Consider the following 55,726-nt stretch of genomic DNA (forward strand, 5'->3'; position numbering starts at 1 on the left):
TTAAATAAACCCAAATGAGGTCGTTAAAGATGAGAACTAATACCCGCCAAAACCAACGCGGATTTCTTTCCTTGGACGGGATGTTCTGGCTGATGCTGATTGCCGTGGCACTCGGTTTTATCGTGTTCATGGGGTACAGGACGTTCGGTAGCTCGGACGTCACCATTGAACAGAGCAACCTGGGTACCTTGCTGAGCAATACCAAAAGGCTGAAAAGCACAACTGGGTACGCAACAGCCGGTACCAACCTGGCCCCGTCGTTGATCAACCTGGAGGCCACAGGTGGTATGAGCATTAATGGCAACGCCTTATCCAATCGTTGGAACGGAGCCGTTACTGTGACCAGTAATGGTATGACCTTCACCATCACCGAATCCAACCTTCCGAAGAACGCCTGCATCACGCTTGCGTCCAACATGGCGAAGGACAAGCAGACCACGACGGCGATCAACGGTGGTACTGCCATTGCCGGCGAAATCACAGCGGTAGCCGCTGCGACCAGTTGCTCATCGGATGCCAATACCATCGCCTGGACTTCGTACTAAGGAGTCCAGTGTGAGCGTGATCTCCGAAGCAGAATTCGTTGACCTGTATCTGGGAGACGGGTTTGCCGACGCTAAAGGCATGCCGGGTCAGCCGCGTACCGTTGAAGCGCCGACTGAATGGATGGCTGACCTAGAACGGCTGCGTGAGCAATGCCTTGAAAAATACACGTCAACTCAAGATCCGGAGTTCACGCTGATTGAAGATGGAATCGTTCTCCGTGTTACTCAGCTCATAGATTTAAACGGCAAGCCAGTGTTTGTCCTCAGTAAGTCATCGGTGCAAATCCGTCCGTTGGACATGCTAGGTCTGCCCGACTATCTGCAGGATGTTCTAATGAGTGACAGAGTGCGCGGTCTCATTTTCATCTGCGGCGAAATGGGCACAGGAAAAACCTCAAGCGCAGCATCACTGCTGACGGCCCGTTTGAAAGCTTTGGGCGGAATAGCAGTGGCTGTTGAAGATCCTCCTGAACCTTTACTGCATGGAAAGCATGGTGACGGTCGCTGCATCCAGGTTCCTGTTTCCAGGCGCATGGGTGGCTATGAGGAGGCTTTAATTCTTGCACTGCGAACCAGGGCTGACCTTCTTTTTGTGGGAGAGGTACGTGACAGTCCTACCGCTGCTCAAGTCATTCAAGCGTCAATCAACGGGCATCTCATTATTTGCACTGGGCACTCAGGCGGCGTGGCTGACGCCATTGAGCGTTTATCCGCGATGGCTCAGCCAATTTTAAAAAACTCTCGAGAGTTACTTTCCAGAGGACTGGTGGCCATCATTCACCAAACCCTGTCAAAAAACTCTGACGGAAATACTCGGCTGACATTACAAAGCCTGTTGTTCACGGGGGAGGACGGCCCAAGCATCCGCGAGAAAGTCCATGCAGGAAAGATCAATCTGCTCGATCAAGACATCGCCAACCAATCATCAAGGAGCCTCTGGAATGACCAGTAAAACTAAACAACAGGGCTTCTTGAGCCTAGATATGGCAATCGGGTTGCTCGTATTTGGTGTCGTTGTGACCTTGGCGATGGTTTGGCAAATCAAACAAATGGATGCCCAGGATTATCGAATTGCGGCCGATCAACAGCGCACTATTTCAGAGGCCCAGGCCAAGTACCTGAAAGACAATTTCAACGTAGTGCTCGCCAACGCGTCTGCGACCGTGCCAGTACAAATTACGGTGCCGATGCTCATCAACGCTAATTACCTGCCTGCAGGTTACAGCTCCACCAATGTTTTCGGGCAGACCATTCTAGGCCTTGCCCGAAAACCCAATCCCAATCAGCTAGAAGCGATTGTGGTCACAACGGGCGGACAGACGCTTCCAGAAATGGGTGTGCGTGCCATTGCTGAAAACCTGGGAGGACCTGGTGGTTTCATATCTACAACCAACCCTAACGTCGTTCAAGGCATCCGCGGTGGTTGGCAAGTCGCGCTGAGTAATTACTCAATTGCGCCTGGGCCAGGCCACACAGCCAGTGCACTGTTTCTCATGGACGGCGCCTTGGCCAACGATTACTTATATCGAAATGCTGTGCCAAACCATCCTGAGCTCAACACGATGAATACTGACCTTGGTATGGGCAACCACAACATTAATAATGCAGGGAGCATCTCCGCCTCTGGCAACGTTACGACTGGAGCCGACGTGACAGCTCGCAACGTCACAGCCACCGCGAATGTGAACGCGGCGACCGCGAACGTCACGGGCGAAACGTACACGGGTGGATGGTTTAGGACTCGGGGCGATACTGGCTGGTACAGCGAAAAATGGGGAGGCGGTATCTATCAGAACAGCCCCGATTGGGTCCAAGTGTACAACGACAAAAACTTCTCAACCGGCGGCCAGCTCTGGGGGGGGAAGATCACTTCAACAGGCAAAATAACAGCCTACGATCGAATCGCTACCAACGAATTCATCTCCGTCGGTGGCCTCGCTACTGAAGGATCCGCATGCAGTGATCGAACGCTCATAGCAAAGAGCGCGGTGGGAATAATGCTCTCTTGTCAGCAAGGTGTGTGGACAGCGAACAGGGGCGACCCAACAGGTGTCGGGACTGGTTTCATGACAGGGATCGCAGGGCAGTATGTAAACAGAATCACAGGGGGATATAGCTGCCCTACTGGGTTAGTCCCAAACTTGATTGGTGGTATCCAAATTGGTGGGTGCAACCCTTGCTTGAGTTATTCCTGCAGTAAGCCGTGAACCTATCGGCAGCTTGCTAACCCGGTATTTGAATCAGTAATAGGAGCACTGACCATGACGATGTACTGGGCAGTTTTGATGGTACTGATAATTGCAACCGGCATTTCCATAGACAGCCAGCATCAGGCACAGTATGCCTCTGACTACGCAACACTGGATTCACTGAGTCGCAATTTTCTGATTTACCGATCGGCTGCAGCCGGGTTTGCGCAATCCAATCCTGGCTTCTCTGGAAAGCCTGGCGACACTGCACTGAACCTACCGATGTGGTATGTGAAGCCGCTCGGTATTGAGGCCTACATCAATGCCGGAACAACCTACACCTTTTACAACGGCACGGCGCCGGCAGGGATGCCATCGACGCTGGTCGATCTGACTCAGTCGACTACCGTTGGTGTAAATCGCTCGGGAGTGCTTGTCTCCCCGAAAGCTGGAGTGACCGGTATCCCCATTCCATCTGTAATTCCTGACGGTGCCGTCACTGCAGTGAACTGATCAAAGCCCAGGTCAAAACTGGCTATGTTGCATATCGCCCAGCCTAACAACATAATGCACGCAACAACGTTTCCACCCCGTTGGCTACTGGCGGTCATCAGTAGCGCCCGGAGATGCGGTTCGCCTCATCTCCATCCCCAAAGCACGCTGAGCTCCGGGAAGGGCGTGCGGATCTGGTTCAAAGCTCTCCCTGTGTCTCCCTGTTCAAGCCAGACACGCAGCCGTCTAACTCGTGAATTGCGAGTTCAAAGGCACATAGGGCTTTGATGAGGTTCGAAGCACAGTAATCTCAGGGCCACACTGGTGTTGTGGCCCACATTTTTTAAAGCTCACACAAAGGGTAGCCTGATGATCTTGCGAAGGATTATCAGGCTACCCTTTGGTAGCTGCTTTTCCCTGCCGGTGGCCCGCCGGCGAAACGCAGGGCTCCCTTTGTGCGCGGATGCGTGCCTTATGTTTGCTGGCCTCAGCCACGATAATCGGCCAGGTGTAGGAAGTGAGACGTTCAGATCACAGCCCAGGGATCGATGACGCCTTTATCCCGCACAGGTGGTATTTTTTTCTGAAAGACGCTTAGTACTACATCCGAGAGTGACTGTTGACCCAGCTACTCTCGGTAGCTTCTCCTGCAAAATTCGATCTGCTTTGACCTCCCCGAAATATCCCTCCCCGCTTGACACATCACTATCCCCCCTTCGATGATATGGACGTGTTTTGCTGACGTCGTCAGCATCATGCCCAGGCAACCAGGATCTTTAAGGTTGCGACACGTCAATCGTGTTGATTCGCCCAAGACCGCTGAGCTTCTGGTAGCGCGGTCGGTCGACAAACGTCGATAGAAGCACCTTATGCTACTCACCTCGCGGGGAATCACTTCCCCGACAGGGCCAGTGTTTTCTCCGCATCTCAACCTGCAGGAGAATCACCATGTCCAAACTCACTTATAACTTCGGTTTCGCACTCGGCGTTGTTGCCCGAGAGTTTTTGCGTGCCATGAAGAAATCGAACATACGTCCAGCAGATAAGCCGCAGGCGAAGTCTCACGGGCAGCTTCCACCACCCTGCGTTTCTGACAGCATGGTGCGTGAAATGGATCACTTGCCAGCCATGGTCCGTGCCAAAGGTGTTGATCTGAATCTTTGGTACAAGGCTAATACTCGTGAGGTCGAAAAGCCGGTGCGCAAACCGCGTTCCCGGGGCAAGGCTCAACAGCTGACACCTGTTGCTTGCTAAACCTCTCCTCATTCACCCCAGCAGGGAAACCTCCCGCTGGGGAGGTTTCTCTGAAACCCTTCAGCTGGGGCTTGACAATCAGCAACAGGATTTTCATGCTGTGTCCATGTATAGCTGACGTCGTCAGCAACATGCCCATGTAGTCTGGATCCGAAAGACTACGATGCGGTTTACCGCATTGATCCACTCCCAAGATCGCCATAGCTTCCGGTAGCGCGATCAGTCGACTTTGTCGATGGAAGCACCTTTCCCACCCATGACGGGCCTTTCCCGTCAGGGCAGGCCTCTCACTTTTTTGGAGGTCTGATGAAAACCGAACTGGCTCTCTACCAAGCGCTGATTTCGATCAACGTTCCGGAACAGAAAGCAAATGCTGTTATTGAAGCTTTGGAGACCGACATGCAATCGCTACTCGCAACCAAGGCTGATATTGCCGCTCTTCGAACTGAACTGAAATCTGATATCGCTCAGGTCGAACTCAAACTCACTTTGCGCATGGGCGTCATGATGTCATTTACTGCCGGTGTGATTATCACCGCAGTGAAGTTCATGCTGCACTAAGCAAACCCTTTTGCTCTACCCACCCTCGCGGGGAATACTTTCCCCCAAGGGCGAAGTGTTTCTCCGCTTTCTGCTATTTCGAAATTGGAGAATCACCATGAGCACTACTCAAACCAACGAAACCAAGTTTTTCGACCTGCACACCACTGGTATTGGTTATCTCAACCGTATTCGTGAAGTGAAACCACGCGGCAAAGGCAAGCCATTCATGGCTGTCACTGTTGCTGCATTACGCGGTTCGTCTGACGACACCGAGTACTCCTACATCGACTGCAATGTCGTCGGCGCCGAAGCTGAAAAGCTGATTCGTCGTAGCCAAGCTGCTGTTGATGCAGGAAAGAAGGTCCTTGTGAGCTTCCGTATCGGTGACATCTGGACCGACTGCTTTATCTATGAAAAGGGCGATAAGAAGGGTCAACCTGGGGCAAGCCTCAAAGGACGTCTTCTTTTTATCGGCTGGATCAAGGTCGATGGCGATACTGTCTACCAAGCCAAACCGAAAGATTCTGCTGAGGCCCTTCCTGCCCAGGATCGTGCTGCTGTAGATGACTCGGATGACAACGGCCAAGGACAGCCAGATCCTGAACAACGTCAATCAGCATGATTGAAATCATGGCGCCCCCTGGGCGCCTTTCAATATTCATATCGAAGGGAACGCCTCCCTTCGGGATTGGTGATTTCCGAACGCTGGAGATAAACCATGATGATGAATCCTCAACGACTGCCGCTGCTGACCGAAATCGGTCTTTTAGCTGCTCAAGCAAGTGTTTACAGTAAGCTGGATAAGCTACTGCCGAGCAACCCGACACTCGATCCCGATGAAGACCCGCGCTATACCCCTACTACTGATCTTTGGTTAGAAGTACTGGATGGGGTGATCACATTGGCAAAGATGGACCATCGAGATGAATTCAATCCCGAAAACAGCCCAATGTTGTCGGAGTTCGGACTTCTCAAGGAATATCGAAGGGCTCGTTGGGAGTTGGAAGATGAGCTTGTGCACCCCGAATACTACTAACCCGCCAGGAAACACTGGCTGACTCTCAAGCTGATTCCAAATCAGCATAAACACCCATCGGGAAACCATCTCCCGAACGGGCCAGGTGGTTTTCGCACCTGGAGATTTACATGCTTACCACCAATAACCTCGTATCGTCTGACTTGCTCAAACTCCCGGTCGTTTTAACGCCTCGAGCCTGGCAAGAAGCGGTGCATATTGAAAACCCACAGGATGTATCTGTTATCAGTGAGCGACTGGGCAATGTTGTCCTGGAGGCCTACCGAGAGCTGAATTTGCAACCTGACAGCGATCTGATCCATTTCGGCCTTTATCGGCTGCTGCCCGCCGGCAACAGCACAGATCGAGTTTGGTTGGACCTGAAAATTGACAGAATTGAATCGCCACCTGGCGCTTTCTACCTCTACATCTCACTCAAGGAAGAAACCCATACCTCCTGCCCATAAACCATTCTGAACTCACTGCACCACCCCAAGCCCGACACTGTCGGGCTTTTTTAATTGTGCGAGTAATGCACTCGTAGCCTTACACCCATGCAGTGTGGAGCTGCCCATGATCAACATCCCAGGCCAGTTGGCCATCCGCACTATCAGCGGCCGCAATGGCGACTTTAACGTCGGCCGGCTATCCACCTCAATCGGCGAGTTCGTTATCAAAGACGCGCTTCTCGACCAATACGATGAAGGCAAATACAGAGGCGATTTCCTCATCACTGAAATACGCCCCTCGTACTACTCAACCGCTGGACGGTTAGTGGTTGAGATCCGGGCCAAGCTCGAAAGCATGAGTCTCGACGACGTGGACAACTTGACGGCGGAAGATGCTGCCAAGCTTTCACCGAGCGAGCCAGATCCTATAGATGAAGAGTCGTCTTCAACTCAAACAAAGCCTGCGCGACATCGCAAAGCGTTGACCACCACGTCGGTATGCAACGTCGACAAAGCATCATCATCAGAAGACGCCCCCTTTGGAATGCCACTACCCAGCTCGGAAAAGGCCACAGAGCTAGACGCGGTACTGTTTGGCACGATCTGGCCATTGGGGGATGCGGTCAAACTTGACACCACCGTTGACCGTCAGCGCCTACGTCAGCAATGCACTCGCCTCGGCGAGCTTGGCTATGTGCTGGACTTCAAGCAACAAACCTGGAACTGCCAATCTCCCATCTTGCTGGAGCTCCACCACCAAGGAAGCACTTCATGAATCCGACTTTTTCAGACATCGGTGAGCACATTCTGCTGACCGTCGAAGACCAACTGACCAACAACCAAGTGTCCGATGATGATGAAATGCGCGAGCACTTCATCGAAATCGGACTGACAGAAACGCAAGCGAACGCTGCCTTACAACTGCGCCCTCTGTACCGGGTCAACCTCTACATGATAGGTCAATCGCCGTTGTTCCAGGGCGACACGACCACAAGCTTCGATCCACACACCCGCTCATTCAAGCGCGATCGATAACCCACCAACCATTAACCCCGAGGGGCAGTGTCCTGCCCCTTCAGGGCGGGGCCGCCCTCCGATTCGGAGGATGCTCAATGTCCACACCTTCTCTCACACGGCTGTATCAGGTTGACGAATGTCCTGATCTGTACGTCGATGCCTGTGCCTGCGACGCGCAACGCAACTTAGTGTTTCTCTCGGCCTGGGGCCGTGACACGGCACTGCAGGAGTTCTTGGCCAGACTGACCCTCGGCTCCGCTGAAAACGGTCTTGACCAGTTTCATATCGTCGCCGACGGCCGGAGTCTTCCTGTCTTCCCCAACGTCGACCTGCTGGAAAAACGAACCACCCGGCAATTTCGCGGGACGTTATTCGGCAGCCTAGTACACCTCTGGCTGTTCGACCGGCGCTGCGCGCAGCCCGACCGGGCAAACCACTTCTCCTATGCCCTTCTACAGGACGGGCAATCGCCTCTTCAAAAGCTTTGGCCCCTGGTCATGGATACATGCCCATTACCGCTGCTACCGCATTGGCATAACGAAGTTATGGAAGTGCTCACCCAACACGACATGTTGCAGTCCCTACCGGGATCGTTAGGTGCTATCTCGGCCTGGCGTTTGTCGCTGCAGCTCGACGTTCTTGAACCCGCCCTGGGTGATCTGATCCGCCAGGGGCTTCTCTCAACCCACGCTCAGTTTTGAGCCTTCATTCAGGAGCCTCATCATGGCCTTGATGTTCCCACGCTTGGCGCGCAACTTCGCTCGCAATGGCTACTACCCTACCGACGAAACGACTCTGGAACGGACCCTGCAGGCATTGGCCCCCTCTCCCACCGGCAAGATGCGGATCTGCGATCCATGTGCCGGCGAAGGGGTTGCCCTGGCCGAAGCAGCGCATTTTCTTGGGCGAGACCGCACAGACACATTCGCAGTTGAATACGACCAAGAGCGTGCTGAGCACTGCAGGACGCTGCTGGATCGCGTGCTGCACAGCGACCTCATGGACACTATGATCAGCCGCCAGGCCTTTGGCTTGCTCTGGCTCAACCCACCCTACGGCGATCTGGTTGCGGACCACTCTGGCGCTTCGCAGTATCAGGGCACAGGACGCCGGCGCCTGGAGAAGATGTTCTATCAACGGACGCTTCCACTGCTGCAGTACGGCGGCGTATTGGTATTCATCGTTCCTCACTACGTCCTGGACGACGAACTCTGCAGTTGGCTCTGCAATCACTTCACTGAACTGCGGATCTACAATGCCGCTGATCCAACCTTCAAACAGGTAGTGATCTTTGGTATTCGTATCCGCCGCCAGGACCTGGCTCGACCGCAAGATGTCAAATACGTACGCGCACGATTTCAGGCGATCGGCGCCGGGACGTTGAATGCAGAAGTGTTACCTGAGAGTTGGTCTTGGGAGCCCTACAGGGTCCTGTCATCGACCAGCGAACTGGAGCACTTCTATCGCATCAGCCTCGAACCGGAGCAGCTCAGCTCTGAAGTCAAACAGCTTCGCGGTATGTGGCCAGACTTCACCCTGCACTTTGGTCAAACGGGTGTTCAACCACGGCCACCAGTACGAGAACTGTCCCGTTGGCACTTGGCCTTAGCCCTGGCTGCCGGCGCAATATCGGGGGTTGTTACCTCGAAGTCCGGGCGAGTGCTGGTGCTCAAAGGCGATACCTACAAAGACAAGGTTCGCAAGACCGAGTTTACCGAAGACCAGGACGGCAACGTTTCTGAGGTAAGGATCCTGACCGATCGTTTCGTGCCTATCATTCGGGCATGGGATATGACGCCGGGATCTGCCAACCAAGGACGCGTTATCACCATCACCTCTTCGGCGGATCGACAACCTGAACCAGACGAACCGATTGCACCGGTAACCTCGAACATCACCTCACGGGTGACGTTTGAAGCCGGACGCCTGGTATTGACCCAATCAGTACACCACCTGGTGGAACTTGGCCACCTCGACCCAAGCACCTACTTGCGACGGCATTTCTCCGGCGACTGGGGGGAGCTGCCCCAGGAAGACTGGAGCAGCAACCAACGAGCCCTGACCACTGGAGAGCGTCTGTTCTCAAGCTACGACATCGACGCCGGGGACGAAACCCGGCTCTGGATCATCACTGAAGCCGACCGAAGCGTAACCACCTTGTTGCTGCCATCGGACTACTGATTCTCTACCAGCCTATAAGGCATTCCCATATCCAACCCCCAGGGTATTCACCATACCCCCAGGGGTGTCGTGCATGCCCTGTTTATCCTTTCAGGAGAAACAAACATGAACGACCTATCACATACCCCACTTTCACCACTTTCCATCGGTTTGACCGAATTCATCGACGAGTTCGGTGATGAGCTGCTGGACTCACTCAACCGATCAAACCCACCGGTCTACGCAGGTCACATCAACCCAACCCGGCAACGGGTGTTAAATGAACTCAAACGTCAGCCCTTTTCCGCTCAAGCCGAAGTGGTACAAGCCGTTGCAGCGTTATTGTTGGATCGTAACGAGCAGGCTGCAGTTATCAACGCGGAGATGGGGACTGGCAAGACCATGATGGCCATCGCTGTAGCCGCCGTCATGCACAAAGCCGGCTATCGCCGCACCTTGATCGTTTCGCCTCCACACCTGGTCTACAAGTGGCGGCGAGAGATTCTCGAAACCATCCCAGACGCCCGCGTCTGGGTACTCAATGGACCCGACAGCCTGGTTAAGTTGCTGAAGCTGCGCGACCAACTGAAAGAGCCTTACGACGGGCGGCAGGAGTTCTTCATCCTCGGGCGCGTGCGCATGCGGATGGGGTTTCACTGGCGCTCGGTGTGTTGGCCGCGCCGTGCGGGTGGTAACCATCACCTTGCCGGTTGTCCAGACTGCGGGCGGCTGCTGGAAGACCAGGAAGGCAACCGGGTTACCGTCGAAGAGTTTCACCAAGAGGAACGCCGTCGCATCTGCCCTCATTGCCAAGGCCCACTCTGGACGCTGATGCGCCCAGGCAAAGCTGAAAGCGGAACACGCCGAGCAACCATCTTGAAGTCAATGTGCCGGATTCCGACCATTGGCCCGGTGCGCGCTGACAGACTGCTGAACGACTTCGGGGAAGACTTTCTCGCCTCGATGCTGATCGATAACGTCAGCGAGTTCATCAACCTGATGGACGCTCAAGGCAATTTCATCTTCAACGACCGTCAGGCCAAACGCATGGAACGTGCCATGGCCAACATCGAGTTTGGCTTTGGTGAAGGCGGCTACCAACCCACGGAGTTCATCAAGCGCCAGTTGCCTGATGGGTATTTCGACCTGCTAGTGGTGGACGAAGGCCATGAATACAAGAACAGTGGTTCGGCCCAGGGCCAGGCTATGGGCGTACTGGCAGCTAAAGCACGCAAATGTGTTTTGCTGACCGGTACGCTTATGGGCGGCTATGCCGACGACTTGTTTTATCTGTTATTTCGGATCCTTACACGCCGCATGATCGAGGACGGTTATCGACCAAACGCACGCGGCAGCATGGCCCCTGCGGCCATGTCGTTCATGCGGGATCACGGCGTATTGAAGGATATCTACACCGAGCGAGATAACGAGTCACATAAAACCGCCAAGGGTAAAAAACTCTCAGTGCGAACGGTGAAGGCCCCAGGCTTTGGTCCAAAAGGTATTCACCGGTTCGTGCTGCCATTCACTGTCTTTCTGAAACTCAAAGATATTGGTGGGAACGTGTTGCCGGCGTACCAAGAGGAGTTCATCGACATAGCTATGTCTGCTGAACAGGCTTCGGCCTATCAGCAGTTGGCAGGAAAACTGACCCAGGAGCTTCGCCAGGCACTGGCACGCCGAGATACGACCCTTCTGGGGGTTGTACTCAACGTACTGCTGGCCTGGCCAGACTGCTGCTTCCGGCCGGAGATTGTCAAACATCCACGCAGCAAGGACACGCTGGCTTTTGTGCCGTCGATCTTTGCAGATGAACAACGTATGCCCAAGGAACAGGCACTGCTCGACCTCTGCCACACGGAAAAAGCCAAAGGCCGCAAAGTCTTGGTCTACACCGTGTACAGCGGCACTCGTGACACCACTTCACGTCTCAAACGGTTGCTGGAACAGGCCGGTTTGAAGGTAGCGGTGTTAAGGGCGTCAGTCGATACCGCCAGGCGCGAGGATTGGATTCTCGACCAGGTAGATCGTGGGATCGATGTGCTGATCACTAACCCGGAGCTGGTTAAGACCGGTCTGGATCTGCTCGACTTTCCGACCATCGCGTTCCTACAGACGGGGTACAACGTGTACACCCTTCAACAGGCAGCTCGGCGGTCTTGGCGGATTGGGCAGAAGCAAGCCGTGCGGGTGATTTTCTTTGGCTATGCCAACAGCTCTCAGATCACCTGTCTGCAGCTGATGGCCAAAAAGATCGCCGTGGCGCAAAGCACGTCGGGAGATGTTCCTGATTCGGGCCTCGATTCGTTGAACCAGGATGGGGACTCGGTTGAAATGGCACTCGCAAGACAATTGATTGCTGCATGACTGTATGGCCACCTTCGGGTGGCCATTTTTGTTCAGAAGGTAATCTCAGCTTGTCATATGCAAATTGCCTATGCGGACGATCCTCCTCTGATCCAGAGACATCGACGATAAAAGCTACTGACGTCGAACACCAATTTCTTGTTCAAATGCGACTCCATGGCCACTACAATGCCACCCCACAATGTAGGTGACCATGGACGCGAAGATGCAATTCCGGAAAAGTATAAATGCACTACGAGCACTGGCGGTTCTATCCGTAGTGCTTTTCCACTTCCAAATCAGTGGATTTGCTGGGGGATTCGTAGGGGTCGACGTTTTCTTTGTGATTTCCGGCTTTTTGATGACCGGAATTATCTTCAAAGGTTTACAGGCACAGAACTTTTCTATTATGAGTTTTTATGTATCGAGAGCTCGCCGCATTATTCCGGCACTCCTGATACTATGCGCAGCACTATTGATATTTGGGTTCATCTACCTTCCTTTAGATGACTACCGCGAAGCTATTCGGTCAATTAAAAGCAGCCTTTTCTTTAGCTCAAACTTTATGTTCGCCAAAACCGGGAACTACTTTGATGCACCACTGCACGAAAACTGGCTACTGCACACCTGGTCGCTATCTGTCGAATGGCAATTCTACCTTGTTTACCCACTGATTTTAATGGGCCTTCACAAGTTGTTTGGCACTCAAAAAACCAAAATATCTTTGATTTTTCTCGCTATAGCTTCTCTGGCAACTTCGATCTATCTTTCGAATATTGATCCGGTCTTCGCGTTCTATATGCTGCCTACTCGTGCTTGGGAGCTAATCGTCGGCGGATTGGTATTTTTGTACCCGCTTCACTTCAGTAGACGACTCGGATATGCGTGTGAGGGCCTTGGCCTAGCAGCTATTCTCATGAGTATTTTTTGCTTCACTGAGCAAGACACTTGGCCAGGTTATCTAGCCTTGGTTCCTGTTCTCGGAGCAGCCCTTGTAATTTCAGCCAATTCACAATCGATTTTTGGCAATAATCGAGCACTACAATTTACAGGCACAGTTTCATATTCTGTGTACCTATGGCATTGGCCGCTAGTTGTATTCCTGTACACCTGTGGCTTATTAAATAGCTTACCCCATGTGGTAGGCGCGATTATTCTTTCTTTTGTAATGGGGACCCTCTCCTTTTACTTTGTTGAATCGAAAACAAACAAAAAAACATCTCCACGCAAAGCCGTAATACAATATATATGTATAGTTGTGGTCATGGTTGGTATATCTGCCATCACCTCCTCCGTGGTTAAAGATCACCCTGAAGTAAGGTTTGCTTACGTCGATTTAGGTCGACCAGAATACACCAGCAAGCTTTATGATCGAGAATGCTACCCCAACCCTTATGGTGCTGCTGATTGCAAGCTTGGCTCTGGAGAAGTATCTGTCATATTGTTCGGCGACAGTCACGCAGAATCGACTGCAGCAGCAGTGCAAATGGAAAATAAACAAGCGGCTTTGTCTTGGGCTCGTGGTGGCTGCCCGATACTGCAAAACTTTGATATGCATGACAAAGACCTAGCTGATAAATGCCATGGATTTATGCGTGAAAAGTTGGATAAACTGGCTAATTCCTACCAGGGCATTCCCGTTATTCTATTTAGCCGGGCAGCGATGTATTTGGACTCCAACCGTGGAAATAGCTATCACACCTATATAACAGGACAAGAGCATCTTCAAGGTCAGGAATTTATCAACGCCTACACTTCAGAATATGCAAAAACAGTATGTTCTATATCTGAGCATCACCCTGTATATATAGTCAGACCTATCCCCGAAATGCCGTTTAGCGTTTATAAAGGACTAAATCTGCATAAGCGAATCTTTCAAAATGAGTCTGATATTTCGATTTCACTGTTGAGCTATCAGAAGCGAAACCACGATGCCAACAATGCAATAGATGCTGCGGCAAAACAATGCAATGCCACTGTCATTGACCCGACTCCATACTTATGCCCAAACGGGCAATGTATGGGTTCAAAGAACGGAGTGGCTTTATACTATGATGACAACCACTTAGTTGACGCAGGAAATGAACAGCTTAAAGGTTTGTTCAGGAACGTTATGAAATAAGGTTCAGCTCACGCCACTCGCATAAGCTGTCCATAGGCAAACCGGTGAAAACCGGTAAGCCCTAAAAACAAAGCTGCCTGGAAAACATATTTCCTACTGCACCTGATACGCCGGTTTGAGAAGGTGTCTTCGCTTTTGCGCGAGGACGCCCATGAACCTACCACGCCCTACCCGAACCACTGTGATACTCAGCCTCTGCCTCGTCGCCCTGACAGGCATGCTGGCCTATGAACATTATCAACTGTCCTTACTCAGGATCAGCATGTCTACGACTGCTGATAAAGAGTCCCTCGATGCAATGCTGACGCGCCTGAGCAAAGTCGATGAACGGCTGGACACTGTGGATGGCAAGCAGTGGGTCAGCAACGATGACTTCCGCTCCGGACAACAAGCACTGTCAAATCGGATCGATGCCGCACAGGCCTATGCGAAACAAGCAACCGAATCAGTGCAGGATCTCTCTCGTAATGTTGCGTCTTCAGGTGAGCTAGTGGTGCTCAAGGCAAATGTCGAAACCCTCGATAGTCGCGTTCACGAATTAAGCCAAGCCCAGATCAAGCAATCTTCAGCCCCACCGTCTAAGCCCAAAGCTGTTGTACGCAAGCCTCGTCCCGCTCAGAAGCCCAGTACCAGCGTTATCACACCGCAAGCGCCGCCCTTCACCATCGTCGGTATTGAATACCGGGGCGGTGAGCGTTTTTTGTCCGTAGCACCGCCTGGCAGCACGCAGTTAAACCAGATCTACCTCATCAGACCGGGTGATGCCGTGGCCGGTACGGCCTGGCGCCTAAACGCTCTGGACGGCAAATCCGCACGATTCGAGGTGGCAGGAACGCCGCAAACCATAACCGTCGCGCAATAGGACCTCCTTTATGTTTGGCCTTCTCACACTCTCAAAGAAAATGAACGCTAAAAATGCCTCGTTGATTATTGGTCTGGCAGCCATTGTGATGGCTTATGGTTGCTCAGCTGCACCTGGGCCTTCTACGTCCATCACCAGTACGCAAAACAGCGAAACCCAGAACTCTTCTCAAGGGGCCAGCCAGACAGAACTGGCCCGCGAGTGGGGATTAACACCCCAAGAGTGGAGTCGCTATCGCACCGTCATGGAAGGTCCCCGGGGCATCTATTCACCAGGACTGGATCCTCTGACTGCACTGGGTATCGAAGCTAAATCAGCGGAAGAACGCCGGCGTTACGCTGAACTGCAGGTGCAAGCTGAACGGCAACGTATCGACAAGGAACTGGCTTATCAAAAGGCGTATGACCAAGCCTTCGCTCGCCTATACCCCAACGAAAAAGTCATTCAAATTTCATCAGAGTCGCTGTCTCCTAAAACCTCCGGCGCGACAAATGCTCTCAAAGGCTCAGGTCGATTAGCCGTATTTGTTCAAGACCGTTGCACCAGCTGTATTGCCCGGGTGAAAGACCTCCAGGCTCAGAAACAACCCTTCGATCTCTACTTCGTGGGCAGCCAAGGGGACGACGAGACCATCCGCCGCTGGGCAATCCTGGCTGGCATCGAGCCAACCAGCGTACGCAGCCGCCAGATAACACTGAATCACGATGCCGGCCGCTGGCTTGGCCTTGGGCTCGGCGGCGAGCTTCCTGCTGTGGTGCGCGAGGTGAATGGGCAATGGCTGCGACAGTAGTACGCGCCGTATTGGCTGGCTGTTTTATGTTGGGCGCGGCGTTGGCCAACAGTGCGGAGGTTCCTCCACCTGCCTATCAATTGATTGCCTTGCCTGCCGGCGTTCCGTCCGAGGTGCTCTATTCCGTCGCACTGCAAGAGAGCGGGACGCGACTACGCGGCCAAATAGTGCCCTGGCCATGGACATTGAATGTCGCCGGCGCCGGCTACCGGTTTGCAACCCGTAGCGATGCATGCAGGGCATTGATGCTTGCGCTTCAGACCGCTGGGCCCAGTCGAGTCGACGTAGGTTTAGGGCAAACCAACATAGGTGCCAATGGTCACCGTTACAGCTACCCGTGCGAAGGTCTGGATCCCTACAAGAACCTCTCCGTTACCGCCCAGATCCTCGCAGAACAAAAAGCCAAGGGCGGAGACTGGATCACGGCCGCTGGCCGTTACCACCGACCGGCTGGTGGCGAACCTGCCGCACGCTACCGACGTGCCTTTGCCAAACACCTTAGCCGAGTAACCGGCATCAACCTGATGGCGAACAACCCATGAAAAAACTGTTGAGCTTAATACTGTTGCTGTGTTCGGCCTCGCCCATTGTGGCGTATGCAAGCTCATTGATTGTGGTTGAAGACCGTGGCGGCGTTTCCGCCCTGCCCTACTACCAAGACCTGGTCCCGGAACCTACCGGCCAGTCTGCACCGTTAGAAAACATCGGAGTGCGCGGTCAAGGGTCGTTTCCAGTGCGCTCAGACCAACTGACACCTGGAGAACTACAAGGCCGGGTAATCAATGCCCCGGGTCTGCAACCACTGTTCTTGGTTGGCGACGATGAGCTGTCTAGAAACTGGCTTTCACAACGCCGCGATCAACTGCAGCAACTACACGCAGTCGGGATCGTAGTGAATGTGGCCAGCGCCGAACGCTTTGCCGAGGTGCAGCGTTGGGCGGATGGTCTTCAGATGGTCCCAGCCCCCTCGAATGACCTGGCGCAACGTCTTGGAATCAAGCACTACCCGCTGCTCATCACTGCAACAGCCATTCAGCAATAGGAGGCAAGGATGCCACCACCTCAGTCACTCACCGTGGTGATCAGACAACCGGAAGACCCGCGAACATGCCAGCTCATCTTGGAGCAAGTGAGGTATGTGGTCTGGCTGTATGGCGGTCGTGTGACCTCGACAGAACAAGGTGATGCCATCGCAATGCGCTTGAAATTAGCTGATCGATTGGCTTCACACGAGATATCACAAGTAAGCCAGGAGCTGGACGAACAGCTCCCGTTGAAAACCCCTTAGCTATAGAAGGCTCCAACCATGGCCGGTTCTTTCACCATTGAGGCATTGCTCCGTCCTGCCGTCGAGCTTTACACGGTCTGTGTCTGTGCCGCAGCAGCTCTGCTCTGTATTTACGCCCCTTGGGCCTTTGCGCTGACGCCCTTATTTGGAGTGATGTCCGCCTTTGGCTTTTTGATTCTTGGATATGTGCGCCTGAGACAGGCTTTGGTTGTATTGCGGTATCGACGCAATATTCGGCGTCTCCCCCACTACACCATGACCAGCAAGGACATGCCGGTCAGTAATGAACGCCTGTTCATCGGTAAGGGCTTTCGCTGGACTCAGAAACACACCCAGCGGTTGATGGACACCTATCTGCCCAAATACGCCGAGTATGTCGAGCCAACCTCGATCTATTCCCTGGCACGGCGCATCGAGGAGCGGCTGGAGTTCGCCCCCTTTCCACTTAGACTCCTGACCAAAGCCACCTCGTGGAACGTAGCGATTAACCCGGTGCGGCCACTGCCGCCAGTGGGTGGATTACCGCGTTTACACGGTATAGAACCCCATGAAATTGACGTTAGCTTGCCGCTGGGTGAACGGGTTGGTCACTCCCTGGTGCTGGGTACGACGCGGGTGGGTAAGACCCGCCTGGCGGAACTGTTTATCACCCAGGACATCAGACGCACCCGTAGCCGGTCTCGACGCCGCGTTCAGATGGGTCGACGCGTTCAGCCAGTCCATCGAAGCCAGCGCACAGCGGCACAAAACGAAGAGATGAACCTTGATCGCGAGGTGGTGATTGTCTTCGATCCTAAAGGCGATGCCGACCTTCTCAAACGCATGTACATCGAATGCATGCGTGCCGGCCGACTGGACGAATTTTATGTATTCCACCTGGGATGGCCTGACTACTCCGCACGTTACAACGCCGTGGGCCGCTTTGGCCGTATTTCAGAGGTGGCGACCCGAATTGCCGGTCAGCTATCAGGGGAAGGCAACTCAGCAGCATTCCGTGAGTTCGCCTGGCGGTTCGTCAACATCATCGCACGAGCCTTGGTGGCCCTCGGCCGTCGGCCAGACTACGAGCAGATCCTCAAGCACGTGACCAACATCGATGCGCTTTTCATCGAGTATGCACAGAAACACTTTGCTGAACATGATCCTAAAGCCTGGCAAACCATTGTCGAGCTTGAGGGCAAGATCGATCGCAAAAACCTCAGTTTCGCCATGAAGGACCGTCCACTACGTGTAGTGGCCTTGGACATGTACTTGACTCAGAAGCGCATATCGGACCCTGTGATGGAGGGTCTGCGATCAGCAGTGCGCTATGACAAAACCTACTTCGACAAGATCGTTGCCAGCCTGCTGCCGCTGCTGGAGAAGCTGACCACAGGACGAATTGCCGAGCTGCTTTCGCCTGACTACATGGATCTTGAAGATCCGCGACCCATCTTCGACTGGATGCAGGTCATCCGTAAACGAGCGGTGGTCTATGTGGGACTGGATGCATTGTCGGATACCGAAGTGGCTGCGGCCGTTGGGAACTCCATGTTCAGCGACTTGGTGTCAGTCGCAGGTCACATCTACAAGTTCGGTATCGACGACGGCTTGCCCGGTGCCTCCGGCGCCAAGGTGGCGATCAACGTCCATGCCGACGAGTTTAACGAACTCATGGGCGAAGAGTTTATACCGATGATCAACAAAGGCGGCGGCGCCGGCATGCAAGTCACCGCCTATACCCAGACCATGAGCGACATTGAAGCCAAGATCGGTAACCGGGCCAAAGCTGGCCAGGTCATCGGTAACTTCAACAACCTGTTTATGTTGCGTGTGCGCGAGACCGCCACTGCTGAGCTGCTGACCAATCAATTACCCAAGGTTCAGGTGTTTACCAGCACACCGGCCAGCAGCGCCAATGATGCAATCAACGGCAAGACGGCCTTTACCTCCAACACCCACGATCAGATCCAAAGCGTCAGCGTGCCAATGATCGAGCCGGCGCATGTGGTTGCTCTGCCCAAGGGGCAATGTTTTGCCCTGATCGAAGGCGGCAATCTCTGGAAAATCCGTATGCCGCTGCCGGCAAGTGATCCGGACGAGGTGATGCCCAAGGATCTGCAGGCCCTGGTTGAAGGGATGCGTAAAGGATCAGGAACGAACAGCGAATGGTGGCAGGCGCCGGGATATCAGTCCCTAAGCGAATCGCTACCCGAAGACCTGGTCGATGATTTCCGCCTGATGGCCAACGACGACAAAGTCGCTTAGGGTAAAGGAGCAAAGCGATGGCCGATATCGCGGAAAAAGCCCAGCAGCAGCAGGAAGGGCAAAAATCCTTTCTTGGCATGGTGTTCGCGGCGCCCTTCCACTTCCTGGGGGTGATGTTCGGCTCACTGCTGGGCGCCATCCTCGTTGAGTGGCTGTGCATGTACGTGTTCTGGCCGGATGCTGGCTGGAAGCACGCCCAGCAGATGTTTGAGCATGAACTAGGCTGGGTGTCCCAGGACTTGTTACACAGCGTTGTCATCAAAGAACCGGGGCGCACCGCAACCTGGCTGGCAAAAACGACTTATGACTGGCTGATGGTAAAAAGCGGCCTGCAAGACAGCATTAACTCATTGACCCAATACGCTCGCTCCACGTCGCCGCAGCACGCCGGCATGTTCGACCTGCGCTACGAACTCGGTCGGGTCATGATCAAGTTCCAGGATTACGGCTTGGCCATGCTTTATACCGTGCTCACCTTTTGCGTACGAATGGTCATCCTGATACTGACAATCCCACTGTTTGCACTGGCGGCGTTTACGGGCCTGGTGGATGGCCTGGTGCGACGTGATCTACGCAAGTTCGGCTCCGGCCGTGAGTCGAGCTACCTGTATCACAAAGCACGCGGAACCATTATTCCGCTGGCCATCGTGCCATGGACGATTTACCTGGCTATCCCGATCAGCATCAGCCCCCTGCTTATTTTGCTGCCGTGCGCGTTGTTATTGGGCGTATCGGTTTACATCACTGTCTCCAGTTTCAAAAAATACCTCTAGGAGCTGCCCATGCAGTGGACACAAGAACAGCAGCCCATCGTCGATTCAACAGCAGAGAAGCTACTGGTCCAAGCCTTCGCCGGCACAGGCAAAACCACAACACTGGTTGGTTATGCCACCCACCACGCCTCGGTTAAAATGCTTTATCTCTGCTACAACAAACCCGTCGAGCTCGCTGCCAAGGGACGCTTTCCTCGCAATGTGGTCTGCAAGACGGCGCATGGCTTGGCTTATGCGGTCTATGGCAGCCAATACGCCGCCAAACAGACCAATAACTTACGCCTCACCGATATCGCCAGGGCCATCAATACCCAGGACTGGGAGCTGGTACGAGATGTACTGAGTACGCTGAACAACTTCATGGCCAGCGCCGATAACGAGCTCGGCCGCGGACACTTTCCCAGGTTTCAGGGTCAACGAATGCTCACCAGCGCGCAGGAACGATTTCTGGACAGTGCACTGGGTGTCGCCAGAATTATCTGGAACCGGATGATCGACCTGCAGGACACGGGAATGTTGATCACCCACGATGGATATTTAAAGCTCTATCAGTTGAGTAAACCTGACCTGAGCCAGCGATTTAAGGCGATTCTGCTCGATGAAGGTCAAGACGTGAACCCGGTCATTGCCGACTTGGTAAGGATACAGCGCATCTGCAAAGTCACCGTCGGCGACCCTCACCAGCAGATTTACCGTTTCCGTGGTGCCGAAGACGCTCTCAACAGCGATTGGATGGCCGATGCAGAGCGCCACTACCTGACCCAGAGCTTTCGCTTCGGTCCAGCAGTCGCGCATGTGGCCAACATCATCCTTTTTTACAAGGGTGAAACTCGAAAGCTGCAAGGGTTAGGCCCCAAAACCCAGGTTAAACGTGCGCTTCCTGAAGACCTACCGCATCGCACATACATCCATCGCACGGTTACCGGCGTCATAGAGAACGCGCTTAGCTTGGTAGCGAGCAAGCCTAAGATCTATTGGGTAGGTGGCATCGACAGTTATTCATTGCGCGACCTGGAAGACTTGTATCTGTTCAGCCGCAACCAAAACCAATCCGTGCAAAACCGTAAGTTACTGCGCGATTACCGGGACTTCTCGCAATACGTTGAAATTGCCGAGGTGAGCCAAGACTCGGAGATGCTGCGATCGATCAAGATCATCGCTGCCTATCCCGATCTGCCTCAGCGCATCCAGACACTGCGGGCTCGGTCAGTAGACAACGAGCTGGATGCCACGATTACACTGACCACAGGGCATAAAGCCAAGGGGTTAGAATGGGATTTTGTGAGCCTGTATGACGACTTCAGCGCTGACCCGCTGTCGCCCGATATCGATCAGGGTCGCAAAGACGACGAACTGAATCTGCTATATGTGGCCGTGACGCGGGCAATGAAGATACTGGCGTTAAACTCGATGGTGTTATCCATCATGCAGCGCTATGTGGATGCAAGAACATCTCTAGCAGGGCAAGTACGCTAAAAGGAATTCGCACCCAGCAGAGCGTCTTTGATACCTCTGTTAGGCGGCTCATAGACGGCTAGTAGGGAGACTCCAATTTCTGCTCATAATCGAGATCTTCTTGCGAGATGTGGAAGAAATCTTTTTCAACGCCGCATATTTTTATCGCACGCTCTAATGAGACGTAGTCCCAAGCGGGTTTAAGATCGCGATCAAAACTCACCAACGCATATGTATCTTTGTCGGATGAAATGCCCACGCCCTTGGGGTAATGCTCCACCCATGAGCTGCGGGCTAAAATTTCTGAAAAGCTCAACTCGCGCTTGAGACTGTACCAATGTGGACGCTTTATTTTGAATAGGCCAGATTTCTGCAACTCACTCACGGCTTTTACGAAAATTTCTTCAACAACATTAGTCACGGATGTGCCGGTGTAATTTTTGAGCTGGGAACATAGAAATATAGACGTTCCATCTGAATTCACTCGCACCCTTAAAAAACAAGTACCTATGTGATCATATCCAGGAAACTGAAAGCGTCGAAAATCTTTTTGATAGGCCGTCATAAGACGCTCGTAGTAATGAGATTCACTAAGATGCTACACCGACCAGGCTTAAACGTCAGCTTCGCCAAGCAACGAAAATCACCGATTCAGTCGCAGAGTATTTCCGGTTGATTACACATCCTCAATACTGAAAACCTGGCAGCTCCACACATGAAGGATGTCGCCATGAGTCGCCAGGCATTTGAATACCATACCGAGTTCGCCCCTCTGCACTATCTCGTCCGAACCAAAAAACTCTTCATGTTTAAGTCCGAAGAGCCATCTACCGATCCTGACGTTCAAGGCTTCCTGCAGGATCCGGAACATCAGCAGCGCCTTGCTCAGCTAGGCCAAGAGGGCTGGGAACTGATCAGCGTTCAACCCGTAGTCAGGGGCGAAGTCCAGATTGGCAATCAAAATGCCCAGGGCTGGGCATACGGCATTGCCTTGCCCACCGGCTATCTTCTTTTCTTCAAGCGCTCGATCCAACGAGACTGAGGGTGCAGTTACCGTACGAAGAAATCCTAACGGCCCGGAATATGGTTTTCTTGCGGCGACTATAGTGTGATCACGGCAAGCTGACGGCAACAGGAATGACTTGAGCCTAGCCGTGATCCAGACACTGCGCCTACCCGCCCTTACATGCCGATTCGTATTGACAGGACTGATCTCGCTTTTCGGGATCATTCTATCTACCTCCCAAGCGGTAGCTGCTTCTGCCTCCGAACAGGCCAACCTGGACGTCATGATCCGCCAGTTGAATGCCTTGGAGGACACAGCACGTCGTAGCGCTCAAGTAGCAGACGAGCCGGGCAAACGGTACTTCTTCGATTACCAGCGCTTGGCGGGTGACATCGCCCGAATCCGCAATGGCTTGGAGGGCTACCTGACGCCAAGCCGAGCCCAACCTCGGGATCCAGCCGAGCTTTCGGGCCAATACACCACCGAAGGTCGCAAGCCATGAGCATGAACGGCGCTCAGGCGTCCGCCTTTCAAGCGGCGAGTGGTTTCCCGGCTTCGTCGAGCTACCTATTTTTCGTCGGCGTGGCCGTGGCTATCACGTTCGTGTGGGGGGCCTGGGCCGTCTGGAGCTGCTACCGAGGATGGGCCACCGGCAACCTTGACCGGACGATTGCTTCGACCTCTTTGGTTCGCATCCTGCTGCTTTGCATGATCCTCACCACCTTTGTACTCAGTTGATCGTATTGGAGACTCACCATGAATTTGCTTTCACAAACACGCTACATGCTGATCGGCATGCTTGCTCTTCCACAACTGTCCATGGCTGCCCTCCCCCAGTCACAGCCTCCGACTCGAGGTGAGGGATCTAACCTGATGCAAACCATGCAGAACTACGCCTTTGACGGCATGTCGCTGATAGGTCTGATCGTCTGCGCCGTCATTTTCATCGGGGTAGCGTGGCACGCCTTCGGCGTTTACCACGAGATCCAACACGGCAAGAAGAAATGGGCTGATCTTGGAGCAACGGCCGCTGTCGGTGTGGCTATCTTGGGTGTCGCCATCTTTCTGATCACCAGGGCAACTACCATTCTTTAAAGAGCCTTGGCCATGACAGAACTCTCTGACGATGGGACGCTAATTTTCCTACCGGTGCGGCTGAACAATCAGCCGGTCATCATGGGCGGCCTCACTGCCGATGAAATGTGGGCAACCCTAGCGATCAGTGCCGGCTCAGGATTGGTAATTGGGATTCTGGCAGCAATTTTGACCCATATCTGGGCGCTGATTATCGCCACCGCCATGCTCTTCGCGATCCTTGGGCTGACTCTTGCGAGCCGCTTTTTAAGGCGTTGGAAACGCGGCCGACCGGACACCTGGCTCTACCGCCAGATGCAACTGAGCGTTGCTCGATATCTTCCTACCTGGAACAAGGCCCACCTGATCACACGCACAGGTGCGTGGACCTGCCGTAGAACGGGGGCTCAATGACTTATCGAAAAAAAGTGGACGCCCAACTGTCCCATATCAACAGCCTGCGCCTGGTCATTGGCCTGCTGATCGCCCTGGGGCTGTACATGGCCTATGGCTGGCAGAGCGCACCGCGTGATTTGACTATCCATGTACCTCCAGATCTGCGGTCGGGCAGCACACGTCAGTGGTGGGACGTCCCCCCAGAATCGGTGTATGCCTTTGGCCTCTATATTTTCCAGCAAATGAATCGTTGGCCCGTCGACGGTGAAACCGACTACGAAGACAACATCGCCCGTTTGGGTGGCTACCTGACGCCCAGTTGCAAAGCTTATCTGCAAAAAGACTTCGAGCTGCGCCGCAACAGTGGGGAGTTGCGCAAACGCGAGCGCGGTGTATTCGAGATTCCAGGCCGAGGAATTGACGATAAATCAGAACAGCATATTGAGCAGCACAGCATCAACGACTGGACGGTCAACTTGGATATCACCGCGGACGAGCACTACGGCGGAGAACGAGTGAAACGCGCACTAGCGCGTTACCCGCTGCACATCATCCGATCAGACATTGATCCCGAGAAGAATCCTTTTGGACTCGCCTGGGACTGCTACAGCAGTAACCCTCAGCGCATCGAAGTCTCCGCAGAACCTGCCCGGTCGGGAGGCAAATGATGATGCGTCGGCTGCTGATTATCGGATTGCTCATGCTCAACTTCTTCGGCATGGCCAACGCCGTAGAGATCTTACGCTGGGACCGAATTCCACTGGCGCTGCCCTTGATCGTCGGCCAGGAACGCATTGTTTTTGTCGACCAAAATGTTCGAGTGGGTCTGCCCCGGAATTTGGTTGATAAGCTGCGCGTACAGAGCACCGGTGGCGCACTGTACCTTCTGGCCAAAGAACCCATACCTCCGACTCGCCTGCAGCTCCAAAATATGAGCAGTGGCGAAATCATGTTGGTGGACATCATCGCTACAGAAGGTAAACCAAATCAGCCCGCGCCAGAGCCTGCAAAAATTGTTGCAGGTGAAGGTTCCTCGCCTCGTTACGGGCAGGCAAGTTCTAAGCCGACGAGCAGTCGCGCTCCGGTCCCCACGTCGGAGCCCAACGTTCAAGACGAGGATCCGCCGACTCCGCGCCGCGAGACGCCTCTGCCTGTGGTCGTTACACGCTATGCCGCACAGATGCTCTATGCCCCTCTGCGCACCGTGGAGCCTGTAGACGGTATCGCCCAGGTCAATCTTAAGCGGGGCCTGAACCTCACCACTTTGCTGCCGACGTTGCCGGTCGAGGCCTCTGCTTTAGGAGCATGGCGGTTAGACGACTACTGGGTGACGGCAGTGAAACTGCGCAACACCAGCACTCAGCACCTTGCCCTCGATCCGCGGGAGCTGATGGGGGACTTCATCACGGCGACGTTTCAGCACCCTTACCTCGGCACCAAGGGTGATGCAAGTGACACCACAACGGTCTATCTGGTGACACGCGGCCATGGTTTGGCCGAATCGTTACTGCCGGCGGCCGTCAGCCAGATCGATCCGAAAGGAGGTCGCCGTGAAGAGTAATCCCCTGGTCAAATTCCTGGTCATCCCTTTCGCGATCCTGGCGTTGTTTGTAGTGGTCAAACTATTCAGTAAGGGCAGTTCAGATAAACAGGCTCAGGCTCCAGAAACGCTCGTGCTCAGTACGGGGGAAGCTAAAAAGCTTGGCGTTGACGGCGATACCCCCGGCGACACGCTGCGCACCATCGTCGTGGAAAGCAGACAGCTCAAAGACCAAGTCTCCAATGCGCTGAAGAACAACGATGAGTTGAAGCAACAAAACCTTGAGCTACAAAGACGTTTGCAGTCGATCAACGACAACGTTGACAGCAAGCTGCAAAACGCCCAGCAAACAATGAAACAGGAGTCACAACAACAAAGCCAGACCATCCTGGATACGCTGCAGCAGCAATACAACACACTGAGTAACAAAGCTGCGAACGCAGGCTCTTCGAACGCTGATTTGCCGATCGGCTTTGGCATTCAGCCTGGGGATGGGCAAGACTTCAAAGGCGCACCTGGACCGGATGTCGTTTGGATCGAGCCACAGGACGCTACTCCTGTCGATATCAATGGAAAGCCCATTGCGGCAGGCTCTAATCAAACCGCCTCGGGATTTAACTTCCCGACCTCCTTCGGCGAGTCCGTAGATCGAGGGCAAAATGCTCTGCGTACGGGCGCTCAGAACGTTGCGGGTGAGATCTCGCCACAGGAGGCCCGCAAACAGGTACGCAAGGTCTATACGCTGCCACAGAACTCCACATTGATGGGTTCTGTCGCGATGTCCGCATTGATCGGCCGCGTGCCCATCGACGGCACGGTCAACGACCCCTACCCGTTCAAAGTGCTAATTGGTCCGGACAACCTCACCGCTAACGGTATCGATTTGCCCGACGTCGCCGGCGCCGTGGCCAGCGGCACAGCGTCCGGCGACTGGACTTTGTCTTGCGTACGCGGACAGATCAAAAGCCTGACATTTGTTTTCAACGACGGCACCGTGCGCACGCTGCCACAGCCCCAAGAGGAAACGAACGGCAGTCAGAACAGCAATAACCAGAACAATGGTAACCAAACCACCATTCAAGGAGGCCTGGGCTGGATCAGCGATGCCTACGGTATTCCCTGCATCAGTGGCGATCGTAAAAGCAACGCCTCGCAATACATCGGTTCCCAGGTACTGATTACTGCGGCCGGCGCCGGCGCTGCCTCCCTCATCAAATCGGATGGAAACAGCAGTTCATTTATAAATCCGCAGTCCGGGACCATCGGTTCAGTTGGCGGCTCAGGCAGTGACGCCATGGGCAAGATCATCGGCCAAGGCGTCAATGATGTGTCCAGTTGGGTGAACAAGCTCTACGGGCAAGCCTTCGCGGCAGTGTACGTGCAGCCCGGGGCGAAAGTTGCCGTTCACTTGGACCAGCAGCTGACCATCGATTACGAACTCCAAGGCCGCAAGGTCAACTATCGCTCAGGAGCCCGTCATGCTTCGACTGCGCTTGACTAATCATTCTTTAAAAATCGGAACCTACCTGGTGATCGCAATGCTCGGGACTGGCTGCTCCACCAGCAAGGACGAGCTGCTCCCCCATGGCGACAGCACGATGATGGACGTTTGGAATCAAGGTGCCAGTGGTTCAGGAAATAGCACGAGTAGCCGCCAGTTGCTCGATGCGCGCCAAAACCTCCGGCGACCTCTGGAGACGGGTGAAACAGACAACGCCAAATTCACCCGCACAGCCCAAAACGAGATCTACAGCCAGTTTAAGCGTCTGCCCAATCCGGACCTGGTCATGTATGTCTTTCCCCATCTGGCGGGCTCTGATCCAGCCCCTATCCCGGGCTACACCACAGTGTTCCCGTTGTACCAGCGCGTGCAATACGCCATGCCTGGCGAACGCACGGAGGCCTATTAATGAGGTTTTTTGAGCGGTTTAAAACACGACGTGGCTCAGACCGAGTCGAGCCGGAGCTCGCAGTGAATGCTAGCGAGCATGTCGACGTGCAGGCATCAGCCACTGAATCTTTGGAGGCAGCGACCGAACGCTACTTCGCACGCCTGGCTGCCATGGGCATTCCCTCGCCGAGTGATTGGCGCAACCCAAAGAAAAAACCAGCGACTACCGCTGACGTAGACCGCATGTACGACGTGAACCCCTCTTTCGTGGATCTACTGCCGTGGGTGGACTATCTGCCGGCGGAAAAAGCCATGCTGCTGGAAGACGGTGTGTCTCGTGCCGCGTTCTTCGAGCTGACACCGATCGGCACCGAAGGTCGAGATCCCGACTGGTTGCGCAAAGCCCGGGATGCCTTGGAAAACGCCCTGCAAGACTCTTTCGATGAGCTGGAAACCTCCCCGTGGGTCGTGCAGTTGTACGCTCAGGACGAAACCAGTTGGGACAATTATCTGCAGCAGCTGCACGACTACATCCAACCCCGGGCGCAGGGCAGTAATTTCACCGAGCTTTACTTGAAGCTGATCAAGCAGCACCTGGAGGCTATTTCCAAGCCAGGCGGGCTGTTTGAAGACACCAAGGTCAGCCAACTGCCGTGGAGGGGCCAGCAACGCCGCGTCCGCATTGTCGTCTACCGACGCACTCAGGGGGCACAAGCAGACGTACGCGGCCAAGCACCTGCCCCCTACCTAAAAATCATCTGTGATCGCTTGGTAGGCGGGTTGGCAAACGCCGGCATCAAAACCCATCGCATGGATGGCCATGCTATCCGACACTGGCTGATTCACTGGTTCAATCCACGGCCTGACCACCTCGGCCCTGCAGACGCTGATATCCGCCGTTTTTATGAGGTGGTTTGCAAGCAGGTGCCGGCAACGGAGGAAGGCGAGTTGCCGCTGGCCAGCGGGACCGACTTTTCGCAAAACCTGTGTTACCGCGAACCGCTGTCGGACACAGAGAAAGGCTTGTGGTACTTCGACGGCCTGCCCCACCGCGTAGTGATGCTCGATCGTCTGCGGGAAGCGCCTAAGACGGGACACCTGACCGGTGAAACACGCAAGGGCGGTGATGCGCTCAATGCGCTGTTCGACAAAATGCCAGAGGACACCATTCTCTGTATCACGCTCGTGATCACTCCGCAGGACATACTTGAAGGCCACCTGGAGCAGCTTTCACGCAAGGCCGTTGGTGATACCCAAGCATCGATCCTGACCCGCGAAGACGTTGCTGTCGCCCGCCAGTTGCTCGGCCGCAAGCACAAGCTGTACCGGGGCAGCGTAGCTTTTTACCTACGCGGCAAAGACGATTTGGAGTTGCAGGAGCGCAGTTTGCAACTGAGCAGTGCCTTGCTAGGAGCGGGTATGGAACCCGTGGAACCTCGGGATGAGGTTGCCCCCTTAAACTCGTACCTCAGATGGTTGCCCGGCAATTTTGATCCCAATGAGCGCAAAGCACTGGAGTGGTACGCGCAACTCATGTTCGCTCAACACATTGCTAACCTGGCTCCCGTCTGGGGACGGTCGACCGGAACGGGACACCCAGGAATCACCCTGTTCAACCGAGGTGGAGCACCGATTACCTTCGATCCACTGAACAAGCTGGACCGCCAAATGAATGCGCATCTATTCATCTTCGGCCCTACGGGTTCAGGAAAGTCGGCCAGCGCAACGAATATCCTCAGTCAGATCGTTGCCATCTATCGGCCGCGACTTTTCATCGTTGAAGCCGGCAACAGTTTTGGCTTGCTGGGAGACTTTGCCAAGAAGCTCGGTTTGACGGTCAACCGTGTCCGTCTCGCACCAGGATCAGGGGTCAGCTTAGCGCCCTTCGCCGATGCGGAAAAACTCATTGAGCCGACCGCGAACGTCAAAACGCTCAAGGCTGATGACCTCGAGGCCTCGGACGAACACCTGGCAAGCCAAACCGAAGACGAACAGCGCGACATCCTGGGAGAGATGGAAATTACGGCCAGGCTGATGATCACTGGCGGGGAGGATAAAGAAGATGCGCGCCTTACCCGAGCAGATCGGAGCGCCATCCGCCAATGCATTCTCAATGCGGCACAGAAATGTGTAGCGGAACAACGGATCGTGCTCCCTGAAGACATTCGTGAGGCACTGCGAGAGATGGGGCATGAACCGGGTATACCGGCTGCTCGAAGCTCCCGTTTTCTGGAGATGGCGGAAGCCTTGTCCATGTTCTGCATGGGCACCGAAGGTGACATGTTCAACCGTCCAGGTACGCCATGGCCCGAAGCGGACATCACCATTGTGGACCTGGCTACGTATGCCCGAGAAGGCTACAGCGCACAGATGGCCATCGCCTACATTTCGCTGCTCAACACGGTCAACAACATCGCTGAGCGGGATCAATTCAAAGGCCGCCCCCTGATCTTCTTCACCGATGAAGGCCACATCCAGTTGAAGGTTCCACTGCTGTCCCCCTACTCCGTCAAGATCACCAAAATGTGGCGAAAGCTGGGAGCCTGGTTCTGGATGGCCACTCAAAACGTTGACGACGTGCCGCCAGAGGCATCGGCCCTGCTCAACATGATCGAGTGGTGGATCTGCTTGAATATGCCGCCTGATGAGGTGGAGAAGATCGCACGCTTTCGTGAACTGACCCCAGCTCAGAAATCGATGATGCTGTCCGCACGCAAGGAAAGCGGGAAGTTTACCGAGGGCGTAGTGCTATCCAAAAGCATGGAAATGTTGTTCCGGGTGGTACCGCCTAGCTTGTACCTGGCCCTGGCCATGACGGAACCGGAAGAGAAGAAACAACGCTACGACATCATGCAGGCCAAAGGCTGCAACGAGCTCGACGCGGCCATTGAAGTTGCCGCAACGCTAGACCGCTATCGCGGTATCGAACCTCACATCATCACTTTTCCCGAGCAAGTCACGGCCTTGGAGCGCCACGTATGAGAACACTGAATTCCTTGACCCAGAACCTGATTGAAAGTCTGACCCAGTTGCTTGAACAGCCTGGTGAGGATGCTTTGCAGACTTTGGAGGTTTGCGCCCCCGTCCTGATAGAGGAACTGCAACAGGTTTTGATACGTGCCGTGGACCGTCGTGACATCGAGTCCCAGCTTCAAACGGTGTTAACCAACTGGCTTCGACAGCACCCTCAGCCCGAGAGTGCTGAACACGCCCTCCTTGAAGCACTGCGTAATCAAGCACTCTTGTCATCGAAGCCTACGGCCGAGCTCCACACATGATTCGGTATATGGGGGTAGTGGGTTTTCTAGTATTTTTTTTGATTACTGTCGGCTACGCCGTCCTCAAAAGCGAGGTGCAAACACGACAACATCCAGGCCCTTGGACGTTTGGGCAGGTTAATGCTCGCTGGACTGTGACAGAGTTTGCGGATCTGGAATGCCCGTATTGCAAGATCTACACACCGGCTCTCAAAGCCTGGGTCCAGCAGCAGAAGAACGTAAACCTTCAGTGGCATCACCTGCCACTGGATTTCCACGGTTCGGCCGCTATTCACGAAGCCAAAATCGTTGAGTGCGCAGGAGAGTTGGGCGGAGCGCCGGCATTCTGGCAAGCCGTCGACCAGGTCTTTGAACGAACTCGTAGCAACGGCCTAGGCTTTAATGGTCAGTTGGACATCAACGACGTTGGTCACCAGGCACTGATGGCCTGTGCTGCAAACAATAAACAGATCTCTCTACGCATCAGTAGGCAGGCAGAAGAAGCCCTTAAGTCTGGGGTCACAGCGACACCCACCGTGCTGATTAGAGACAACAAAACCGGCAGGTCTCTAAAGCTGGAAGGTCCTGCCAATGATGTGATGTTGCTGTCGGCAATTGACTTGTTGATTCAGAAAGATAACTAGCTCTGCACCATATTTTCACTATGTGCACACGCGGCCAGCAACCGCCACTCATGTGCGAAAGGTGAAATGTTGGTTGTTTCTAGCATAGGCGATTTAAACGACCGACCACGCCGGTGTGTAGAGTAGAGCGAGCCAACCTGCAGCAGCCAGGTACGGACCAAAAGGAACAAGCGCTGTCCGTTCTATTTTGCCCAACGCAAGGAGCGTGCTTCCTACCACAGCAAATACTAGTGACGATAGCACCAACGTCACTGGCAAGATCTGCCAGCCACCCCAGGCGCCGAGCATGGCCAACAGCTTCAGATCGCCCTGGCCGATACCGTAATCGCCGGTGATCAACCTGGAAAGGAAACGAATGGCCCAAAGCACCAGGTAGCCACCCACAGCTCCCCACAGGGCATGGGACAGGGTTGTAAACAGCTCGAAGCTGTTGACGATCAAGCCCAGCCACAGCAGCGGCAACACCAGCACGTCGGGCAGCAGTTGGTGATCGAGGTCAATCAAGCTCAGGGTCAGCAAGCCACCGACCAACACCAAAGCGGCCAGGCCGCTTGTCCCAACACCGTAGTGCAGCGCTGCCCAGCTTGAAAGGCCTCCCATGACCAGTAGCGTCATACTGAATCGAGCGTTTATTTGATCAGGCAGTAATGACACGGACGAACGCGGACGGTGCTCAGTAGGCGATTCTTGCCCCAGCATCTGGGCGGCGTCCAAACTCCATTGTCTTTCCAGGAAAGCAGGAATACTGACAACCAAAGCGTTGACGGGTAATCCGGCCAAAAGACCAACCGTGAAAAGAGCTATCGGTAGTGAGTCCTGCACCTGACTTTCCTATGAGTTTGCTGTTGGAGAGCATAATTAACCTGCGTATTGCCCCCACTTTTTTATTCCTGCTCTTGCTTCGTCCTCACCGATACCGCTTACAAGCGAATCAGCAAAGGTCAAATGAGCATCCATATAGCGGTCAAAATCTTTCTCTGGAACTCCGTTCGCAAGAGCACGGCTCCACCACGAAAAAACAACCACAAGCTTGCCAAGCTCAGGATCATAATCGTCCTTCAAGCGTTCAAGACCACCATCGTTAAAGGCGACAGCCCATCCGAACGCTTTGGAAAAATCGCGGACATTTTGGGGTTGCGAGCCGCGAGCCAATTGTTTATGTCTAGCAGCGTGTGTTTTACGATCCTCTTCCAGTGAAGGCACATAAAGAAGCCCGCAGATGCGGCATGTGGACACACTCATAAGTCATTCCCTCGATTGTTAAGAGCTAAGAGCGGAGCCTGGAACTGCATAAGGAACTTTTAGGCAGGTCGTATGCAGCATATTTCCTCGATCTCCTCGCTTATGGCAACCATTGCTGCCCTCAAGCCTGCGTCAAGGTAACTATGGCCGGCAGGCTTGGCGGCGAGGTCTACAGGACACGCATAAATTACCAGTAGTCTGGTTTATCGATTGGTTTTTTTCGTGTGGGTATGCGAGACGGTAATTGATGCTGGGCCAGTTCAACGTTCTTCACCACATGCCGCATCCAGGTCGCATACTGCTTCAACGATCCTGGAACCGCTCGCTGAATGCCTTCCCTGTGAGGAAGTATCACTCCGAGGTATAGCTCTGGGAAATCTTCACGGAGCGCCCGCAGCGCCGGGGTCATGTCGGTATCAGCCGACACCAAGACGAGCTGCTCTATACGTTGTTCAGGTGGCAGAGTCGCCTGCCGAGCTGCTAGGCGGTACATGCTGATAGCGATATGTACGTCTGTCTCTTTTTCTTCAAGCTTCCAGATCTCGACCTGATCAGTCCTGGACGCTGGAGTGTACTTATCGATAAAGCGCGGAGCTTTACCCGATTCAAGCTGGTGACGCCCATAAAACACGCTTACATCGAGTGCAATCAATGCACGAAGGTACGTATCTTGAGCTTCTTTAGAAGCAATGCCACGGGTGGCCAAGGAGGGTTTGACGCCGGAAGTGAAAAAGCTGACGGCATCGAGGGTATTTTCTGGGTGCTCGACACGTATTATGTGAGCCAGCAGTCCCGGAAGATCAAGCCACTTATACTGGGTGCCCGCCAACAGGCCGTAAAACAGGTTGTAGCCGTCTACAAAGCAAGCTGTACGCAAGATTCTCCATCCCTAGAAACGAAAAAACCGGCTCAGGGCCGGTTTCTTCACCCCAACTGCCAGCGAACTGAATCACTGCGTACGGGGCTGAGTAGTGAATTCATTGTGCAAGTTACTACAAGCAAATACAAGCCCCATCAATCATTTTTGATCATCGTGGTTCACGCAGAATCACACCCGATCAGCCCACAAACCCATCTCAAAACCAGCCCTAAAGCTAGCCAGTCAGCTTCTTAGGCGCACTGGCCTGGTAGGTTAATCATACAGCAACTGCCATCCGGTCTGCCGGATACTGACGCATAAACTCCATGCTGTCGTCGGCGCCGGCATTCAACCAATCGACATACAGCCCCCGAGGCAAAATCACCAGCATGCGCTTTTCGTCCTCGGGCTTGTGGTAGTTGCGCATGAACGGGTGACCATCCGCATTGATGGTCAGCATGGTGAAGCTGTGCAGTTCCTCCCCGGTACCGGGATCGCGCCATTGCTCCCACAGGCCCGCTATGCCCATTAACTCACCGTCTGCCCGCACAATCCGCGTTGCAATCGGTTTACCCGTTCGCCAGTCAGGTTCATAAATGGCCGCGGCAGGGATAATGCAGTGTTGGGCCTTTCGCCAAGCTGTGCGGTACGACGGCTTTTGACTGGCCGTCTCCGATCGGCAGTTGTAGGTGCTGCGTACGATTTTGGTGTCCTTGCTCCAGGTTGGAATCAGCCCAAACGCGCCTGTCAGCGCTTCCAGCAACGCAGGCGATTCCTCGTCGACGTGCTCCGCACGGCGAATGAAAGCCCCGGTATAGCCTGGGTACAGTTGCAACCTACCCTGCTCGAAAGGCTCAACGCCAAATGTTTCGGCCACCCGCTGCGGCGACGGCGCTTCGTAATGACTGCACATACTCACACTCCTTGCAGATCCTGACGCCTCAATTGGCGTTGACTGTCCATAACTGGTCGAGTCGGGTGGTGTAGCTCGGGCTTTTCAGCTCACGGCGCATCGCCCAGGCCGGCGCCGCCGGCACAGCGGCCGTGCGCAGCGTGCCTCGACCCCAGCGGTTATTGATTTCGTCCAGGACGCTCATCACCTTATCGGCCGTGGCGGGCTGTGTGTGCGCAAACAGATCATCGGTAAATTCACCTGGTTGACGCAGATCCATTAGCAACACCTCGGCCTTACTGTATCGGAACCCAGGCCGGAACAGGCGTTCCACCGCTTGCGTGGCTTCGCGGGTGATCAAGCGCACGTCATTGGTGGGATAGGGCAGCTCCACCAACACGCCGTTAGCGTAACGCGCCTCGTCGGGGTTAAACATGCCGGTGCGAATGCTCACGCGGATCTTTTTGCACAAGGATTGCTGGGCTCTCAACTTCTCCGACGCCCGCTGCGCGTAGGTGGCCACCGCTTCCTTGATTGGCTCAAGTGTTTCGAGGCGCACGCCAAACATTCGGCTGCAGCAGATCTCCTGCTTGGCCGGCGCCGCCTCTTCCAGGGCCAGGCACGACGTGCCGGCCAGCTCACGCACCGTCTTCTCCAGCACCACGCTGAATTTTCGGCCGAGCAACCCGGGGTCGGCCTTGGCCAAGTCCATGGCCGTGTGAATCCCCAGGGCGTGCATGTGCGCCGTCATCCGTCGACCAATGCCCCACACCTCTTCAACGGCCGTATTGCGCAGCACCCAGTCGCGTTTAAACGGGTCGCACAGATCCACGACGCCGCCGGTTTGCGCCTGCAGGCGTTTTGCCGTGTGATTGGCAAGTTTTGCCAGGGTTTTGGTGTGGGCAATGCCCACACCGACCGGAATTCCGGTGTATTTTAGGACCTTGGCACGAATCTTTCGCCCGAATTCGGTGAGGTCGCCAGGCATCCCCGAGAGGTCGCAGAAAATTTCGTCAATGTAAAGGAAAGATGTCAACCCATGGACATCGGTTTGAATGAATGTTTGTCAGGGTTTAGATCAGGTGTCCGATGTCCATAGACCACACGCATTTTTCACAGAAATGGATCACGTGGTGTCCATGGCAAATACGCGATTTTTGTGGCGACGAAAGCTAGCGTGACCAAGATGAGCCAGCTCCAATAGTCCAAAGCTCATCCAATCTGGTTGTATAACTGGGGCTCTTAAGCTCTCTCCTCATACCCCATTCAGGTGATACAGGGACGCTGGCAGTCCGCAATGTACCTCTCCCCCACTTGGCATTTATCTCATCCAAAACATTCATCACTGGCCCGCTTGCCTCTGGCTGTGATGGCGCGAATAGGTCGCCGGTGAAAGCATGAGCACTGTGCTGGAGGCGCTAGCTGGACATCCTTACCCCGTAGCAGCTGTAAATTACGGGCAGCAATCGACCCCAAGCTGACGGTGGAGACAGCGAATTTGAGGGCGATTCACTAAACAAAAACAAGGCCGCAATCACGGCCTTGTTTTTTTCAGGGTGTTACTCGTGCGAATGGCCGTGCTCGGCGCTCTCGGAGGTTGCGCCTTTCTCGCCACCGCCGCATGCCGTCATCAGGCCTAGGAAGCAGATCAGAAGCATCGAACGAATCAGAGTAGTTGGGGTTTTCATGGGAAGACTCTTTAAAAATGGATGAAATAAATGGTCTGTGGTCAGGCTGAGCACCGAATTTTCGACAGTAGAAAAGCCATCGTCGCTTCGGATTACTGTTTGACGCTCAAGTAATCGCCGGTCGTTTTCAGTGCGATGGTCACGTCGTTATTGCTGCGATTACGCCAAAACCAGCCGTGGGTGCCGTCAAAAATGGCGGTGAATTCACCTTTATCACTTTTGACCTGCTTGCCCTTGTTGTAGCTGTGGAAGTAACCCTTTTCACCGTTGTAGGGCTCACCATGGGTGTCGTAGTTCACAGGCCCACCAACCGCAGTCCATTCATAGCTGACAGTCTTGTTCTTGAGCACTTCCAGTTTGATTTCTGTCCCTTCACCTGGCTTGAGCGTGACGCTCATTTGATTCGTCTTCAGAACTGGGGTAGGTGTTGGCACCGGCTGAGCAACAGGTTTCGCAATAGGTTGGACTTGCGCAACCTGCGGGGCTGGAGCTGCTGGTTGAGGTGGTGCGGCATCCGCCAACGCCTCTTGAGCAAGGATGATCTTCAATTCACCCATCTGGGTCAGTCCCAGTGCTCGGCCCACACCCGTTGGATCAACGGCGTATTCCGAAGGCATGACGACGGTCACCAGCAGGCCGACCGCAGTCAGCAGCGCAATGAGAGTCGAACGCACCAGTTTGCGAGTGCTAGGCAATTCATTAACAGTTGGAAGCGGAGTATTGAACATGGTCAGAATTCCTTACGCGGAGACAAACAGGCCGGTGATCTGGTAACCCATCAGCAGGAAACCGGCACTCATCATGGCGACGTTGGCGGTATAGGCGTGGCGCCAGAAACTGCCGGTACGTCGCCAATACCCCATCAGAATCAGAATCGCGCTGAGGGCCAGCAATTGGCCGATCTCGACGCCGACGTTGAAGGCGATCAGGTTCGGAATCAGGCCATCAGGCGAGATTTCGTACTCCTGGATCTTCGTCGCCAGACCGAATCCATGGAGCAGGCCGAAGATCAGCGTGGCCACCTTGGTGTTGGGTTGGAAACCGAACCAGCGTTGGAACGCGCCTAGGTTGTCGAGCGCTTTGTACACCACCGAGAAACCGATGATGGCGTCGATGATGTACGAGCTGATGCTGACCTCGGTCAGCACGCCAAGCAGCAGCGTGACCGAGTGGCCTACGGCGAACAGCGTGACGTAGAGCCCCACATCTTTCAGGCGGTAGAGGAAGAAGATCACCCCGAACAGAAACAGCAGGTGGTCGTAGCCCGTCATCATGTGCTTAGCGCCCATGTAGATGAAGGGCAGCAACATGACGCCGGAGCTTTCCTGGATGAATCCCTTGTCACCTTCGGCGACGGCATGAGCCATCGCCTCGGGCATTGCGAGGAAAAGTGACGCGACAAATAAAAACAGCAGTAGCAGGCGACGCGAAGGCGCAGTAAGTGCGTCAACGCCGCTCATCGAGTGCGAATCCATAGATCAATCCTACGTTGCAGGGATCAAAGGCCGCAGGGCGGCCATGGTCAGGATGCGAACGAAGGACGGGGTGGCCGCTCAATCAAGAAAATCGGCGGACGGGGAACGGAATAGCGTGGCGCATCGACCCGCAAAGAGAGCTTCGGCTGCGCGGCCAAGCTCAACGCGGAGGTAAGCTGTGGCGTTTCGTGCTGATGGTCAGGGGTCAGCGGGGAGTGGTAGTGATCCGAGCAGCTCGCACACGACATCTCGGCTTGCTGTTGATGGGAGTGATGGGCGTCTTGCGCAATCTCCCAAGCTGGCTGTTTCGGTGTCACTGACAACGCATAGGTATGCCCGGCCCAGGCCACAAACATGGCGAGAACAAGCGCGATTACCACCGTGGTTGTCAGTGTTCTGCTGAACATAGTGTTCGGGTTTCAACTCGTTTTGTAGGGCTTTGAAGCGTTTGACCATATCCTCCTAGGGGGGATAGGATGCCAGCGTAATTCATTGAGGCCCGAGGCTCAAGCCATGAGTGAGCACGAACACGAACACAACCATCCCCATACCCACCAAAGTCATGAGGCGATCATCAAGCGCCTCAAGCGAGCGGACGGCCATTTACGCGGCATCATCACGATGATCGAAGAAGGTCGTCAGTGCGTGGACATCGCCCAGCAGTTGCATGCGGTTGAAAAAGCGGTGTGCCAAGCCAAGCGCACGCTCATCCAGGATCACATTGATCACTGCCTGGAGGACACCGTTTCGGCGTTGAACAATGGCGAGCGCGCACCACTGGAAGCCTTCAAGCAAATCACCAAGTACCTCTAGGTCTGACATGACCAACCAGTCTTAGCAAATCTTAGGGACTTACGGTCGTCTATCTGGCCAACGGCGATGCTGATCATCGATCACGTACGGGTGTTCGTGATCCACACCATCCTGCCCGTCGAGGTGAGTGTGATCGTCCGGCAGGTTCTCATGGGTGTGTTTGATCGACTCTTGGTCATGCGCAGGACGCCAGATCACGATACTGACCACCAGTGCGCCACCGGCCACGACAGCGAGCCCAACAAACGACGCCGTGAGGCTGATGTTGGCACCCAGCCATCCCGCCAGTGGGTAGGTAATCAACCAGCAGGCATGGGACAGCGCAAATTGGGCGGCAAACAATGCTGGGCGATCTTCGGCATGCGCCGAGCGACGCAACAGCCGACCGCTCGGGGTCTGCGCCAGGGAATAGCCCACGCCGAGCAACATCCACAACGGCAACAGGAAATTGTAGGTGGTCAGGTTGATGCCAACGGCCAAGCCTACTACCAAGATTCCTCCGCCAAACAGCATGGCCGTTCGGTCTTTGATGTCTTTCAACAGCCGAGGTAAGACCAAAGCAGCGATCATGGAGCCGCCGCCAAACGCGGCCAGCGCCAATGCCGTAGAACTCTGCGGCAGAGCGAAGCGCGACTGCACCAGCACTACCGTATTGACGATAACCATGGCACTGGCGGCAGCTACCGTCAGGTTGAGAGCCAGGAGCCCTCGCAGGCGCGGCGTCGCGAGGAATATACGCATGCCACGGGTGGTTCGCTCATAGATGCTACGTCGCGGTGTTTGCTTCGCCTTTGGCAGCAGCACTGTGCCGACCAATGCCGCTGAGGCAAGGAACCCAATGACAGTGCCGGCGAATAGGTTGTGGAAGCTGATCACTGTCAGCAGTGCTGCGGCGAGCATAGGGCTGGCGACGCTTTCGAGATCGTAGGCCAGACGCGATAGCGACAAGGCACGGGTGTAGTCATCTTCATCCGGCAGGATGTCTGGAATGGTCGCCTGGAATGTCGGAGTGAACGCTGCTGAGGCTGACTGAAGGACGAAAATCAGTACGTAGATTTGCCAGACTTCCGTCACGAACGGCAGAGCCAGCGCAACCAAGGCTCGCACCAGATCCAGCGAAACCAGCATTGCCCGACGGGGGAGACGCTCTGCAAAAGCTGCTGCAATGGGTGCAACGCCGATGTAGGCCGTCATCTTAATCGCCAACGCTGTACCAAGGACGGCCCCCGCTTGGGCACCTGCAAGATCGAACGCCAGTAGGCCTAGCGCGACAGTGGCAAGACCAGTCCCTACAAGTGCAATCACCTGGGCCAGGAAGAGGTGACGGTAGGTTCGGTTGGCCAGGATTTTCAGCATGAGAAGTCTCACATGGAGAGGCGTGCGCCCATCTGGTTGTCGAGCATTTCTCGAAGAAAGAGAGCGACGAGTTTCTCGTTTATAGATGTTTTTGTATCCCCCCTAGGGGGATATAGCGCCATCCTAAACTAGAGGCGGGGACAGCTCAAGAAAATGGCGCTCAGCCTTTCATCGAATGTCAGGCAGAGAGTAAGGAAGTCGCTTGCCCAGTGAAGGCAATTGGCCATACGCTGCGAAGCGTGAGAGGTCTCACGGATATAAAAACATGAGCATGGAGCAAGCCCTGATGAAACTGTCTGCCCTTTTGATCGCCGCTTTACTTTCCATTACCTCCGTGGCGGCCTTCGCGCACAGCGGCGGTACTGATGCGAAAGGTTGCCACCGCAACCATAAAACGAACGACTACCACTGCCACTAAACGGTAAAAGCCCAGCTTGAGGCTGGGCTTCAATGCAAGCTGGCTTTCTCACATTTGTGGAGGCCAGTTATGCGATTCACCTTGGCACTCCTTGCACCATGCATAGAGTGCGTCGTACAGGATCAGTCCATGCGAAAGCATTTCATGATCGTCGGAATATCGCTGCGACAGTCCCAGTGAGATGGCGTACAGCCCTGCCGATTGCGGAGTCAGATCCAGGCGAGAGGTATCAGCGCCGCGTATGATCTTAGCCAAGTGCTGCAAGGCGGGCTCACTGAGTTGGTACTTCTTCAGAAATGCATCGAAACTGCACAGTTCGCCCTCATGAGTCAGTTCTACGCCGGGAATGTCGTAAGGCGCAGCGTCTTTCTCCGTCGCTAATCGCAGCACATCACCACTGGGTACGTATAAAAACTCAGGCTGCGGATCGATAAAGCGTGTGATCAACCAGGGACAAGCGATGCGGTCGATCTTGGGTCGTTCACGGGTAATCCACCTCATGGAACACCTCCTGCCTAGCTCGGTAGGTTGGGCGATCTGGCGGGCCCAGTGCCCGCCAGAGATTGTTAATCCACTCATGCGGTCTAGCGCAGCAGATGTACTGCCAACCCAACGAGCGCGCAGGCCATCAGCACCTGGATGACGCCCCGCTTGAAGCGGAACAAGGCAATCGCCGCTGCGATGGCGATCAGTGCAGAGGGCCAGTCGAGGTTGCCGCTGAAGCCCTTCGGCCACAGCACGTGATAGCCAAAGAAACACGCCAGATTGAGAATCACCCCAACGACGGCTGCCGTAATGGCGGTGAGCGGTGCGGTGAATTTGAGTTCGTTGTGGGTCGACTCCACGAGCGGGCCGCCCGCGAGAATGAATAGAAACGAGGGCAGGAAAGTGAACCAGGTCACCAGGGCGGCGGCCACAGCACCGGCCAGAAACACCTGATCGGCACCGAACACTTGTGAGACGTACGCTCCAACAAAGCCGACGAAGGCCACCACCATGATCAGCGGCCCCGGTGTGGTTTCCCCCAGTGCCAAACCGTCGATCATCTGCGTCGGCGTTAGCCAGCCATAGTGACCGACCGCACCTTGATAGACATACGGGAGGACTGCATAGGCCCCGCCAAAAGTCAGCAACGCGGCCTTGGTAAAGAACCAGCCCATCTGGGTCAAGGTGCCTTCCCAACCAAAGAGGGCGATCAAAGTACCCATCGGCAAAGCCCACAGCGCGGCGCCAATCAGGGCGAGCGACGCCAGTTTGAACCAGCTGAACCGGGCATGCTCAGGGGATGGCGTGTCGTCATCGATCAACGCCGGGCCATAAGACTTTTTGGCAGCGCTATGGCCCCCGATTCTGAACTTCTCGGGCGCCAGACGCCCTCCGACATAGCCGATTAACGCCGCCCCCAATACGATCAGCGGGAAAGGAACATTGAACGCGAAGATCGCGGTAAAGGAAGCTGCTGCTATCGCCCACAGCCAATTATTCTTCAGCGCCCGAGTGCCGATCCTGTGTGCTGCCTGCACCACGATGGCCGTCACGGCAGGCTTGATCCCATAGAAGAGGCCGGCCACCACAGGCACTTCGCCGAACGCGATGTACATCCACGACAAAGCGATGAGGATGAACAGAGAGGGCAGTACAAACAATACTCCGGCGATCACTCCACCCCAGGTTCGATGCATCAGCCAACCGATGTAGGTCGCCAATTGCTGAGCCTCTGGCCCAGGCAGCAACATGCAATAGTTGAGCGCATGGAGAAAGCGTCGTTCGGAGATCCAGCGCCGACGTTCTACCAGTTCCTGGTGCATGATCGAAATCTGTCCGGCTGGCCCGCCGAAACTGATGAAACCCAGCTTCAACCAGAACCAGAATGCCTCACGCAAGCTGATCGGCTTTGGCTTCGACAGATCCTCTTCAACCGCTGGTGCGAAAACCTTATTCATTGGGTTGTTCCTCTTTTACAAACCCAGCAAGCAGGCCGTCGAAGATGGCGCTCGCGGCAGCCAGCAAATGGTCGTCGTGGGTAATGGTTTCGCGCAGTCCTGCCAGCACCCGCTCGATGCCGGCAGCCTCCAAAGGCTGAATGCCGCCGATATCGAGGTAGTGCACCAACGCCGCGATACGGTTCAGGCCGGGCTCTTGAAGTTCAAAACTGGCTTGCAGGGTTTCGAAGGTCACGCGGTTGCCGACATGGCTGAAAGTTGCGTCATCGAAGTCGAAACCCAACACATCGACGGGACAGTCCTGCGGCGTGTCTAACCAGAGAATCTGCGCATTTGGGTCAATGAAACGGCGAATAAGCCAGGCACATGCCAGACGGTCTACCCAAGGGCGCTTACGGGTTGCCCAGACACGCCCCTGATAATCAACAAGGTTGAGTGCCGTTATTGGTTGGTCGCGGCTATGGGGCTCATCCGCAGACAGGGCCCTGCTGACCGCCGTTTCTAGCTCCTGCAACGCCGAATCCAGTTGCTGCTTAGGCTTGCCTGGGAAGTAATCGATGCGGATCAGTTGATCGTAGGCTTTGCGAAGCTTACGAATCTGCTTGGTGCTCGCCAGTGCGTTCTCAGCGTTGAGTTGTGCTCGGCATTCATCAAGCTCCGCACGAAGCCCGGCGTAGTCTTCGCTACGGTCGAACAACTCGACAAAGCGCTCACCGTCAGGATCGACAACGGGCAGAGTGTAAGCGGTGCCATTGATGGCAAGGATGTCCCGCTCGATAGACGCCAGCACTTCACGACAGAAACCGGTGTCAGGCAACAGATAGGCCCCATCGCGCAATACCGCCGCACCTGAAGCTTTCAAAGCGCGCCAAGCCCGCATGCGTTCGGTGGCATTAGCGGTGGGTAAGCCAAGAATCAGAGCTAGCCAATTTTTCATGTAGAGATAGCTATTTAATATGTAGTCAGTATTACATTACTCTTGATCTTGGCGTTTGAAAAGCCACCCTATAGAGCTAGGGTTTTGGCGAGACCAACTGGAGAAAGGGTTGCGAAGGCAGGGTTAATAGGTGCTGTGCGTGTTGGCCAGTCAATCAGGCTTTCAAGCTTAAGACGTTCGTGATGAGCGTCCGGTTTTGGCCGATTCTGTTGAAAACGTCGGTCTGCCCAAACTGCTTGGTCATTGACTGGTGAAAACGCCTTTTTTGTAACGCTGCTACGTGAAACTCGAGTCCGGAAGCCTCTGCCAAAAGTAAAGATTTCAACCTCGGACGCGTATTGTTCTGATGTGCAAACCATGGCCGACTTTTTCAACAGAATCGGCCGATAGCTGCCTGTTTCTATCGCCGTATCGCAGCCAGTCGGCAGAAAGCATCTAGCCCGGAGCTGCCAGCTGAGATGCCTCAATCTAGCAGAACGCTCATCTCTTTCCGGCTCGCCGCATCAAGGTTGAGCAGCAGAGTGGTCGGAATAGGCCAGCCGCTATACCCAGGCGACTAGCTGCACGCGCGCTGTGATCTCAAAGCTTTCTCGGCCCGCGCGGATCCAAAGAAATTATATTTGACGCAGGCAACTGCCTCTCAAGCTCAGCGATACGGTCATACAGCTCAATGATTTTCGCATCCGCTTCGCTCAATAAACTTGCGAGTTGGTCGCGCTGCCGGGCAACTTGCTCAATCCGATCACGCAGGGCGCGGGTTTTCTGGCGTGCGAGAAGATTTACCTTGTTCAACGAAGGAGGTCGCTCCTCCGCATGTTGTTCCACGTAGGTTTTTATCTCTGCGATGAGACTCGGGAAACGAGATTTCTTAAGCGCCGACGGATCGCTCCCCGCCTCTTTGGCCACGTTGTTCTGAGTGACCGGTGTCCCCTTCGGTAGAAGCTGTGGCCTATCGAGTTTCAGGCGCTCAAAAGCATCACGATATTGATCAGCCGCGCTGCGGCGAGCAGGGAGTTCAACGTCCATTTCTGCTCCCTACGACACGACGGAAGCTCTCTACGGTTCGCTGTTGAGCCATCAACGATTCCATTAGCGGACTTCCATTCTGAGCATTAGCAAGCCGCTCTTTGAGTACATGTTCAAGATCATCTACCGCGCCCAATCGTTCTGAGTCATACAGCACGTCAGGGCAAGGTTTTGCATCCTCTGAATCACCGCCCCCGCAATGAGCAATGTTGTCAATTCCGCCGTACGGACAAGGTTCACGACTCGAACAAACGCCAAGAATGATCGGGCGACAGGCGACCGCGCCTTTCTTTGCCAAACCAATCATCTTCTTCGCATCCTCTGGCGAAATCAGCCGAACGATCTCAGCCTTTCGTTTGTCTCCATGGGGGCTGACAAAACGCTCACTCGTAAGCTGCTGTAACTCTCTTCCCAGCGTCTCGTACATTGTGCGAACGTACAGAGTGTGAGCCTTCTCCTCTAGACGCATCCGCGAGTGATTTTGTCCGTAGTAAAGGCTCATCGCTCGTGTGACGTGCTTGAGCTGGTACTGAAGCGAAGCATCACTTACGAGCCCGGAAGCTTGCATGTTTACTGCCCCAGTTCTACGCAACTGATGCCATGCCAACGGCCATACAGCGCCCACTTGATACTCCTCCGGCAGTGAAGGGGTAGCTAGCCGGGCCAATTTCAAATCCTCAGGCGTGATACGCAAATTTTCTAAGTCAAAGAGCTTCCCGTGCTGCCCCAAAAGGTCGGAATATGACTGAATGCTTGGCCTCAGTGAATGATTACCTTTATTGCGCAACGAACTCCAGGGCTCGTAAGAAAAATCGGTCAAGTAACGCCCGGCGAGAACTCTCGCGGCTTCGTGAGGTGCGTATAGTGAGCGAAACAGAGAAATAACCTCCATCGCCTTCACGGCGACTGTCACAGATGGGGATGTGACCCAAACGGCGTCGCTATCAGAGAGCGTTTTTGTCGTCTGCCCACGTAACAAAAAAATGTCGCCGAAGCTCTTGTCGTGCTCGATGTCAAGGCACCCGGCTCGAAGATTCCACGCCTCCTCGACCCGCATGAGACTGAAGTTAAGGATGTAAGCTAATCCCGCGCCGTTGACCAATCTCAGATAGCTAGTCAGCGCTGTTACTTGCAAGCCGCCACTTCGACCCACCCAACGTTCAAGTAGCTCAAAGATGCCGAAGCGTTTCGCGGTATCTGCAAACGCGCCGAGAAAACGAAGCCCCGTTTTAGCGCCTGATAATTGCATCTTATGGCCGCAAAAAGGCGGGGCGTTTACGCACGCTGTTCTCTCCGAAACCCTCTGGTTATGTTCGTAAGCCGCGAAGCAGAACCGGTAACAAGCTTCAACCTGTTCTCGATGGGATAGGAAGTCATCAAGGCACTCTCGCAGCCTAGTAACTTGATAGCGCCAAATACGTGGAGGAATGTAAGGTGTTTGAGCTGTATGGTGAGTTGGAAAAAGCGCAGCCAGACGGGTTAGGGAGCCTGAATCCAGCAACGTAAATCCTACGGCATTACGGGACGCGTAAAGCTCATGCATTAACGACAGAAACTCGGTTTTTCTTGAGGTATTAAGAAAGGCAGGGATCCGTTCGCATACGCGTGGAAAGTGGCTTAATTCGCTGGCAAGTATTCCTGCCTCTTCGCAAAGAACAAACAGCCGCCGCATCTGATCGAAACGCGTTTTAAGGGATCTGTAGCCACGAGCGCCATACGGCCCGTATAGCCACCAGCCAGTGATGATTCGAAGTAAATTTGCGTTCTTTGAGCTAATTGGCGCCGCTGATTTTTTAACTGGCCCATCACCAAAATTCAGCGTCAGTGCCTTCTTGGCCCATGGATCAAGCCTCCAAATTGGATCGCCCCAGCGGCTTATAATTTTGCCCTGTGCATCAATTACGACCGGCCAATCAGGTGGCGGAGGCCAGCTCTCTGGACGGTAATTCGATGCCCCAGGAACGGCGAGAGGCGACTCGATAGAAAGCCCTAACGTCGTGAGCATATTCATAGGGAAGCCCCCGCTGTAACTTCCGCAAGCCGAATAAATCCGTCCCAAGCTGGGTGATAGTCCTCTTCAGCTATGCGAGCCAGTGCCTCATCAACCCAAAGCCGACGCACCTCGCTACTTTCTTGAAAGAACCGTAACTTCGCACTCAGACGCTCGACCGCAAGCATCGCCGGATGGTCAGCCTCGTCAGATCTAACCGTGCACGCTGGGCGATATCTAGCTAGCTCCAAGCTCTTGAGCACTCGCAAACTACTCAGAGACCAGACGTGATCCTCGCTTTCAATATCCCGATGATTGACGCAGAAAAGGCAACCCGCTGCGTTAATACAATCGGGATCAGGAGCATTAGTCGGAGCATCCACGACCGATTCTGGTATCGGCGCTACACAAGTACCTGGAGCAGGTGAGCAAACGACGAGATCTGCTTGCCGGTGAAACCGAGTGATTTCAACCATCGCAATTTGCGGATTGGGCTCGGCGTACACACGAATCAAAGTTTCAGCGGTGTGCTGTGCGATTTCCGCCACCAGTTCGGGGCGTTGCGACTCACGTAGCAGCCAATTAATACGCGCGCCCCGGAGCTTACGGGGTCGAACGAATCGAACATTGGAATCGGTGCAGACACGCGCAATAGCCGTGAACTGAGGAGCTTCTAGAACGAGACGTCCCCCAAGACGGACGAGAGGAAAAAGAAGTCCCTCTAGATCGACTGGAAACCACGTGCTTCGCCACTCAATGTAGCGTTCGAACCACTGCTTATAGCTTGAGAAAACCTCAAAAAGCACTTCACCCTGACGGCGATTTTTGTAAGACCTGACTTGGTAACCATCAAGATGACTCGTGTAATGGTATTGGTCGATCCGAAGCTGATGCGCCTGCGACAAATTCATGCCCGTTTGTGCGATGAACATAAGCAACTCGGCTTCGATTCGCAGATTCACTGCTGGGTATCGAGTCTCGATTGAAACGTCAGAGTTCCGAAGTTCGCGGTTTCGAAGGATGTCCGCAATCTGGAATTTGGTTTGAGGTCGGATCCGTCGTGACGCTTCCTTCCCTGTGTCGCGTAGGCCGCACCAGATAGGTAGCGTCGAACCTGACCGCAATTCCACTTGGATGGGAAGTGGCCCCGTCACGGCCTCATAGGTAAGAGCCGTACAGAGGTCGGCAATTAACTGCCCGAATGAGAAGCTCTCTTCTAAGCTTTGCTTACCAGCGCTTCCATTACCTGCCCTTCCGTTGCCTCTTGGTTTGCGAATTCGGGTGCTGTAGAGAAGCGTCGAGCTTCGACCCAGAACTCGGTCAAGCATTGTCGCGGTTAAACTTGCCGTGTCGTATAACGATCCGGCGGTTAGATATCCTTCTACGCGGTGACGCTGTAGAAGATGCTCGGCCCACCCCAGGTATGCTTCCGTGACCGAATCAACACTCAACGGACGCCCGCATTGATCAACCCACTGAAAAAACTTCCTCAACGCACCGATCTTGTTATTCGCCGAAAAGCGGCTTCCTCCGCCGGCAAGGTCATCGGTCAAACAATCATGGAGTCCTTTCACAAGCTCCGACCGCTCCAGTAAAGGGTCACCGAAAGCCTCTGATGTGATTTCACTGCGCACAGTCTTCACTTTTGCCCCAGCACCACCACTGTATAAAAGCGGTGCCAGATCCCAGGGCGTCTCGTTTTTCCCGTACTCAATCATTGGAAACGTCAGGTCTAAAGACATCAGGTTACTCATTACTCGCTCCCTGCCTCGAAGCAATTCCTGTAAACGCAGTCATGAAGCTGTTCGCAATGGCCTGCTTAGCGGGTTCGGCCTGCACAAACTTGATGTATTTGAAGGTGGTAGCCTCCGAATTTCGACCGTGAAGCAATGCATTGCTGACAGTCGCAATCACTATCGCCACATCAGTGCAATTTGCTAAAGCGAGCCTAGCTAGCTCAGTTCCAAAGGTGCATCGGGATTGGTGGAAGCGAAACTTCCTGAGCGCTTTGATGCCCGACGCGATGCCTAATTTTCTAAGCGATGACATCTCAACGTTTATGGCCGAAGACTGATCACTGTTGCGACGTCCGAAAGGGTTTCCGAAACGTGTCAAGAACACTAAGTCTTGATGCTCGCCAGCAGCAGATGCCTCGCGAGTCAACCTGCGAAGACCCTTGGCGTACTCCAAGACTTCTGAGCACAAAGCTTCGGGAATCCATACCTGGCCAGTTACTCCAAATTTGGTATGCACGGGCGGGGACGCACCTGGCCCTACGGATATCAGAAGCAGACCTTTAGCAGACGGATCATGTAGGGCACGCTCCAACGTATTGATACGAAGGTCACAGATCGTTCCCAGTCGCATACCCGTAAAGAAACCTAGAGCCAACATCAGGTAAAGCTCGGGTGAGGCGCTCTGTTTTGCGAAATCAAGAATGGCGTCTCGATCAACCGCAGACACTGGAAGTAGCCCACCTTCCAAAGTGACCCCAATGCGTTTTCGGTTTGGAATACCCAGATCGGTGCTGGTGCCAGCTAGCGTTCGCTCGAAGCCGACCTGGTCAAAGTATTTGATGAAATAGCGCTTGTCTTTCCACAGCGGCAATAGCGGGTTTAGAAGGCCACGCCTCCTAACCCACCTGTAGAAACTGATGCAGTTACGCATGTACTCGGAAGCTGTGGCAGGACTGATATGACCAGCATCACGAGCCTTGATAAGCGCCCCACGGTACTGAACAAGACATCGATCAGCCTTTCGAGACGGAAACTCAAACCACTGAAGCCCGCGACTCTCCAAAAACTTCGCGTAGTTCAACAGCCCGTTCAGGTTGCTAGAAACGGTCTTAAGGAGTGCCTCACCATTGGTTACTCTCTCCATAGCCCAGAGATTGGCTTCTCTCCAGGGCAAGCCGTCTTCCCAGAATATTTGTGGTAGTCCTTCGATCACTACACGGGAGCTATTCAGCGAGTAGGTAATCAGGCGGTCTTTGACAGAAAGGTCATGCGGACTGAAGTGAATGTGTTCGACGGTAGGCAAGTGAAATCTCTGTAAGAACAAGCGTCAATGTCCATGGGGACACCATCTAACTTTGGGCGTCCACAGTATGCAACTTATTCTTATCTATAGAATACACTTCGCTGTCGTAAACCATTGATTCTACGAGGGTCATGACCCTTTCGGACATTTGACCGTACAACGCGTAATTGCTGCTGAACGCCACGATGCCGTGGCGGCGCAGCGTGTCCTTGATTTGGAAATAGGGCGCGCCCATTTTGACGTAAGGCTTGGCGTCGTAAGTACGGGCGATCACGCAGCCGTCGTTGTTACTGAGAACAACAATGGGCGTATGGGCAAGATCCGGTCTGAAAACACGCTCAACGGCGCCGTAGAAATGATTGCAATCGACCAGCCCAAACACAGGCAAGCCTGCGTAGAGCGCAGTTCTAACGTGCATGGTCGCGCACGCTGTAGTTCACCACACCCCATATCACCAGTTCGTCCCCCTCCATGACGTACCTGGGCGGGAATTTGGAGTTTTCGGCCATCAACACCACTTGACCATCGCGGCAGTGAAAACGCTTGCACACGCACTCGGCATTGAGCGCCGCAATGACGATATCGCCATGCCGCGCCGTTTTGCTTCGATCAACCACCACCAGGTCACCGCTGAAAATCCCGGCGCCTTGCATGCTGTCGCCTTGGATCTTGGCCAGATACATGTGGGGGGCTCGGATTTCGAACAGCTCATCGAGCGATATCAATTTTTCAAGGTGGTCCGCTGCCGGCGATGGAAAACCGGCAGACACCTGGGAGGAATACAACGGGAGTGATACACCACCACTGGCAATGGGACCAAGAAGGGTCACGCTCATAAACCTGGCCTGAACAAATAACTGTATGGATACACAGTTAACTGCGCCACGGAAGTCGCGTCAATTTGAGCCGACCAAATGCCCTCCGACCTGAATTGAGCCCTGCCGAAAACCCATACCACTCGAACTCCTATTTCTTACTGCACCGAACGCGGCCATCCGGTTTCCTGTACCTGAACCCACTTCAGGTACGGTGCGATGAACCCTATCAATAAACCTTCCCGCAGGACGAGGCTTTGGCTTGCCTCCATGGCCTTGACGCTCCTATCTGCCACAGCGCACGCGGAAACATGGGTAATCACTGATCAGGCACATCCTGTATCCGCACCTACTGGCGTGCGCATCATTCGTCTCGACGACCAGCAACGCCTCGAAGAGCTGCTGTCTCGACAGCTTCCTAACGATCAACGCCAGGCTGAAGCAACCATTCAACGTTACTTAGCAAGCCCTGCCGGCAAACGTCTTCAAACCGACCTGGTTCAAGCACAGCAGGGCATTACAGATGCCTGGAGTGTGGGGGTTGAAAAAATCCCCGCAGTTGTCGTCGACCGCCGCTACGTTGTGTACGGGGAGGCGGACGTGGCAAAAGCCATAGCGCAGATTGATCGAGCTAGGAGCCTGTCACGATGAGACGCTCACGCTTAGCGATCCGCCCACTGTCACTGGCCATCACCTTCAGCTTGTCCTTCAGCGCATCAGCTGCGATCACTTCGGCCACAATCATTGCTTCGACGCTGTCGCCGACCTGTCTGGAATACAAAGTCGTCGGCATTTGCTATTGGCTCCTCTGCACGCCCTTCGGCTGCAAGGTCAAAACGTCCACCAAAGTTCGTCACTATGTGCCGGACGCCGTGGTGTCTGCATACTCAAATACGGGGATGAACCCCTGGATAGAGATGTCGCCTCTCGGCACACCTAATCCGATGGCTCAAGCAGGTAACGATGGCACCACCAACCACGTCGCCGAAAACAACATGATCAAGTTCAAGGAAGCCGACGTGATCGGCCATCCTGGTGGTGCGGCACTGAGTCAGTTCGCCAGCGCCTCTGGCTATGTCTGCAAAGGCGCAACGTTACCACTTGTCCCCTACTTCCTCAGCACCCTGGACCCCATAGCCTGGCGGTACGGCGTACCTGAAGCTGTATACCCTGAAGCTCTCATTCCGGGTATGCGCGAGATCGGTAGCCTGCTCACTGCAAGCAGCTGGGGGAATGTCTATCCACGCAGTGGTTTTCTTAATCAAGTCGATGACTACAAGACCGGTGCCGTAATTGCACAGCGCGCCGGTGACGTGACCACCCGACTGGGTCAGGTCCATGTCTACCTACCGATGCTTGCCCTACCCTACCCTGGTTACTGGCCAGCGGGAGCACTGCGCGAAGGTGACGCCTCCACCGGTAAGTGGCAGGAACTGACCCCGGTGCTCAATCCCACCTGCGCAACATTTCCAACCATCACACCCAATATCGATGCCCAGGACGGCGGATACGCCTGGGCGCTCTGGCGTCCGTATTCGTGCTGCCAACGTCGTGGCCAGACCTTCCTCGGCAGTACGGACTTCCAATGAAAAAGCCACCAAGTACATCAGAAACTTCAACTCCTAACCGTGACGCCTTAAACCCAGGTGAAAACCTTTGGCGCTCGCCCCACCGCAGGTAAGAAGCCATGTCCAGCACAGTGAAAAGAATGCTCGTAGCGTCTAAAAGCGGCGATATAGCTGTAGCGATACTGGTCAGCGAAACCCGCAGCGTTTGGGTGCTTGAAATCGAAAAGCGAGAAGTGCGCGTGAGCAAGTCAGATAAACGTCAACGAGCTTTTCGCGATATGTCCGAGGCATTGCAGTGGGCCGGTGCTGAGCCAGAGTTGATTGCGCAATTTGTTCACTCAGAGCCCCTTAAGCAGGAGCCAGCACCCGAGTAAAGAGTTGGAAACGCGGATGTCGGCCAAGTCGGCATTACTGATCATTGCCTTATCGGGGCATTAATTACTCAAAGACAAGCGGTCGGAGCACAACATGAAACTCACTACCTTGGCGATAGGGCTCGCCTGCAGCCTCAGCAGTGCAATAGCAGTCTCTGCTGATCCAATCAACGTCTCCTCCTCTGGCAGCGTCATTGGCGACGACGTGCTCTACAACATCGGCGGGGGGAACGCCGTGACAATGGGGAGCGCCGGCAACATGGACAGTATTTCCGTCGGCGGTGGCTGGAACAACAACCTGGTCTGCGGAAACATGAGCATGAGCAACACCCTGCAAAACCAGTTGAATGGTGCCACCTCTGGATTCCAGAACATCATGAGCTCGGTGGTGCAGAACGCCACCAGCGCCGTCGCCTCGCTGCCAGCCTTGATCCTCCAACGCGCAAATCCAGCGCTTTATAACCTCATCACGAATGGCATCTTGCAGGCTCGATTGGACTTTGACCGGTCCAAAGGCACCTGCAGGGCCATTGGCGAAAAAATGGCGGATATCGCCGGTAATCAAATGGGTTGGGGCAAGCTCGCTGAAGGTCAGGCGATGAGCCAGGCGCTGACGTCCAACACGGACGCAGTCTCTGCAGTGGAGCAGGTCGAAAAGAAAGGCGGCAACGATGGCGTCACCTGGGTTGGGGGTGATCGAGCAGGAGGTTCCGGCCAGAAGCCAATCCGTATTGTCGGTGACGTCACCAAAGCGGGATACAACCTGCTTAACAAACGTGCGGCCGGCGACACCGGCACGATCAGCAAAGACAGCTGCAACAATGGAATGGTCTGCAACGTCTGGTCATCGCCCCAGGAAGCCACCACATTCGCCAATCGTGTGCTGGGAGAACAGCAACAACAAACCTGTGACAGTTGCCCTAAAACGGTGACAGCAGCAGGTGTAGGCCTCACGCCACTGATCCAGGAAACGTATGACACCAAGCTAAAGGCGCTGCAGGAGCTGCTGACTGGAAACAAAAGTTTATCGGTCGAAAACCTTGAGGCCGCAAGTAGCAACTCTCTGCCCATCACCCGTGGTGTTGTCGCTGCTCTCAAGGATGAGCGAGATCAAGACGTACTCGCTCGCAGACTTGCCTCCGAAGTCGCGCTGTCGGATGTACTGGAGAAAGCGTTGACCCTTCAACGCACCTTGATGGCAGGTAGCCGAGAACCAAACGTCGCGGCTAACGACCTGGCCGTTCAGGCAGTCGGTCAGCAGAGCTCGTCGCTGCAACAGGAAATCAGCAATTTGAAAATGGAGCTGGACATGCGTCAGCAGCTCGCGAAGAACTCACCACTGACCATCATTGAACGCGGCAAAGCTCGGGCCGAAGACTCACGCGGCGTGTTTCCAGGCGATCCAGAAACGGATCGCCTGAATCAGTTGCAATCACCTGCCAAAAGCAAATAGTGAGGTGTAGGCCATGACTGATATTCAAGATCCTGCCGCCGCCCCCAACCGCTCCCTGACTCGACGAGTCGGGCGGGGCATTCTCGTTGTTCTAGGCACTCTGCTAGCCGCTACAGCAATCGTGGTATTACTCAACGCCGTATTGATGAGCATGTTCGACAGTGCTGAGCAATGGCAAGCATGGCGTGTCGACAACTACTGGACGCTGCTCACCTGGCGACTGATGCTTTATATCGCGTTGACGGTTGCCTGGCTCAAGCTCAAGGCTCGTTTGCCGCAATCGAGGCGCAAAGGCTTGCTGAAGATCGAGGTCATGGTGGCTTTATTGTTTGCCATGGTTGAGATGAGCAAAGTGCTGTATCAGGCAGGAGGTGTCCAGTGACGCTCTACACCAATGACTATCTGGAGTACTACCTCACCCTGGTGGGCTGGATCATCAACAACGGCATCTGGGACATGATTTCAGATACCGGCCTGTTCGCCCTGCCCTTCTGCATAATCGTGATTCGAGAATGGCTCAAGGTCCGTGGTGAAGGGGCTGATGAGGGTAACAAAGGCGTGCTTTCACTGGCCCGGATCGAGACCAACATCTACGTTGGGTACGTCGTCGTCGCATTCTTCGCAGTCCCGGCCGTCAATGTTAGCTTCGATACTTTGGCGTTCGATCAAAGTAGAGCCCAGCAATGCCAGTACAACGTACCCAAACCAGCTGACACGGGCTGGAACACGACATTTAGCTCTCTGGCTGGAAAGAGTGCACAGATGCCCATGTGGTGGGCGTTTATGCATGCGTTGTCAAAAGGCTTGACCAGTGGTGCGGTCGCAGCCATCCCTTGCGGGACCGACCTGCGACAAATGCGAATGGACGTAAACAACACCAAGATCAACAACCCACTGCTTGCCCAGGAAATCGGCGACTTTACCCACGACTGTTACGGACCTTCACGCGCCCGACTCTTCATGCGTCAACCAGATGTGGGCACGAAAGCCAATGATCCCCAGTTCTTGCAGGACCTTAGTTGGATCGGCTCCCACTTCTTGCTGAACACCTCGGGTTACTACGACACGGACTACTCCAAGACACCCAGAACGTCCTGGCCGTACAACGCTTCGCGTGATGTAGGGTTGCCACAGGTGAGCGGAGGTGGAGGATATCCAACCTGTAAACAATGGTGGTCCGATAGCGGAGTAGGCTTACGAGATCGTATCAAAGATCAGGTATCACCTGACCTCATGACAAAAATGCTTGGTTGGGCGAAGTGGCTGTCCCAGGACGAAGTGACCGACTCGCTTGTTCGTCAACTGGTCTCGCCGTCGAACCAGGTTAAAGGGGATGTTTATACCGACTATGGTGGGCAAATAAATGGGACGGTGTGGAATGGCGCAGCTCGCGCAGCCGGCACTCTTGGAGTTGCGCTGGGATCCATGGCCTACTTCCCTGCCATGGACATGGTTCGTCAGGCGCTACCAATGGTCATGGCGTTCTTGAAGATGGCGATGGTGATTTGTATCCCGCTGGTACTGATCGTCGGCGCTTATCAGTTGAAAGTAGCAATGACCATGACAGTGGTATTTTTTGCGCTGATCTTCGTGGACTTTTGGTTTCAACTGGCACGGTGGGTAGATACAACTATCCTGGACGCCCTGTATGGAGCAGGCTCACCCCATTTGTCATTTGACCCTGTCATGGGATTGAACGCTACGACTCAGGATGCAATCCTGAATTTCGTGATGGGTTCGATGTTTATCATCCTGCCGTTGTTCTGGATAGGAGCACTTGGATGGGCGGGGATTAGCGCCGGGAATGCGCTGGAAGGTCTATCGAGAGGTACGAATTCTGTAGAAAAAGCTGGGGCTGAAGGTGGTGAGTTTGCCAAAAGCAAAATCAAATAATTCTGCTTTTACGCTGCTTATCACCTTCAGAACTTAAAATCCTATGATGAAAATTTAGTTTAAAAAATTATCGTCATATTTAGCGTGAAACAAAGGATTGTTTTGATTCCCTAGAGAGTATGGATCATTGTCATATTCAGATTTGAAGGGCTTATAAACACTCGTAGTTCTCACACCCGAACGAGAGCCACACCCTACTACCAGCGCTAGCAAAATTATGCCAACGGTAAAAGCCGCAATGAAGGCATGAGCCAACCATACCCAGGCATATACAGCTAATGCGATTAGAGCAAGACGTTTGACCCAGCGTAAAGTGCGGTTCTCGCTGCACCATACGATGCGCACCGCACGACCAAGGCTATAGCCCAAGCGGCTTGCAACGGTCTGTGAGGTGTATGCGGTCATCATGCTTCTCCTAGCCCTCCTTAAACTGGAGGCGCTTTGACATTATTTATAATCCTGATTTCGCGCTGCCGCAAGGCCAATGGATAAATGGATGCTCAGTCATGCGTTTGCGGAGGCCCTACTCCTGCCCACCGCCAAATGGCCCAAAAGGGTAAATGGTCTCTAAAAGCGAATGGAATGGATCA

At 54.3% G+C, this 55,726-nt stretch carries 61 protein-coding genes and 2 pseudogenes; 42 read left to right on the forward strand and 21 right to left on the reverse strand.

From position 1 onward, the window contains the following. Positions 1–29: 29 nt before the first annotated feature. The 22 genes from A7D21_RS25395 (at position 30) to A7D21_RS25505 (ending at position 21,568) form a co-directional block, all read left to right on the forward strand. A complete protein-coding gene (locus A7D21_RS25395) occupies positions 30–545 on the forward strand; it encodes a type 4 pilus major pilin (protein ID WP_032905001.1) in 516 nt (171 codons plus the stop codon). A gap of 10 nt (positions 546–555) precedes the next feature. Next, positions 556–1,497 carry an ATPase, T2SS/T4P/T4SS family gene (locus tag A7D21_RS25400; protein WP_069552960.1) on the forward strand — a complete coding sequence of 314 codons (942 nt, stop codon included), beginning with the start codon at positions 556–558 and terminating at the stop codon, positions 1,495–1,497. Next, positions 1,487–2,752: a shufflon system plasmid conjugative transfer pilus tip adhesin PilV gene (pilV, locus tag A7D21_RS25405; protein ID WP_069552961.1), complete on the forward strand. Its 1,266-nt coding sequence runs from the start codon at positions 1,487–1,489 to the stop codon at positions 2,750–2,752. The genes A7D21_RS25400 and pilV overlap by 11 nt, the downstream gene beginning before the upstream one ends. A 54-nt stretch (positions 2,753–2,806) precedes the next feature. Next, the gene (pilM, locus tag A7D21_RS25410; protein ID WP_069552962.1) at positions 2,807–3,247 is read left to right on the forward strand and encodes a type IV pilus biogenesis protein PilM; all 441 of its coding nucleotides are present in this window, start codon (positions 2,807–2,809) and stop codon (positions 3,245–3,247) included. Positions 3,248–4,174: 927 nt separating this feature from the next. Beyond that, a complete protein-coding gene (locus A7D21_RS25415; RefSeq protein ID WP_020302990.1) occupies positions 4,175–4,480 on the forward strand; it encodes a hypothetical protein in 306 nt (101 codons plus the stop codon). Between the two features lie 306 nt (positions 4,481–4,786). After that, positions 4,787–5,041, forward strand: a complete 255-nt coding sequence (locus A7D21_RS25420) for a hypothetical protein (RefSeq protein ID WP_020302989.1) — start codon at positions 4,787–4,789, stop codon at positions 5,039–5,041. A 97-nt stretch (positions 5,042–5,138) separates the two neighbouring features. Further along, positions 5,139–5,645, forward strand: a complete 507-nt coding sequence (locus A7D21_RS25425; protein ID WP_069552963.1) for an STY4534 family ICE replication protein — start codon at positions 5,139–5,141, stop codon at positions 5,643–5,645. A 96-nt stretch (positions 5,646–5,741) separates the two neighbouring features. Further along, entirely contained in the window at positions 5,742–6,059 is a 318-nt protein-coding gene (locus tag A7D21_RS25430; RefSeq protein WP_069552964.1) for a hypothetical protein, read from the forward strand. A 110-nt stretch (positions 6,060–6,169) separates the two neighbouring features. After that, on the forward strand, positions 6,170–6,505 hold the full coding sequence (locus tag A7D21_RS25435) for a hypothetical protein (RefSeq protein ID WP_069552965.1): 336 nt from the start codon (positions 6,170–6,172) through the stop codon (positions 6,503–6,505). 106 nt (positions 6,506–6,611) lie between these two features. Continuing rightward, positions 6,612–7,262 (forward strand): DUF3275 family protein, encoded by a 651-nt coding sequence (locus tag A7D21_RS25440; protein WP_069552966.1) that lies wholly within the window; start codon positions 6,612–6,614, stop codon positions 7,260–7,262. Further along, positions 7,259–7,522: a hypothetical protein gene (locus tag A7D21_RS25445; protein ID WP_069552967.1), complete on the forward strand. Its 264-nt coding sequence runs from the start codon at positions 7,259–7,261 to the stop codon at positions 7,520–7,522. The genes A7D21_RS25440 and A7D21_RS25445 overlap by 4 nt, the downstream gene beginning before the upstream one ends. Positions 7,523–7,599: 77 nt before the next feature. Then, complete coding sequence (locus A7D21_RS25450) at positions 7,600–8,205, forward strand: hypothetical protein (RefSeq protein ID WP_069552968.1); 606 nt, start codon at positions 7,600–7,602, stop codon at positions 8,203–8,205. Between the two features lie 22 nt (positions 8,206–8,227). After that, positions 8,228–9,685, forward strand: coding sequence for a DUF6094 domain-containing protein (locus A7D21_RS25455; protein ID WP_069552969.1), 1,458 nt, complete (start codon positions 8,228–8,230; stop codon positions 9,683–9,685). A 105-nt stretch (positions 9,686–9,790) separates the two neighbouring features. Further along, a complete protein-coding gene (locus tag A7D21_RS25460; protein ID WP_069552970.1) occupies positions 9,791–12,031 on the forward strand; it encodes a DEAD/DEAH box helicase in 2,241 nt (746 codons plus the stop codon). A 193-nt stretch (positions 12,032–12,224) separates the two neighbouring features. Then, complete coding sequence (locus A7D21_RS25465; RefSeq protein WP_305885081.1) at positions 12,225–14,132, forward strand: acyltransferase family protein; 1,908 nt, start codon at positions 12,225–12,227, stop codon at positions 14,130–14,132. A 151-nt stretch (positions 14,133–14,283) separates the two neighbouring features. Continuing rightward, complete coding sequence (locus tag A7D21_RS25470) at positions 14,284–14,994, forward strand: methyl-accepting chemotaxis protein (protein WP_069552971.1); 711 nt, start codon at positions 14,284–14,286, stop codon at positions 14,992–14,994. A gap of 10 nt (positions 14,995–15,004) precedes the next feature. Then, positions 15,005–15,784 (forward strand): TIGR03759 family integrating conjugative element protein, encoded by a 780-nt coding sequence (locus A7D21_RS25475; protein WP_083272237.1) that lies wholly within the window; start codon positions 15,005–15,007, stop codon positions 15,782–15,784. Next, positions 15,769–16,326 (forward strand): lytic transglycosylase, encoded by a 558-nt coding sequence (locus tag A7D21_RS25480; protein ID WP_069552972.1) that lies wholly within the window; start codon positions 15,769–15,771, stop codon positions 16,324–16,326. The genes A7D21_RS25475 and A7D21_RS25480 overlap by 16 nt, the downstream gene beginning before the upstream one ends. Then, positions 16,323–16,826, forward strand: coding sequence for an integrating conjugative element protein (locus A7D21_RS25485; RefSeq protein WP_069552973.1), 504 nt, complete (start codon positions 16,323–16,325; stop codon positions 16,824–16,826). The genes A7D21_RS25480 and A7D21_RS25485 overlap by 4 nt, the downstream gene beginning before the upstream one ends. A gap of 264 nt (positions 16,827–17,090) precedes the next feature. After that, positions 17,091–19,319 carry a type IV conjugative transfer system coupling protein TraD gene (gene traD / locus A7D21_RS25495; RefSeq protein ID WP_069552975.1) on the forward strand — a complete coding sequence of 743 codons (2,229 nt, stop codon included), beginning with the start codon at positions 17,091–17,093 and terminating at the stop codon, positions 19,317–19,319. Between the two features lie 17 nt (positions 19,320–19,336). Next, entirely contained in the window at positions 19,337–20,092 is a 756-nt protein-coding gene (locus tag A7D21_RS25500; RefSeq protein ID WP_069552976.1) for a TIGR03747 family integrating conjugative element membrane protein, read from the forward strand. 9 nt (positions 20,093–20,101) lie between these two features. Continuing rightward, positions 20,102–21,568, forward strand: a complete 1,467-nt coding sequence (locus tag A7D21_RS25505) for a UvrD-helicase domain-containing protein (RefSeq protein WP_069552977.1) — start codon at positions 20,102–20,104, stop codon at positions 21,566–21,568. A gap of 58 nt (positions 21,569–21,626) precedes the next feature. Here the strand turns inward: A7D21_RS25505 and A7D21_RS25510 are convergent, their stop codons facing one another. Beyond that, positions 21,627–22,112: a hypothetical protein gene (locus A7D21_RS25510; RefSeq protein ID WP_019819657.1), complete on the reverse strand. Its 486-nt coding sequence runs from the start codon at positions 22,110–22,112 to the stop codon at positions 21,627–21,629. 165 nt (positions 22,113–22,277) lie between these two features. On the opposite strand from A7D21_RS25510, the gene A7D21_RS25515 reads away from it, so the two are divergent. The 12 genes from A7D21_RS25515 (at position 22,278) to A7D21_RS25570 (ending at position 31,355) form a co-directional block, all read left to right on the forward strand. Further along, complete coding sequence (locus A7D21_RS25515) at positions 22,278–22,589, forward strand: hypothetical protein (protein WP_069553002.1); 312 nt, start codon at positions 22,278–22,280, stop codon at positions 22,587–22,589. Between the two features lie 157 nt (positions 22,590–22,746). Further along, positions 22,747–23,055, forward strand: coding sequence for an RAQPRD family integrative conjugative element protein (locus A7D21_RS25520; RefSeq protein ID WP_256556363.1), 309 nt, complete (start codon positions 22,747–22,749; stop codon positions 23,053–23,055). Further along, a complete protein-coding gene (locus tag A7D21_RS25525) occupies positions 23,052–23,291 on the forward strand; it encodes a TIGR03758 family integrating conjugative element protein (RefSeq protein WP_019819651.1) in 240 nt (79 codons plus the stop codon). The genes A7D21_RS25520 and A7D21_RS25525 overlap by 4 nt, the downstream gene beginning before the upstream one ends. Positions 23,292–23,309: 18 nt before the next feature. Next, the gene (locus A7D21_RS25530) at positions 23,310–23,648 is read left to right on the forward strand and encodes a TIGR03745 family integrating conjugative element membrane protein (protein ID WP_069552978.1); all 339 of its coding nucleotides are present in this window, start codon (positions 23,310–23,312) and stop codon (positions 23,646–23,648) included. Positions 23,649–23,660: 12 nt separating this feature from the next. After that, positions 23,661–24,041: a TIGR03750 family conjugal transfer protein gene (locus tag A7D21_RS25535; protein WP_069552979.1), complete on the forward strand. Its 381-nt coding sequence runs from the start codon at positions 23,661–23,663 to the stop codon at positions 24,039–24,041. Next, positions 24,038–24,691 (forward strand): PFL_4703 family integrating conjugative element protein, encoded by a 654-nt coding sequence (locus A7D21_RS25540; RefSeq protein ID WP_069552980.1) that lies wholly within the window; start codon positions 24,038–24,040, stop codon positions 24,689–24,691. Before A7D21_RS25535 ends, A7D21_RS25540 begins: the two co-directional genes overlap by 4 nt. Then, positions 24,691–25,584, forward strand: coding sequence for a TIGR03749 family integrating conjugative element protein (locus A7D21_RS25545; protein ID WP_141718264.1), 894 nt, complete (start codon positions 24,691–24,693; stop codon positions 25,582–25,584). The genes A7D21_RS25540 and A7D21_RS25545 overlap by 1 nt, the downstream gene beginning before the upstream one ends. Then, complete coding sequence (locus A7D21_RS25550) at positions 25,574–27,064, forward strand: TIGR03752 family integrating conjugative element protein (protein ID WP_069552981.1); 1,491 nt, start codon at positions 25,574–25,576, stop codon at positions 27,062–27,064. The genes A7D21_RS25545 and A7D21_RS25550 overlap by 11 nt, the downstream gene beginning before the upstream one ends. Beyond that, positions 27,042–27,473, forward strand: a complete 432-nt coding sequence (locus A7D21_RS25555) for a TIGR03751 family conjugal transfer lipoprotein (RefSeq protein WP_069553004.1) — start codon at positions 27,042–27,044, stop codon at positions 27,471–27,473. The genes A7D21_RS25550 and A7D21_RS25555 overlap by 23 nt, the downstream gene beginning before the upstream one ends. Continuing rightward, positions 27,473–30,436: a conjugative transfer ATPase gene (locus A7D21_RS25560; protein ID WP_069552982.1), complete on the forward strand. Its 2,964-nt coding sequence runs from the start codon at positions 27,473–27,475 to the stop codon at positions 30,434–30,436. Before A7D21_RS25555 ends, A7D21_RS25560 begins: the two co-directional genes overlap by 1 nt. Beyond that, positions 30,433–30,732, forward strand: coding sequence for a hypothetical protein (locus tag A7D21_RS25565; protein ID WP_069552983.1), 300 nt, complete (start codon positions 30,433–30,435; stop codon positions 30,730–30,732). The genes A7D21_RS25560 and A7D21_RS25565 overlap by 4 nt, the downstream gene beginning before the upstream one ends. Next, positions 30,729–31,355: a thioredoxin domain-containing protein gene (locus A7D21_RS25570; protein WP_069552984.1), complete on the forward strand. Its 627-nt coding sequence runs from the start codon at positions 30,729–30,731 to the stop codon at positions 31,353–31,355. Before A7D21_RS25565 ends, A7D21_RS25570 begins: the two co-directional genes overlap by 4 nt. A 93-nt stretch (positions 31,356–31,448) precedes the next feature. On the opposite strand, the gene A7D21_RS25575 is transcribed toward A7D21_RS25570, so the two are convergent. From A7D21_RS25575 to A7D21_RS25605, 9 genes and pseudogenes are all read right to left on the reverse strand, one after another. Beyond that, on the reverse strand, positions 31,449–32,177 hold the full coding sequence (locus A7D21_RS25575) for an A24 family peptidase (RefSeq protein ID WP_069552985.1): 729 nt from the start codon (positions 32,175–32,177) through the stop codon (positions 31,449–31,451). A 36-nt stretch (positions 32,178–32,213) separates the two neighbouring features. Then, positions 32,214–32,597, reverse strand: a complete 384-nt coding sequence (locus A7D21_RS34675; protein WP_074059261.1) for a C2H2-type zinc finger protein — start codon at positions 32,595–32,597, stop codon at positions 32,214–32,216. A gap of 187 nt (positions 32,598–32,784) precedes the next feature. After that, positions 32,785–33,474 (reverse strand): NYN domain-containing protein, encoded by a 690-nt coding sequence (locus A7D21_RS25585; RefSeq protein ID WP_069552987.1) that lies wholly within the window; start codon positions 33,472–33,474, stop codon positions 32,785–32,787. Positions 33,475–33,733: 259 nt separating this feature from the next. Further along, a complete protein-coding gene (locus tag A7D21_RS25590; RefSeq protein WP_069552988.1) occupies positions 33,734–34,369 on the reverse strand; it encodes an SOS response-associated peptidase in 636 nt (211 codons plus the stop codon). 28 nt (positions 34,370–34,397) lie between these two features. Continuing rightward, positions 34,398–35,384: a DUF4113 domain-containing protein gene (locus tag A7D21_RS25595; RefSeq protein ID WP_256556346.1), complete on the reverse strand. Its 987-nt coding sequence runs from the start codon at positions 35,382–35,384 to the stop codon at positions 34,398–34,400. Positions 35,385–35,520: 136 nt separating this feature from the next. Continuing rightward, positions 35,521–35,742: pseudogene (locus tag A7D21_RS34680) on the reverse strand (DUF4113 domain-containing protein); the annotation flags it as partial. 165 nt (positions 35,743–35,907) lie between these two features. Beyond that, positions 35,908–36,036, reverse strand: coding sequence for a hypothetical protein (locus A7D21_RS36320; protein ID WP_256556348.1), 129 nt, complete (start codon positions 36,034–36,036; stop codon positions 35,908–35,910). A gap of 92 nt (positions 36,037–36,128) precedes the next feature. Continuing rightward, positions 36,129–36,764 carry a hypothetical protein gene (locus A7D21_RS25600; protein ID WP_057387498.1) on the reverse strand — a complete coding sequence of 212 codons (636 nt, stop codon included), beginning with the start codon at positions 36,762–36,764 and terminating at the stop codon, positions 36,129–36,131. Positions 36,765–36,776: 12 nt separating this feature from the next. Further along, a complete protein-coding gene (locus A7D21_RS25605; RefSeq protein ID WP_057387497.1) occupies positions 36,777–37,511 on the reverse strand; it encodes a HupE/UreJ family protein in 735 nt (244 codons plus the stop codon). Between the two features lie 513 nt (positions 37,512–38,024). Between A7D21_RS25605 and A7D21_RS25610 the strand changes: the two genes are divergently transcribed. Beyond that, on the forward strand, positions 38,025–38,324 hold the full coding sequence (locus tag A7D21_RS25610; RefSeq protein WP_057387496.1) for a metal-sensing transcriptional repressor: 300 nt from the start codon (positions 38,025–38,027) through the stop codon (positions 38,322–38,324). 39 nt (positions 38,325–38,363) lie between these two features. On the opposite strand, the gene A7D21_RS25615 is transcribed toward A7D21_RS25610, so the two are convergent. Continuing rightward, on the reverse strand, positions 38,364–39,680 hold the full coding sequence (locus tag A7D21_RS25615; protein ID WP_057387495.1) for an MFS transporter: 1,317 nt from the start codon (positions 39,678–39,680) through the stop codon (positions 38,364–38,366). Between the two features lie 265 nt (positions 39,681–39,945). Here A7D21_RS25615 and A7D21_RS35525 point away from each other — a divergent pair, with 265 nt between their 5' ends. Beyond that, positions 39,946–40,098 carry a YHYH domain-containing protein gene (locus A7D21_RS35525; protein WP_228757763.1) on the forward strand — a complete coding sequence of 51 codons (153 nt, stop codon included), beginning with the start codon at positions 39,946–39,948 and terminating at the stop codon, positions 40,096–40,098. A gap of 48 nt (positions 40,099–40,146) precedes the next feature. Here the strand turns inward: A7D21_RS35525 and A7D21_RS25620 are convergent, their stop codons facing one another. From A7D21_RS25620 to A7D21_RS25660, 9 genes and pseudogenes are all read right to left on the reverse strand, one after another. Next, positions 40,147–40,599: a chromate resistance protein ChrB domain-containing protein gene (locus A7D21_RS25620; RefSeq protein ID WP_057387494.1), complete on the reverse strand. Its 453-nt coding sequence runs from the start codon at positions 40,597–40,599 to the stop codon at positions 40,147–40,149. 83 nt (positions 40,600–40,682) lie between these two features. After that, entirely contained in the window at positions 40,683–42,041 is a 1,359-nt protein-coding gene (chrA, locus tag A7D21_RS25625; protein WP_057387493.1) for a chromate efflux transporter, read from the reverse strand. Then, positions 42,034–42,978 carry a chromate resistance protein ChrB domain-containing protein gene (locus A7D21_RS25630; protein WP_057387492.1) on the reverse strand — a complete coding sequence of 315 codons (945 nt, stop codon included), beginning with the start codon at positions 42,976–42,978 and terminating at the stop codon, positions 42,034–42,036. Before A7D21_RS25630 ends, chrA begins: the two co-directional genes overlap by 8 nt. A gap of 579 nt (positions 42,979–43,557) precedes the next feature. Then, complete coding sequence (locus A7D21_RS25635; protein ID WP_057387491.1) at positions 43,558–44,004, reverse strand: hypothetical protein; 447 nt, start codon at positions 44,002–44,004, stop codon at positions 43,558–43,560. Further along, positions 43,994–46,015: a hypothetical protein gene (locus tag A7D21_RS36325; protein WP_256556360.1), complete on the reverse strand. Its 2,022-nt coding sequence runs from the start codon at positions 46,013–46,015 to the stop codon at positions 43,994–43,996. Before A7D21_RS36325 ends, A7D21_RS25635 begins: the two co-directional genes overlap by 11 nt. Then, complete coding sequence (locus A7D21_RS25645) at positions 46,012–47,748, reverse strand: integrase (RefSeq protein WP_069552990.1); 1,737 nt, start codon at positions 47,746–47,748, stop codon at positions 46,012–46,014. Before A7D21_RS25645 ends, A7D21_RS36325 begins: the two co-directional genes overlap by 4 nt. Next, positions 47,741–49,054 (reverse strand): site-specific integrase, encoded by a 1,314-nt coding sequence (locus A7D21_RS25650; protein WP_069552991.1) that lies wholly within the window; start codon positions 49,052–49,054, stop codon positions 47,741–47,743. The genes A7D21_RS25645 and A7D21_RS25650 overlap by 8 nt, the downstream gene beginning before the upstream one ends. Before the next feature lie 58 nt (positions 49,055–49,112). Further along, positions 49,113–49,451 (reverse strand): annotated as a pseudogene (locus A7D21_RS25655) (DNA polymerase V subunit UmuC); the annotation flags it as partial. After that, complete coding sequence (locus tag A7D21_RS25660; RefSeq protein ID WP_069552993.1) at positions 49,441–49,869, reverse strand: LexA family transcriptional regulator; 429 nt, start codon at positions 49,867–49,869, stop codon at positions 49,441–49,443. The pseudogene A7D21_RS25655 and the gene A7D21_RS25660, both read right to left, overlap by 11 nt. Positions 49,870–50,067: 198 nt before the next feature. Here A7D21_RS25660 and A7D21_RS25665 point away from each other — a divergent pair, with 198 nt between their 5' ends. The 6 genes from A7D21_RS25665 (at position 50,068) to A7D21_RS25690 (ending at position 55,136) form a co-directional block, all read left to right on the forward strand. Continuing rightward, positions 50,068–50,499 (forward strand): TIGR03757 family integrating conjugative element protein, encoded by a 432-nt coding sequence (locus tag A7D21_RS25665; RefSeq protein ID WP_171902638.1) that lies wholly within the window; start codon positions 50,068–50,070, stop codon positions 50,497–50,499. Continuing rightward, on the forward strand, positions 50,496–51,437 hold the full coding sequence (locus A7D21_RS25670) for a TIGR03756 family integrating conjugative element protein (RefSeq protein ID WP_069552995.1): 942 nt from the start codon (positions 50,496–50,498) through the stop codon (positions 51,435–51,437). Before A7D21_RS25665 ends, A7D21_RS25670 begins: the two co-directional genes overlap by 4 nt. Before the next feature lie 98 nt (positions 51,438–51,535). Next, on the forward strand, positions 51,536–51,790 hold the full coding sequence (locus tag A7D21_RS25675) for a hypothetical protein (protein ID WP_083272238.1): 255 nt from the start codon (positions 51,536–51,538) through the stop codon (positions 51,788–51,790). A gap of 94 nt (positions 51,791–51,884) precedes the next feature. Next, on the forward strand, positions 51,885–53,243 hold the full coding sequence (locus A7D21_RS25680) for an integrating conjugative element protein (protein ID WP_069552996.1): 1,359 nt from the start codon (positions 51,885–51,887) through the stop codon (positions 53,241–53,243). Between the two features lie 13 nt (positions 53,244–53,256). Then, the gene (locus A7D21_RS25685; RefSeq protein WP_069552997.1) at positions 53,257–53,625 is read left to right on the forward strand and encodes a hypothetical protein; all 369 of its coding nucleotides are present in this window, start codon (positions 53,257–53,259) and stop codon (positions 53,623–53,625) included. Beyond that, on the forward strand, positions 53,622–55,136 hold the full coding sequence (locus A7D21_RS25690; RefSeq protein WP_069552998.1) for a conjugal transfer protein TraG N-terminal domain-containing protein: 1,515 nt from the start codon (positions 53,622–53,624) through the stop codon (positions 55,134–55,136). The genes A7D21_RS25685 and A7D21_RS25690 overlap by 4 nt, the downstream gene beginning before the upstream one ends. 54 nt (positions 55,137–55,190) lie before the next feature. Here A7D21_RS25690 and A7D21_RS34695 read toward each other — a convergent pair whose 3' ends face one another. Then, a complete protein-coding gene (locus tag A7D21_RS34695) occupies positions 55,191–55,541 on the reverse strand; it encodes a hypothetical protein (RefSeq protein WP_083272239.1) in 351 nt (116 codons plus the stop codon). Positions 55,542–55,726: the final 185 nt, after the last annotated feature.

The sequence above is a fragment of the Pseudomonas sp. AP19 genome, assembly GCF_001728855.1.
Taxonomy (GTDB): domain Bacteria; phylum Pseudomonadota; class Gammaproteobacteria; order Pseudomonadales; family Pseudomonadaceae; genus Aquipseudomonas; species Aquipseudomonas fluorescens.

What these genes read in the sequence shown, in the direction of transcription:
- A7D21_RS25395 (WP_032905001.1), top strand. Translation starts at nt 30, where the DNA reads ATGAGAACTAATACCCGCCAAAACCAACGCGGATTTCTTTCCTTGGAC.
- pilV (WP_069552961.1), top strand. Translation starts at nt 1,487, where the DNA reads ATGACCAGTAAAACTAAACAACAGGGCTTCTTGAGCCTAGATATGGCA.
- pilM (WP_069552962.1), top strand. Translation starts at nt 2,807, where the DNA reads ATGACGATGTACTGGGCAGTTTTGATGGTACTGATAATTGCAACCGGC.
- A7D21_RS25415 (WP_020302990.1), top strand. Translation starts at nt 4,175, where the DNA reads ATGTCCAAACTCACTTATAACTTCGGTTTCGCACTCGGCGTTGTTGCC.
- A7D21_RS25420 (WP_020302989.1), top strand. Translation starts at nt 4,787, where the DNA reads ATGAAAACCGAACTGGCTCTCTACCAAGCGCTGATTTCGATCAACGTT.
- A7D21_RS25425 (WP_069552963.1), top strand. Translation starts at nt 5,139, where the DNA reads ATGAGCACTACTCAAACCAACGAAACCAAGTTTTTCGACCTGCACACC.
- A7D21_RS25430 (WP_069552964.1), top strand. Translation starts at nt 5,742, where the DNA reads ATGATGATGAATCCTCAACGACTGCCGCTGCTGACCGAAATCGGTCTT.
- A7D21_RS25435 (WP_069552965.1), top strand. Translation starts at nt 6,170, where the DNA reads ATGCTTACCACCAATAACCTCGTATCGTCTGACTTGCTCAAACTCCCG.
- A7D21_RS25440 (WP_069552966.1), top strand. Translation starts at nt 6,612, where the DNA reads ATGATCAACATCCCAGGCCAGTTGGCCATCCGCACTATCAGCGGCCGC.
- A7D21_RS25445 (WP_069552967.1), top strand. Translation starts at nt 7,259, where the DNA reads ATGAATCCGACTTTTTCAGACATCGGTGAGCACATTCTGCTGACCGTC.
- A7D21_RS25450 (WP_069552968.1), top strand. Translation starts at nt 7,600, where the DNA reads ATGTCCACACCTTCTCTCACACGGCTGTATCAGGTTGACGAATGTCCT.
- A7D21_RS25455 (WP_069552969.1), top strand. Translation starts at nt 8,228, where the DNA reads ATGGCCTTGATGTTCCCACGCTTGGCGCGCAACTTCGCTCGCAATGGC.
- A7D21_RS25460 (WP_069552970.1), top strand. Translation starts at nt 9,791, where the DNA reads ATGAACGACCTATCACATACCCCACTTTCACCACTTTCCATCGGTTTG.
- A7D21_RS25465 (WP_305885081.1), top strand. Translation starts at nt 12,225, where the DNA reads ATGGACGCGAAGATGCAATTCCGGAAAAGTATAAATGCACTACGAGCA.
- A7D21_RS25470 (WP_069552971.1), top strand. Translation starts at nt 14,284, where the DNA reads ATGAACCTACCACGCCCTACCCGAACCACTGTGATACTCAGCCTCTGC.
- A7D21_RS25475 (WP_083272237.1), top strand. Translation starts at nt 15,005, where the DNA reads ATGTTTGGCCTTCTCACACTCTCAAAGAAAATGAACGCTAAAAATGCC.
- A7D21_RS25480 (WP_069552972.1), top strand. Translation starts at nt 15,769, where the DNA reads ATGGCTGCGACAGTAGTACGCGCCGTATTGGCTGGCTGTTTTATGTTG.
- A7D21_RS25485 (WP_069552973.1), top strand. Translation starts at nt 16,323, where the DNA reads ATGAAAAAACTGTTGAGCTTAATACTGTTGCTGTGTTCGGCCTCGCCC.
- traD (WP_069552975.1), top strand. Translation starts at nt 17,091, where the DNA reads ATGGCCGGTTCTTTCACCATTGAGGCATTGCTCCGTCCTGCCGTCGAG.
- A7D21_RS25500 (WP_069552976.1), top strand. Translation starts at nt 19,337, where the DNA reads ATGGCCGATATCGCGGAAAAAGCCCAGCAGCAGCAGGAAGGGCAAAAA.
- A7D21_RS25505 (WP_069552977.1), top strand. Translation starts at nt 20,102, where the DNA reads ATGCAGTGGACACAAGAACAGCAGCCCATCGTCGATTCAACAGCAGAG.
- A7D21_RS25510 (WP_019819657.1), bottom strand. Translation starts at nt 22,112, where the DNA reads ATGACGGCCTATCAAAAAGATTTTCGACGCTTTCAGTTTCCTGGATAT.
- A7D21_RS25515 (WP_069553002.1), top strand. Translation starts at nt 22,278, where the DNA reads ATGAGTCGCCAGGCATTTGAATACCATACCGAGTTCGCCCCTCTGCAC.
- A7D21_RS25525 (WP_019819651.1), top strand. Translation starts at nt 23,052, where the DNA reads ATGAGCATGAACGGCGCTCAGGCGTCCGCCTTTCAAGCGGCGAGTGGT.
- A7D21_RS25530 (WP_069552978.1), top strand. Translation starts at nt 23,310, where the DNA reads ATGAATTTGCTTTCACAAACACGCTACATGCTGATCGGCATGCTTGCT.
- A7D21_RS25535 (WP_069552979.1), top strand. Translation starts at nt 23,661, where the DNA reads ATGACAGAACTCTCTGACGATGGGACGCTAATTTTCCTACCGGTGCGG.
- A7D21_RS25540 (WP_069552980.1), top strand. Translation starts at nt 24,038, where the DNA reads ATGACTTATCGAAAAAAAGTGGACGCCCAACTGTCCCATATCAACAGC.
- A7D21_RS25545 (WP_141718264.1), top strand. Translation starts at nt 24,691, where the DNA reads ATGATGCGTCGGCTGCTGATTATCGGATTGCTCATGCTCAACTTCTTC.
- A7D21_RS25555 (WP_069553004.1), top strand. Translation starts at nt 27,042, where the DNA reads ATGCTTCGACTGCGCTTGACTAATCATTCTTTAAAAATCGGAACCTAC.
- A7D21_RS25560 (WP_069552982.1), top strand. Translation starts at nt 27,473, where the DNA reads ATGAGGTTTTTTGAGCGGTTTAAAACACGACGTGGCTCAGACCGAGTC.
- A7D21_RS25565 (WP_069552983.1), top strand. Translation starts at nt 30,433, where the DNA reads ATGAGAACACTGAATTCCTTGACCCAGAACCTGATTGAAAGTCTGACC.
- A7D21_RS25570 (WP_069552984.1), top strand. Translation starts at nt 30,729, where the DNA reads ATGATTCGGTATATGGGGGTAGTGGGTTTTCTAGTATTTTTTTTGATT.
- A7D21_RS34675 (WP_074059261.1), bottom strand. Translation starts at nt 32,597, where the DNA reads ATGAGTGTGTCCACATGCCGCATCTGCGGGCTTCTTTATGTGCCTTCA.
- A7D21_RS25590 (WP_069552988.1), bottom strand. Translation starts at nt 34,369, where the DNA reads ATGTGCAGTCATTACGAAGCGCCGTCGCCGCAGCGGGTGGCCGAAACA.
- A7D21_RS36320 (WP_256556348.1), bottom strand. Translation starts at nt 36,036, where the DNA reads ATGAAAACCCCAACTACTCTGATTCGTTCGATGCTTCTGATCTGCTTC.
- A7D21_RS25600 (WP_057387498.1), bottom strand. Translation starts at nt 36,764, where the DNA reads ATGTTCAATACTCCGCTTCCAACTGTTAATGAATTGCCTAGCACTCGC.
- A7D21_RS25605 (WP_057387497.1), bottom strand. Translation starts at nt 37,511, where the DNA reads ATGGATTCGCACTCGATGAGCGGCGTTGACGCACTTACTGCGCCTTCG.
- A7D21_RS25610 (WP_057387496.1), top strand. Translation starts at nt 38,025, where the DNA reads ATGAGTGAGCACGAACACGAACACAACCATCCCCATACCCACCAAAGT.
- A7D21_RS25615 (WP_057387495.1), bottom strand. Translation starts at nt 39,680, where the DNA reads ATGCTGAAAATCCTGGCCAACCGAACCTACCGTCACCTCTTCCTGGCC.
- A7D21_RS35525 (WP_228757763.1), top strand. Translation starts at nt 39,946, where the DNA reads ATGAGCATGGAGCAAGCCCTGATGAAACTGTCTGCCCTTTTGATCGCC.
- A7D21_RS25620 (WP_057387494.1), bottom strand. Translation starts at nt 40,599, where the DNA reads ATGAGGTGGATTACCCGTGAACGACCCAAGATCGACCGCATCGCTTGT.
- chrA (WP_057387493.1), bottom strand. Translation starts at nt 42,041, where the DNA reads ATGAATAAGGTTTTCGCACCAGCGGTTGAAGAGGATCTGTCGAAGCCA.
- A7D21_RS25630 (WP_057387492.1), bottom strand. Translation starts at nt 42,978, where the DNA reads ATGAAAAATTGGCTAGCTCTGATTCTTGGCTTACCCACCGCTAATGCC.
- A7D21_RS25635 (WP_057387491.1), bottom strand. Translation starts at nt 44,004, where the DNA reads ATGGACGTTGAACTCCCTGCTCGCCGCAGCGCGGCTGATCAATATCGT.
- A7D21_RS36325 (WP_256556360.1), bottom strand. Translation starts at nt 46,015, where the DNA reads ATGAATATGCTCACGACGTTAGGGCTTTCTATCGAGTCGCCTCTCGCC.
- A7D21_RS25645 (WP_069552990.1), bottom strand. Translation starts at nt 47,748, where the DNA reads ATGAGTAACCTGATGTCTTTAGACCTGACGTTTCCAATGATTGAGTAC.
- A7D21_RS25660 (WP_069552993.1), bottom strand. Translation starts at nt 49,869, where the DNA reads ATGAGCGTGACCCTTCTTGGTCCCATTGCCAGTGGTGGTGTATCACTC.
- A7D21_RS25665 (WP_171902638.1), top strand. Translation starts at nt 50,068, where the DNA reads ATGAACCCTATCAATAAACCTTCCCGCAGGACGAGGCTTTGGCTTGCC.
- A7D21_RS25670 (WP_069552995.1), top strand. Translation starts at nt 50,496, where the DNA reads ATGAGACGCTCACGCTTAGCGATCCGCCCACTGTCACTGGCCATCACC.
- A7D21_RS25675 (WP_083272238.1), top strand. Translation starts at nt 51,536, where the DNA reads ATGTCCAGCACAGTGAAAAGAATGCTCGTAGCGTCTAAAAGCGGCGAT.
- A7D21_RS25680 (WP_069552996.1), top strand. Translation starts at nt 51,885, where the DNA reads ATGAAACTCACTACCTTGGCGATAGGGCTCGCCTGCAGCCTCAGCAGT.
- A7D21_RS25685 (WP_069552997.1), top strand. Translation starts at nt 53,257, where the DNA reads ATGACTGATATTCAAGATCCTGCCGCCGCCCCCAACCGCTCCCTGACT.
- A7D21_RS34695 (WP_083272239.1), bottom strand. Translation starts at nt 55,541, where the DNA reads ATGACCGCATACACCTCACAGACCGTTGCAAGCCGCTTGGGCTATAGC.